At 63.0% G+C, this 56,551-nt stretch carries 53 protein-coding genes and 2 pseudogenes (2 of these 55 only partly in view); 16 read left to right on the top strand and 39 right to left on the bottom strand.

Features of this window, described 5'->3' with window-relative positions; translation table 11 throughout:
* The 7 genes from EN859_RS17525 to EN859_RS17495 all read right to left on the bottom strand — a co-directional run.
* Positions 1-1,651 carry the 5' portion of a type I secretion system permease/ATPase gene (locus EN859_RS17525; RefSeq protein ID WP_127854141.1) on the bottom strand. It extends 482 nt beyond the left edge of the window, so 1,651 of the gene's 2,133 nt are visible here — the first part of the coding sequence; the start codon lies at positions 1,649-1,651; its stop codon lies off the left edge, out of view.
* A gap of 40 nt (positions 1,652-1,691) precedes the next feature.
* The gene (locus tag EN859_RS17520) at positions 1,692-3,140 is read right to left on the bottom strand and encodes a TolC family protein (protein ID WP_127854140.1); all 1,449 of its coding nucleotides are present in this window, start codon (positions 3,138-3,140) and stop codon (positions 1,692-1,694) included.
* A 352-nt stretch (positions 3,141-3,492) separates the two neighbouring features.
* On the bottom strand, positions 3,493-5,151 hold the full coding sequence (locus EN859_RS17515; RefSeq protein ID WP_127854139.1) for an FAD-binding dehydrogenase: 1,659 nt from the start codon (positions 5,149-5,151) through the stop codon (positions 3,493-3,495).
* Between the two features lie 21 nt (positions 5,152-5,172).
* Positions 5,173-6,159 carry a Gfo/Idh/MocA family oxidoreductase gene (locus EN859_RS17510; protein ID WP_127854138.1) on the bottom strand — a complete coding sequence of 329 codons (987 nt, stop codon included), beginning with the start codon at positions 6,157-6,159 and terminating at the stop codon, positions 5,173-5,175.
* A 93-nt stretch (positions 6,160-6,252) separates the two neighbouring features.
* Positions 6,253-6,828 carry a YceI family protein gene (locus EN859_RS17505; RefSeq protein WP_127854137.1) on the bottom strand — a complete coding sequence of 192 codons (576 nt, stop codon included), beginning with the start codon at positions 6,826-6,828 and terminating at the stop codon, positions 6,253-6,255.
* A gap of 70 nt (positions 6,829-6,898) precedes the next feature.
* Positions 6,899-7,477, bottom strand: a complete 579-nt coding sequence (locus tag EN859_RS17500) for a cytochrome b (RefSeq protein ID WP_127854136.1) — start codon at positions 7,475-7,477, stop codon at positions 6,899-6,901.
* A gap of 46 nt (positions 7,478-7,523) precedes the next feature.
* A complete protein-coding gene (locus tag EN859_RS17495) occupies positions 7,524-8,414 on the bottom strand; it encodes a LysR family transcriptional regulator (protein WP_127854135.1) in 891 nt (296 codons plus the stop codon).
* Positions 8,415-8,510: 96 nt separating this feature from the next.
* Between EN859_RS17495 and EN859_RS17490 the strand changes: the two genes are divergently transcribed.
* Positions 8,511-9,506 (top strand): aldo/keto reductase, encoded by a 996-nt coding sequence (locus tag EN859_RS17490; RefSeq protein ID WP_127854134.1) that lies wholly within the window; start codon positions 8,511-8,513, stop codon positions 9,504-9,506.
* Positions 9,507-9,655: 149 nt separating this feature from the next.
* Here EN859_RS17490 and EN859_RS17485 read toward each other — a convergent pair whose 3' ends face one another.
* The 8 genes from EN859_RS17485 to infC all read right to left on the bottom strand — a co-directional run bounded on the left by EN859_RS17485 (position 9,656) and on the right by infC (position 16,430).
* Complete coding sequence (locus EN859_RS17485; protein ID WP_127854133.1) at positions 9,656-10,258, bottom strand: nucleotidyltransferase family protein; 603 nt, start codon at positions 10,256-10,258, stop codon at positions 9,656-9,658.
* A gap of 38 nt (positions 10,259-10,296) precedes the next feature.
* Positions 10,297-12,705: a phenylalanine--tRNA ligase subunit beta gene (pheT, locus tag EN859_RS17480; protein WP_127854132.1), complete on the bottom strand. Its 2,409-nt coding sequence runs from the start codon at positions 12,703-12,705 to the stop codon at positions 10,297-10,299.
* The gene (locus tag EN859_RS17475; protein WP_127854131.1) at positions 12,702-13,124 is read right to left on the bottom strand and encodes a GFA family protein; all 423 of its coding nucleotides are present in this window, start codon (positions 13,122-13,124) and stop codon (positions 12,702-12,704) included. Before EN859_RS17475 ends, pheT begins: the two co-directional genes overlap by 4 nt.
* Positions 13,121-14,206: a phenylalanine--tRNA ligase subunit alpha gene (gene pheS, locus EN859_RS17470; protein ID WP_127854130.1), complete on the bottom strand. Its 1,086-nt coding sequence runs from the start codon at positions 14,204-14,206 to the stop codon at positions 13,121-13,123. The genes EN859_RS17475 and pheS overlap by 4 nt, the downstream gene beginning before the upstream one ends.
* A gap of 95 nt (positions 14,207-14,301) precedes the next feature.
* The gene (rplT, locus tag EN859_RS17465; protein WP_127854129.1) at positions 14,302-14,703 is read right to left on the bottom strand and encodes a 50S ribosomal protein L20; all 402 of its coding nucleotides are present in this window, start codon (positions 14,701-14,703) and stop codon (positions 14,302-14,304) included.
* A 37-nt stretch (positions 14,704-14,740) separates the two neighbouring features.
* A complete protein-coding gene (gene rpmI / locus EN859_RS17460; protein WP_006201248.1) occupies positions 14,741-14,944 on the bottom strand; it encodes a 50S ribosomal protein L35 in 204 nt (67 codons plus the stop codon).
* 170 nt (positions 14,945-15,114) lie between these two features.
* Complete coding sequence (locus tag EN859_RS17455) at positions 15,115-15,756, bottom strand: isoprenylcysteine carboxylmethyltransferase family protein (protein ID WP_127854128.1); 642 nt, start codon at positions 15,754-15,756, stop codon at positions 15,115-15,117.
* A gap of 137 nt (positions 15,757-15,893) precedes the next feature.
* On the bottom strand, positions 15,894-16,430 hold the full coding sequence (gene infC / locus EN859_RS17450) for a translation initiation factor IF-3 (RefSeq protein WP_081482097.1): 537 nt from the start codon (positions 16,428-16,430) through the stop codon (positions 15,894-15,896).
* A gap of 213 nt (positions 16,431-16,643) precedes the next feature.
* Between infC and EN859_RS17445 the strand changes: the two genes are divergently transcribed.
* From EN859_RS17445 to EN859_RS17430, 4 genes are all read left to right on the top strand, one after another.
* Entirely contained in the window at positions 16,644-17,408 is a 765-nt protein-coding gene (locus EN859_RS17445; RefSeq protein ID WP_189502036.1) for an alpha/beta hydrolase, read from the top strand.
* Between the two features lie 4 nt (positions 17,409-17,412).
* On the top strand, positions 17,413-18,597 hold the full coding sequence (locus tag EN859_RS17440) for a benzoate/H(+) symporter BenE family transporter (RefSeq protein ID WP_127854127.1): 1,185 nt from the start codon (positions 17,413-17,415) through the stop codon (positions 18,595-18,597).
* 74 nt (positions 18,598-18,671) lie between these two features.
* Complete coding sequence (locus tag EN859_RS17435) at positions 18,672-19,148, top strand: DUF2852 domain-containing protein (protein WP_127854126.1); 477 nt, start codon at positions 18,672-18,674, stop codon at positions 19,146-19,148.
* Positions 19,149-19,247: 99 nt separating this feature from the next.
* Positions 19,248-20,006 carry a M48 family metallopeptidase gene (locus EN859_RS17430; protein WP_127854125.1) on the top strand — a complete coding sequence of 253 codons (759 nt, stop codon included), beginning with the start codon at positions 19,248-19,250 and terminating at the stop codon, positions 20,004-20,006.
* Between the two features lie 30 nt (positions 20,007-20,036).
* Here the strand turns inward: EN859_RS17430 and EN859_RS17425 are convergent, their stop codons facing one another.
* The gene (locus tag EN859_RS17425; protein ID WP_245525594.1) at positions 20,037-20,345 is read right to left on the bottom strand and encodes a hypothetical protein; all 309 of its coding nucleotides are present in this window, start codon (positions 20,343-20,345) and stop codon (positions 20,037-20,039) included.
* 20 nt (positions 20,346-20,365) lie between these two features.
* On the opposite strand from EN859_RS17425, the gene EN859_RS17420 reads away from it, so the two are divergent.
* The 6 genes from EN859_RS17420 (at position 20,366) to EN859_RS17395 (ending at position 26,018) form a co-directional block, all read left to right on the top strand.
* Complete coding sequence (locus EN859_RS17420; RefSeq protein WP_127854124.1) at positions 20,366-21,025, top strand: phosphoribosylanthranilate isomerase; 660 nt, start codon at positions 20,366-20,368, stop codon at positions 21,023-21,025.
* 88 nt (positions 21,026-21,113) lie between these two features.
* A complete protein-coding gene (gene trpB, locus EN859_RS17415) occupies positions 21,114-22,334 on the top strand; it encodes a tryptophan synthase subunit beta (protein WP_127854123.1) in 1,221 nt (406 codons plus the stop codon).
* A gap of 2 nt (positions 22,335-22,336) precedes the next feature.
* On the top strand, positions 22,337-23,176 hold the full coding sequence (gene trpA / locus EN859_RS17410) for a tryptophan synthase subunit alpha (RefSeq protein WP_127854122.1): 840 nt from the start codon (positions 22,337-22,339) through the stop codon (positions 23,174-23,176).
* A 36-nt stretch (positions 23,177-23,212) separates the two neighbouring features.
* Entirely contained in the window at positions 23,213-24,136 is a 924-nt protein-coding gene (gene accD, locus EN859_RS17405) for an acetyl-CoA carboxylase, carboxyltransferase subunit beta (RefSeq protein WP_127854121.1), read from the top strand.
* A gap of 61 nt (positions 24,137-24,197) precedes the next feature.
* Positions 24,198-25,523, top strand: a complete 1,326-nt coding sequence (locus EN859_RS17400; protein ID WP_127854120.1) for a folylpolyglutamate synthase/dihydrofolate synthase family protein — start codon at positions 24,198-24,200, stop codon at positions 25,521-25,523.
* 75 nt (positions 25,524-25,598) lie between these two features.
* Positions 25,599-26,018, top strand: coding sequence for a VOC family protein (locus EN859_RS17395; RefSeq protein WP_127854119.1), 420 nt, complete (start codon positions 25,599-25,601; stop codon positions 26,016-26,018).
* Between the two features lie 44 nt (positions 26,019-26,062).
* On the opposite strand, the gene EN859_RS17390 is transcribed toward EN859_RS17395, so the two are convergent.
* The 13 genes from EN859_RS17390 to EN859_RS17325 all read right to left on the bottom strand — a co-directional run bounded on the left by EN859_RS17390 (position 26,063) and on the right by EN859_RS17325 (position 44,013).
* Positions 26,063-26,344: a cupin domain-containing protein gene (locus EN859_RS17390; RefSeq protein WP_127854118.1), complete on the bottom strand. Its 282-nt coding sequence runs from the start codon at positions 26,342-26,344 to the stop codon at positions 26,063-26,065.
* A 226-nt stretch (positions 26,345-26,570) separates the two neighbouring features.
* Entirely contained in the window at positions 26,571-26,894 is a 324-nt protein-coding gene (trxA, locus tag EN859_RS17385; RefSeq protein ID WP_127854117.1) for a thioredoxin, read from the bottom strand.
* Between the two features lie 75 nt (positions 26,895-26,969).
* Complete coding sequence (gene addA, locus EN859_RS17380) at positions 26,970-30,485, bottom strand: double-strand break repair helicase AddA (RefSeq protein ID WP_127854116.1); 3,516 nt, start codon at positions 30,483-30,485, stop codon at positions 26,970-26,972.
* On the bottom strand, positions 30,482-33,616 hold the full coding sequence (gene addB / locus EN859_RS17375; protein WP_127854115.1) for a double-strand break repair protein AddB: 3,135 nt from the start codon (positions 33,614-33,616) through the stop codon (positions 30,482-30,484). The genes addA and addB overlap by 4 nt, the downstream gene beginning before the upstream one ends.
* Positions 33,613-34,341, bottom strand: a complete 729-nt coding sequence (locus tag EN859_RS17370) for a nucleotidyltransferase family protein (RefSeq protein WP_127854114.1) — start codon at positions 34,339-34,341, stop codon at positions 33,613-33,615. The genes addB and EN859_RS17370 overlap by 4 nt, the downstream gene beginning before the upstream one ends.
* Positions 34,338-35,849 carry a tRNA (adenosine(37)-N6)-threonylcarbamoyltransferase complex ATPase subunit type 1 TsaE gene (gene tsaE / locus EN859_RS17365; RefSeq protein WP_127854113.1) on the bottom strand — a complete coding sequence of 504 codons (1,512 nt, stop codon included), beginning with the start codon at positions 35,847-35,849 and terminating at the stop codon, positions 34,338-34,340. The genes EN859_RS17370 and tsaE overlap by 4 nt, the downstream gene beginning before the upstream one ends.
* Before the next feature lie 8 nt (positions 35,850-35,857).
* Complete coding sequence (locus EN859_RS17360) at positions 35,858-38,422, bottom strand: PAS domain-containing sensor histidine kinase (RefSeq protein WP_127854112.1); 2,565 nt, start codon at positions 38,420-38,422, stop codon at positions 35,858-35,860.
* A gap of 188 nt (positions 38,423-38,610) precedes the next feature.
* Entirely contained in the window at positions 38,611-40,011 is a 1,401-nt protein-coding gene (gene ahcY / locus EN859_RS17355; protein WP_127854111.1) for an adenosylhomocysteinase, read from the bottom strand.
* Positions 40,012-40,166: 155 nt separating this feature from the next.
* Positions 40,167-40,463, bottom strand: coding sequence for an HPr family phosphocarrier protein (locus EN859_RS17350; protein WP_127854110.1), 297 nt, complete (start codon positions 40,461-40,463; stop codon positions 40,167-40,169).
* Complete coding sequence (locus EN859_RS17345; RefSeq protein WP_127854109.1) at positions 40,460-40,861, bottom strand: PTS sugar transporter subunit IIA; 402 nt, start codon at positions 40,859-40,861, stop codon at positions 40,460-40,462. The genes EN859_RS17350 and EN859_RS17345 overlap by 4 nt, the downstream gene beginning before the upstream one ends.
* A gap of 175 nt (positions 40,862-41,036) precedes the next feature.
* On the bottom strand, positions 41,037-41,498 hold the full coding sequence (locus EN859_RS17335; RefSeq protein WP_127854108.1) for an HPr kinase/phosphorylase: 462 nt from the start codon (positions 41,496-41,498) through the stop codon (positions 41,037-41,039).
* 6 nt (positions 41,499-41,504) lie between these two features.
* Positions 41,505-43,289: a sensor histidine kinase gene (locus tag EN859_RS17330; protein WP_127854107.1), complete on the bottom strand. Its 1,785-nt coding sequence runs from the start codon at positions 43,287-43,289 to the stop codon at positions 41,505-41,507.
* A gap of 22 nt (positions 43,290-43,311) precedes the next feature.
* Entirely contained in the window at positions 43,312-44,013 is a 702-nt protein-coding gene (locus EN859_RS17325) for a response regulator transcription factor (RefSeq protein ID WP_006201274.1), read from the bottom strand.
* Between the two features lie 344 nt (positions 44,014-44,357).
* Between EN859_RS17325 and EN859_RS17320 the strand changes: the two genes are divergently transcribed.
* From EN859_RS17320 to EN859_RS17305, 4 genes and pseudogenes are all read left to right on the top strand, one after another.
* Positions 44,358-45,968: a phosphoenolpyruvate carboxykinase gene (locus EN859_RS17320; protein ID WP_127854106.1), complete on the top strand. Its 1,611-nt coding sequence runs from the start codon at positions 44,358-44,360 to the stop codon at positions 45,966-45,968.
* 82 nt (positions 45,969-46,050) lie between these two features.
* Entirely contained in the window at positions 46,051-46,488 is a 438-nt protein-coding gene (gene arfB, locus EN859_RS17315) for an alternative ribosome rescue aminoacyl-tRNA hydrolase ArfB (RefSeq protein WP_127854105.1), read from the top strand.
* A 34-nt stretch (positions 46,489-46,522) separates the two neighbouring features.
* Positions 46,523-46,922, top strand: a pseudogene (locus EN859_RS17310) (LysM peptidoglycan-binding domain-containing protein).
* Between the two features lie 123 nt (positions 46,923-47,045).
* Positions 47,046-47,663, top strand: coding sequence for an alpha-ketoglutarate-dependent dioxygenase AlkB (locus EN859_RS17305; protein ID WP_127854104.1), 618 nt, complete (start codon positions 47,046-47,048; stop codon positions 47,661-47,663).
* Here EN859_RS17305 and EN859_RS17300 read toward each other — a convergent pair.
* Both EN859_RS17300 and EN859_RS17295 read right to left on the bottom strand, forming a co-directional pair.
* Positions 47,626-48,813, bottom strand: coding sequence for a hypothetical protein (locus EN859_RS17300; protein ID WP_127854103.1), 1,188 nt, complete (start codon positions 48,811-48,813; stop codon positions 47,626-47,628). The genes EN859_RS17305 and EN859_RS17300 overlap by 38 nt on opposite strands.
* A 9-nt stretch (positions 48,814-48,822) precedes the next feature.
* Entirely contained in the window at positions 48,823-49,188 is a 366-nt protein-coding gene (locus EN859_RS17295) for a hypothetical protein (protein WP_127854102.1), read from the bottom strand.
* Between the two features lie 442 nt (positions 49,189-49,630).
* On the opposite strand from EN859_RS17295, the pseudogene EN859_RS17290 reads away from it, so the two are divergent.
* A pseudogene (locus EN859_RS17290) lies at positions 49,631-49,762 on the top strand (alpha-ketoglutarate-dependent dioxygenase AlkB); the annotation flags it as partial.
* A 51-nt stretch (positions 49,763-49,813) separates the two neighbouring features.
* Here the strand turns inward: EN859_RS17290 and EN859_RS17285 are convergent.
* The 8 genes from EN859_RS17285 to EN859_RS17250 all read right to left on the bottom strand — a co-directional run.
* Positions 49,814-51,400 carry a hypothetical protein gene (locus EN859_RS17285; protein ID WP_127854101.1) on the bottom strand — a complete coding sequence of 529 codons (1,587 nt, stop codon included), beginning with the start codon at positions 51,398-51,400 and terminating at the stop codon, positions 49,814-49,816.
* Positions 51,401-51,508: 108 nt separating this feature from the next.
* A complete protein-coding gene (locus EN859_RS17280; protein WP_127854100.1) occupies positions 51,509-51,901 on the bottom strand; it encodes a GtrA family protein in 393 nt (130 codons plus the stop codon).
* A 7-nt stretch (positions 51,902-51,908) separates the two neighbouring features.
* Positions 51,909-52,679 (bottom strand): class I SAM-dependent methyltransferase, encoded by a 771-nt coding sequence (locus EN859_RS17275; RefSeq protein WP_127854099.1) that lies wholly within the window; start codon positions 52,677-52,679, stop codon positions 51,909-51,911.
* Entirely contained in the window at positions 52,679-53,686 is a 1,008-nt protein-coding gene (locus EN859_RS17270) for a glycosyltransferase family 2 protein (RefSeq protein ID WP_245525593.1), read from the bottom strand. Before EN859_RS17270 ends, EN859_RS17275 begins: the two co-directional genes overlap by 1 nt.
* Positions 53,687-53,763: 77 nt before the next feature.
* The gene (gene coaA / locus EN859_RS17265) at positions 53,764-54,723 is read right to left on the bottom strand and encodes a type I pantothenate kinase (RefSeq protein ID WP_127854098.1); all 960 of its coding nucleotides are present in this window, start codon (positions 54,721-54,723) and stop codon (positions 53,764-53,766) included.
* A gap of 24 nt (positions 54,724-54,747) precedes the next feature.
* Positions 54,748-55,128, bottom strand: coding sequence for a phosphoribosyl-ATP diphosphatase (locus EN859_RS17260; protein ID WP_127854097.1), 381 nt, complete (start codon positions 55,126-55,128; stop codon positions 54,748-54,750).
* Between the two features lie 23 nt (positions 55,129-55,151).
* Positions 55,152-55,931 carry an imidazole glycerol phosphate synthase subunit HisF gene (gene hisF / locus EN859_RS17255; protein ID WP_189502051.1) on the bottom strand — a complete coding sequence of 260 codons (780 nt, stop codon included), beginning with the start codon at positions 55,929-55,931 and terminating at the stop codon, positions 55,152-55,154.
* On the bottom strand, positions 55,928-56,551 hold the 3' portion of the coding sequence (locus EN859_RS17250; RefSeq protein ID WP_127854095.1) for an arginase family protein. The gene runs 213 nt beyond the window's last position; the window shows 624 of its 837 coding nt (coding positions 214-837); the start codon falls outside the window, past its right edge; its stop codon occupies positions 55,928-55,930. The genes hisF and EN859_RS17250 overlap by 4 nt, the downstream gene beginning before the upstream one ends.

Here is a 56,551-nt window from a genome sequence, read left to right as displayed (position 1 = left end):
CTTCCGACGGGTGGTATTGGCGAATGTCGATACCGTCGAGCAGCAGCTCTCCCGAGGTCGGCAGGAATAGCCGGCCGATCAGCCGGCCCATCGTCGTCTTGCCCGATCCGATGCGGCCGATGATGCCGATCCGCTCCCCTGGCTTGACCGAGAAATTCAGACCGGTCAAAACCTCGTTTTCCGAACCCGGGTAGACGAAGCCGACATTCTTGAACACCATCGCACCGTTGCGGATCGGGCGATTGACGAAGCCCACCGTGTCCGGCCGGTCCTCCGGCTGAGCCATGATCGAATTGACGATCCTCAATGACAGCATCGCCTGGCGGAACCTAGACAGCGTGATGGCGATCTGGCCAAGCGGGGCCACCGCCCGGCTCGCCAGCATCACTGTCCCGATTATTGCTCCTGTCGAAACATGGCCTTCCGAAAAGGCATAGGCACCAGCCACGACCAGGGCGACGGTCACCAGCTGCTGGATGGATTGCGTGATGTTGCCGGCGGCGGCCGAAAGCTGCTTGATCTTTTCCGATGTGTTGGCGGCATTCTTCGAGTGCTCGCCCCATTTGCGCAGCAGATACGCCTCGGCGCGCAGCGACTTGATCGTCTCCAGCGTGGAAATCGATTCGACCAGCAAGGCCTGGCGCTGCGAAGCCTCGTTCATCGATGCGGCGACGCGCTTGCCGATGCGGCGCTGCGTGACCAAGCCAACGATGATGGACAACACCAGCGCCAACGCCGGTATGATCACCAGCCAGCCGCCTATCGCATAGATGACCAGAAGGAAGATGAAGACGAAGACCGTGTCGATGAAGACGCTGATGGTGTTGGAGGTGAAAAACTCTCTCACGAACTCGTATTGCGTTATCCGGTTAGAGTATTCTCCGGTCGAGCCGGGCCGCGCCGACAGCGACGAGTTGAGCACTTTTTCGAACAGCAGATACGATATCCGCAGGTCTGCCTTGCGCCCGGCATAGTCGATGAGCGATGCCCGGGCCGTCTTCAAAAGCAGATCGAACAGAATGACGGCGCCGATGCCGATTGCCAGAACCCAGAGTGTCGCTATGGCCTTGTTCGGCAATATCCTGTCGTAGACGTTCATGGTGAAGATCGGCGAGGCGATGGCCAGCAGGTTGATGAATACCGCCGACAGAACGACCTTCGAGTAGGTGCGCCAGAAGGCGCTCATCGTTCCCGTCAGCCAATGCCGTCTTTCAATCTTTTGCGCCGAGCCGACCTTCATTCCTTCGCTGGCGTTGGCATAAGTGATCGAGAAGGAAGCGCCGCCGCTGATGGTGCTGTCGGCCAGCTCGGCTCTGCTGACCGCGGTGCGGCCGTCTTCCTGCGGGGCGGTGAGGTATTCGCCGCCGTCGATTTCCGCCAGCAGGGCAACGGGCAACTGGCTGACGCGAAAGACAATGGCGGGAAGATCGACGCGTCCGCGCAGGAAGTCGCGGTGGTTGAACTCCTTGACCTCCAGGCCGATGCGCTCGGCAAGGTGCCTGATATCGTCTGCCTCAATGCGGCTGTCAGAAAGCGGAACCCCGGCAAACAGCACGGTTTCGGCGCTCGGCCTGCCCAGATAGGCGGCGACCGCCGAAAAACAGGCTTTGAACGCCTCTTTAGGCGATATGATATGTGGTTGCTGGTTCACGATCCACCCGCAACGACCTTCGGTCGACGGTCACACCGGCTTACTTCTTCCTGACCGGGGCGAGGATGTCGAACGGCAGATCGTTCTTCTGTTCCGACGGGGTCCGCGCATAGGTTTCCGTGTCGGCCGTTTCCGGCACGGCGAACTCCGTCCGTGCGTAGGCCGTAGCCTGTTTTGCCGGCTCGAGGTTCATCGTTTTCAGCAGCTGTCCGGTCGCCGCCAGAAGCCGATACTGGGCGAAAAGCGACGCGTAGGATGCGGTATCGGCCAGCGTCGCGGTGTTGAACCGGGTATTCTGCGCATCGAGCACGTCAAGCAGCGAGCGCTGTCCTACCTTGAATTGCTCGCGATAGGAGGAGACAAGCCTTTCGCTTGCGGAAGCCTGCTGCTTCAGGGTCTTGGCGAGGTCGGCCTGCCGAAAGCGGCGGTCCCATGAGGTACGCACCGCTTCCTCGATTTCGCGCAAGACCTGATGCAGGGCGAGACGCTGTTCGCTGGTGCGGCGGATCTGTTCCTGCTCGTTAGCCTTGTCGATGCCGCCGCGGTAGAGGTTCCAGCGCAACACCAGCCGCGCCTGCAGGTCGCTGGCGTCGCCGTCGTCGCCATCGATGTCATATCCGGCCCTGGCGCGACCTTCGGCGACGATATCGGGACCGAATTTCGCCCGTGCCGCGTCTACCAGGGAAGCCGCGGCATCGATGTCGCTGTTGGCCATGTGAACGCGTGGATTGCTTTCCCGCGCCAGCCCCAGCGCCTCGTCAAGCGACCTTGGCAGCGCGCCGCTCACATCGCCTGGCCTTGAAGCGTTGACCAGGGGTTTCCCGACGGTCTTGAAGAACCGTATCTTGGATGCTTCCAGTTCTTCGCTGGCTTCCTGCAGGCGCGCCTTGGCTGCAAAGAGCCGTTCCTCGGCCTGTTGCCGGTCGGCCTCGTTCAGCGCACCGCCCGCAATGCCTTGCTGGATGTCGCCGAGTATAGCCTGGTGGAAGCCCAGGTTCTTCTTCGCCTCGGAGACGATCGAAGCCTGCAGCATGTATTCGAGGTAATCCTGAACGACGGAGAGTCCGATGAATTCGGACCGCTCCAATACCCGGAACGAGGCTCCATCGACGCGCGATGCCTGACGATTCAATTCGGCCCGCCGCGCGCCACTGTCGTAAAGCTTCTGCGTCACCACGAGGTCGGCTTCCGCCGGATAGAGCTCGTCATCGTCTATGGAAAGCGCCCGTCGCGATGAATTGTCGAGGCGGCGCGCCCCCGCCGACGCTTCGAGGTCGATGCTGGGGAGATAGAGGCCCTTCGCCTGGCGCAGTTCGAATTCGATTGCCTCGCGGTTTTCGATCGCTTGGCCGATTTCCGGATTGGACTCGACGGCAACCGCCATGGCCTCCTGGAGCGTGAGCGCATCGGCGCTGCCGCAAGCCAGCATCGAAACCGTCATCAAAAGACCAAGCCGCCTGGCAATGGCCACTTTATTTGTCTTATTCATTTAGACCCCACCAAACTTCCCCCAGCGCTTTTTGAGAAGCGCTACAACCCCAAGCCTACCCTTGGGCTGTAGCCAATTATCTAACAAAAGTCGCCGAGCAAGCAGAGAATAACCGGTTTAATCCCCGCTAAAGGTCTGATTTGGGCAAAAAGGTTCAGCTATGTAGCAAAAATGGCACATAGCTGGTGACCCGCTGAGGTTGTGGTCAAGTGTGCAGTGCAGGAAGATTCGACAAAGTTCTGGAAAAGATCGTGCCGGACTCTGTCCGGCAAAGATCCGCATGTCCGTAGGCCTCGATGCCGACGTCCGGGCTCACCCAACGCCGGCGACCGCCTACATTCTGGTCGCTTTTTCAGGCCACCGAGATCGCTGCGGCCCGGCCGGCGCTGCGGCCGGAAAAAATGCAGCCGCCGAGAAACGTGCCTTCCAGCGCCGCGTAGCCATGCACGCCGCCGCCGCCGAAACCGGCGGCTTCGCCCACCGCATAGAGCCCCTCGACCGGCTGGCCATCAGCACTCAGCACGCGGCTGTCGAGATCGGTCTGCAGGCCGCCCAGCGTCTTGCGCGTCAATATGTTGAGCTTGACCGCGATCAGCGGGCCATTCGCAGGATCGAGCATCTTATGCGGCCTTGCCGTGCGGATCAGCCGGTCGCCCAGATAGGCCCGCGCACCGCGCAGCGCGACGATCTGCATGTCCTTCGAGAACGGGTTGTCGAGCTGCCGGTCGCGGGCACGGATTTCGCGCTCGACCTGCCCCAGCTCGAGCAATGGCTCGCCGCCGGCCAGCGCATTCATGCGGGCAACCAGTGCCGGCAGTTCGGCCTCGACGATGAAATCCTCGCCCTTCTCCATGAATGCCTTGACTGGACCGGGGATGCCGCTGGTGGCGCGGCCGATCACCTGCCGCCAGCTTTTCCCCGTCAGGTCGGGGTTCTGTTCGGAGCCCGACAGCGCGAACTCCTTCTGGATGATCTTCTTGGTCAGGATGAACCAGGAATAGTCGAAGCCGGTGCTCATGATGTGGCTGAGCGTGCCCAACGTGTCGAAGCCGGGATAGAGCGGCACCGGCAGCCGCTTGCCGCGCGCATCGAGCCACAGCGACGACGGCCCGGGCAGGATGCGGATCGCGTGGTCGGTCCAGATCGGCGCCCAGTTCCTGATGCCCTCGACATAGTGCCACATGCGATCGCGGTTGATGACACTGCCGCCGGCCGCCTCGGTGATCGCCAGCATGCGGCCGTCGACATGGTCGGGAACCCCGGTGATCATGCGCTTCGGCGGCGAGCCCAGCCGCCGCGGCCAGTTTTTCCGGACCAGCTCGGGATTGGCGCCGATGCCGCCGGAGGCGACGATGACCGCCTGCGCCTTGAGTTCGAAGTCGCCGGCGACCTCGCGCGAACTCTTGCGGCCGCGCTCGACATCGCTCGGCGCCAATATGTCGCCGCGCACGCCGTCGACGGTGGCGCCGGTCCGGGTCAGCTCGTTGACGCGGTGGCGGAACTTGAAGCGGATCAGCCCGCGCTTCTCGGCCTCGCGCACGCGCTGGACGAACGGTTCGAGCACACCGGGCCCGGTGCCCCAGGTGACGTGAAAGCGCGGCACCGAGTTGCCGTGGCCGACGGCGTTGCCGCCGCCGCGCTCCGCCCAGCCGACGACGGGGAAGAATTTCAGCCCGCGCTGCACGAGCCAGGAGCGCTTCTCGCCGGCAGCGAAGCCGACATAGGCCTCGGCCCATCGGCGCGGCCAGTGATCTTCCGGGCGGTCGAAGGCGGCGGTGCCCAGCCAGTCCTCGAGCGCCAAATCATGCGAATCGCGGATGCGCATGCGCCGCTGCTCGGATGAATCGACGAGGAAAATCCCGCCGAAGGACCAGAACGCCTGGCCGCCCAGCGACTGCTCCGGCTCCTGGTCGACGATGATGGTCTTCCTGCCGGCCTCGGCCAGCTCCGCCGCTGCGACAAGGCCGGCAAGGCCCGCGCCGACAATGATCACGTCCGCATCGTAAGCCATTTCTCCCCCCGGCAAGGATTGTCAGACTTTTTCCCAGCCATCCTTGCCGCCGGCGCGGAAGATGGCATCGATGACCTTCTGGTTGAGCACCGATTCTTCCAGCGTGAAGACGCGGTCCTTGCCGCCCTGTGCCGCCCGCGCGAAGGTTTCGACCTCCAGCCGATACTGCTGCGTGCCGGGGAAGCGGAACACTTGCGCCTCCGTGTGGTTCTGGTTGTGCAGCTCGATGCGATGGTGGTCGTAGAGCCCGGCATTGAACGGCGAGAACACCTCGATGAAGCCCTTCTCGCCGTGGAACACCATCACCTGGCGCGACGCCATCTGCGTCGACAGATAGAACGACAGTTCGAAGTCGCCGAAATCGGCGCGGATCGAGGAATAGATGTCGGTGCCGAATTTCTTGTCGCGCTCGATGGTCGCCTGGACGCGCAGTGGCTCCTTGCCGGTCGAAAACCGTGTCGACACTGTCGGGTAGACGCCGATGTCGGGCAGCGCGCCGCCGCCAAGGTCGAGTTGGTTGCGCATGTTCTTGGGGTCGACATTGTGGTAGGAGAACGCGCCCTGCACATGGCGCAGCCGGCCGATGACGCCGCCGGCGATCAGCTCGCGCACCTTGATCCATTGCGGGTGGTAGGCCACCATGAAGGCCTCGCACACCAGTACCTTTTTGGCGTCGCGCAGCTTGATCAGCGGCGGAATGTCCTTGGCATCGAGCGCCAGCGGCTTTTCGACCAGCACATGCTTGCCGGCCTCGATCGCCTTGGCCGTCCATTCGACATGCTGCGAGGTCGGTAGCGGGATGTAGACGCCATCGACGTCCTTGGACGCAAGCAATTCCTCATAGGAGCCGAAGGCATGGCGCGCGCCGAAACGCTCCGCCAGCGCGTGCGCCTTCGACATGTCGCGGCTGGCGATCGCCGACAGCACGCCGTTCTCCGCTTCGACCATCGCCGGCAAAAGCTGCTCGCGGGCGATCTTGGCCGTCGACAAAACACCCCATCGGAACATCAGGCTTCTCCATCTCGATTGCACCCTGGAGATGTGCCCTAATTCAACAAAAAAGCCAATTGGAGAGTCCCTCAGCCAATCGCGAAGGTGAAGCTAACCCCGCCTGCCGGTCAGCGCCATGTCGAAGTCGACGATGTTCGAATAGATCGGCGTGCCGACATCCATGCCGTAGCGCGACCGCAGCACCTTGCCGGTGACATGGAATTTTATCGTGCCGGCCTTGAGGCCGTCGAGTTCGGCAGTGAACTTTTCCGGGTAGGTTTTGCCGCGCGCCGTCAGCCGGCCGGTGACAAGGGCGGTGGTCTCGCCGATGCGTCTCACGCTGGTCGAGCGGAACTGGATTTCCGGGTTGTTGGCCGTGTCGAACACGGCGTCGGAGCGAAGGAAGGCGTCGATGCGGCTTTGGCCGGTGCCGACGCTTTCGGGAAAGATGGTGATATTGACACGGGAGCGCCCGACATCGCTGTTGTCGATGCGGATACTGCCCTTGAAGCGGGCAAAGGCGCCGTCGAACCCGCCGCCACCGAGCTTGCCGATCGAGAAGCGAATGCTCGAACCGGCCGGGCTGATCGTGTAGCTGCCGGCGGCGTCGCTAAGGGCGACCGCCGCGAAAACAGGCATGGCAAGGCAAACGGCTACCGCCGCAAATCCTAGGATGCGCGCATACATGAGACTGATCCTTTTCTTGGAGGCACTACATTTTCTGCGCCTCGCCCCATGAACGAATGAGCCGCCCGCCCTATTCCGCGTCGTGATTTGACGAAGGCGTGATCATGCGCGTCAGGACTACATCCTTCAGCCAGAAATGATGGCGCAGCGCTGCGGCGATATGCAGGGCGACAAGTCCGATGCTGGCATAGGCGAGATACCAGTGCGCTGCCGTCCAGAAGCCTTCTGCGGCGTCTGATTCCGCGAGTGGCAGGTTCGGCATGACGAACAGGTTGAAGGGCACGCTTGGAATCTCCAGCATCGAGACCGATACCAGCGCCCAGCCGGACAAAGGCAAGGCAAGTTGAAACGCATAAAGCGCCAGGTGAGCGAGCGGTGCCGCCCGACGTTCGAAGTGCCCTACCGAGCGCGGCAGTGCCGGCGCCGCATTGCCGAGCCGCCAGGCGATGCGCAGGATCACCAGCCCGAGCAGCAGGAAGCCAAAGGACTTGTGCAACTGGATCAGTTCGAAGGCGGTGCGCTGGCTGGACAGCCGCACCATGACGAAGCCGAGCACGAACTGACCGATGAAGAGTGCCGCGATCAGCCAGTGAAGGACGATCGTCGCCCAGCCATAACGGGAGGTGTTGTTTGTGATCAATGCAGACATGGTCAGCAAACGACCGCGGCCCCGGCTTTCTTCCAAGGTCGACAGTCTATCGCGTCGTCTTGAAGAAATCGACAAAGGCCCGCAGCGCCGGCCGCATCTGGCGGCGGCTTGGATAATAGACGAAGAAACCGTCGAAGGGTGGGCACCAGTCCTCCAGCACGCGAACGAGCTTGCCGGCAGCAAGCGCATCGCGAACATAATCCTCGAACAGGAAGGCAAGCCCGGCGCCGTCGACCGCCGCATTGGCGATCAGATGGTCCTCGTCGAGGATCAGCGGTCCTTGCACCGTTAGCTCGATCTCCTCGCTGTCCTTCTCGAATTCCCAGCGGTAGAGGATGCCGCTGGAAAAACGAAAACGGATGCAGCGGTGGCCAGCAAGATCATGCGGATGGCGCGGGATCGGCATGGCCCCGAAATAGGATGGCGCGCCGACGACGGCGCCGCGAAGGTCAGGTCCGATGCGCACCGCGATCATGTCGCGCTGCAGGCTTTCGCCGAGCCGCACGCCGGCGTCGAAGCCGCCTTCGACGACATCGGTGAAGCGGTCTTCGATGACGATTTCCAGCACGATGTCCGGATAGGCTGATGCAAAGGCGCCAAGCCGTGGCGTCAGCGCCAGATGCGCGGCGGTCCGCGGCACGGTCAGCCTGAGATTACCGGCCGGCCGGTCGCGCGCCTCGACCGCCGCTTCCAGCGCCAGATCGATCTCCGACAGCGCCGGCCGCAGGCGATCGAGCAGCTGCGCACCTTCTTCGGTCGGGGCGACGCTGCGCGTGCTGCGTGCCAGCAGGCTAACGCCGAGCCGCGCCTCCAGGCTGGAAACCGCGTGGCTGACCGCCGACGGCGCGATGCCGAGTTCCTTGGCCGCGCCGCGAAAGCTTCCGCATTGGGCGACGGTTGCCAGCACCGCAAGTTGGGAAAGGTGAGCTCGATTCATTGATCTATTTGTTGGAACAGCCCGTGCAAATGAGAGCCGATTATCGAACGCGGTGCAAGCCGTTATCTCTGCCGCATCACAACAAGGAGACGCGTGATGCTAACCCGCAAGCTTGGAAATGAACTTGATGTCTATCCGGTCGGCCTCGGCTGCATGGGGATGAGTTTCGGATATGGCGGCCAGGAAGAGGCCGACGCGATCGCCACGCTGCGCCGCGCCGTCGAGATCGGCGTCAATTTCTTCGACACGGCAGAAGTCTACGGCCCCTACGAGAACGAGATCCTGCTCGGCAAGGCGTTGAAGCCGGTCCGTGACAAGGTGACCATCGCGACAAAATTCGGCTTCAAGATCCTGGAGGAAGGCAGCGGCACGGAGCGCATGGCCGGCGTCGACAGTCGCCCCGAACACGTCAGGGCGGTCGCCGAAGCCTCGTTGAAGCGGCTGGGCACCGATGTCATCGACCTCTACTACCAGCATCGCGTCGACCCCAAAGTGCCGATCGAGGATACGGTCGGCGCCATGGCCGAGCTGGTGCGTGAGGGCAAGGTGCGTGCGCTCGGCCTGTCGGAGGCGAGTGCCTCGACCATCCGCCGGGCGCATGCCGTGCATCCGATATCAGCCGTGCAGAGCGAATATTCGCTGTGGAGCCGCGATCCGGAAGAAGAGGTGTTTGCCGTCTGCCGTGAGCTCGGCATCGGCTTCGTCCCTTATAGCCCGCTTGGCCGCGGCCTGCTGACCGGTACGATCAACAAGCCGGAGGTTCTCGGCGCCGACGACTGGCGCCGCGGCTTGCCGCGCTTCCTGGCTGAGGCCATGGCGGCGAACGCGGCTGTCATCGCTGTGCTGGAGACAATGGCTGCGGACAAGGGCGTGACGCCGGCACAGCTGGCGCTTGCCTGGGTGCTGCATCAGGGCGATTTCATCGTGCCGATCCCCGGCGCCCGCAAGATCCGCCACCTCGAACAGAACACGGCAGCGGCACAGATCGTGTTGACCGAAGCCGAGGTAGCGGCCATCGGCGACGCGCTGTCGCCCGACAAGGTCGTCGGCAAGCGCTACACCGAGGAATTGCTGGCGCTGGTCAACGGCTGAACGGCCACGTCAGAGACAATCGAGAGGGGCGCTTCGGCGTCCCTTTTCGAGTGCCGCGGCGCTGAAGATTGTGAGACGTTGGCGGGACAGCGCTCCCGCCGACATTTCTGCATCGTCGGGCGCGGGAGGAACGTCAAGGCATGGCAGACCTACCAAGGCATGACCGTGATCTCCGGCCAGTTCTCCCTTGCACGCGCGCCCTTGGTCTCGTGCGTCTGTCGGCTGTCCAGCACCCGGTTCGGCGTAATGCGAAACGAGAGGATGTCGTCGAGGCCGAAGGGCGCCACGAGATCAAGCTGCCCAGCGTTGTCGAAGCGAACGCCGACCGCATGGGTTTTCGAGGCGAAAAACCGGACTGAGTCGCTGGAACTGGAGTAGCGAGGACACGATCGGCCGAATTTGGCCGGATACCACAGGTGGACCCGGGCCTGATTACGAATCTCGATCGGCAGCGGCAGATCGGCGAAAGTTGGCGCGGCGTTGGCGATGACACGGTCCTCGGCCTCGTAGGATAGGTCAGACCCATCGAAATAGAACAGGTCGACATCCCTGATGCCGTAACCCGCCGGCCTTCCCGTCAGATGGTTCCAGACACTGTTGTAAAGCGCGCCGGAAACGACCAGCCAGTCAGGCAGGGCAAGCGCGCGCACCCGCTCCAGCGTCTCGCGGAGCAGCGGATCGGCCGAGACGATGCCAAGAAAAGCCGCGCGCTGCGCTTCGAAAGAGAGCCCTGAATAGCGCAAATGGTCCATCGCCCTTTGGACGGCGATTCGCCAGGCACGCGCAACCCTCAGCCGCGCAGCACGCCGCCCGTCTGCTTGTGCACGTTCTCGACGATGCGCTTGGCCAGCGCCTCGAAATCCTCGTCGGTCAGCGTCTTTTCGACCGGCTGGATCGATACTTCGATGGCGATCGATTTCTTGTCCGCGCCGAGCGCAGCGCCCTCGAAGACATCGAAGACCGAGACGCCGGTGATCAGTTTCTTGTCGGCGGCAAGCGCTGAGCGAACAAGAGTGCCGGCCTCGACCGCCTTGTCGACGACGAAGGCGAAATCGCGCTTGACCGCCTGGAAGGCGGACAGCTCCAGCCTCGGCTTTGTCCGCGTTGGCCTGGCCTTCGGTTCGGGCACGGCATCGATGAAGACTTCGAAACCGCAGAGCGGCCCCGAGACGTCCAGCTCCTCGAGCGTCTTCGGATGGAACTCGCCGAACGTTCCCAAAATGACCTTCGGCCCAAGCTTGATCGTGCCGGAGCGGCCGGGATGGTACCAGGCGGGGCCACCGGCTTCGATCTGCAGCCGCTCGACCGGCGCGCCGCAGGCTTCGAGGGCGGCGATCGCATCGGCTTTGGCGTCGAACACGCCGACCGGACCGGCATTGCCCGCCCAATGGCGGCCGAAGCCGTCGAGCCTTGCGGTGCCGCGCCGCACGCCGGCGGCGACGCGCCGCTGCTGGTCGGCCGCGTCGCCTTCATAGGTGCCCGACACCTCGAACAGCGCCACGTCGCCGATGCCCTTGTCGGCATTGCGCTGGGCGGCCGCGATCAGCCCCGGCAGCAGCGACGGCCGCATGTCGGACATGTCGGCGGCGATCGGGTTGGCAAGCTTCAACGCCTGTTGGCCGCCGCCGAACAGTTCGGCGTGGCTGGCCGGAATGAACGACCAGGTGATGGCCTCCATCATGCCGCGCACGGCGAGTGCCCGCTTGGCAGCACGGGTGCGGATCTGCAGCACGGTCAGGATTTTGGCGTTGACCGCATCATGCGAGACGAGCGGCTGCGGCGTGATGTTGTCGACGCCGTGGATGCGCATCACCTCCTCGACCAGGTCAGCCTTGCCATCGACATCCGGCCGCCAGGACGGCACGGTGACGTTGACGACGTCGCCCGAGCCTTCCGGCTTGAAACCGAGGCGGGCAAGGATGCCGAGGCTTTCGGCCTTAGGCACTTCGATGCCGGTCAGCCGCTTCACTTCCGAAAGCGGAAAGGAGACGATCTTCGGCGTATGGCCGGCATAGCCGAAGACTTCGGTTTCGCTCGGAGTGCCGCCGCAGAAATCGAGCACCAGCCTCGTTGCCAGCTCCACCCCTGGGACCATGAATTCAGGGTCGACGCCGCGCTCGAACCGGTAGCGCGCATCGCTGATGATGCCGAGCGTGCGGCCGGTGCGCGCCGTGGTCATCGGATCCCACAATGCGGATTCGATCAGCACGTCGGTGGTGTTCTCGTCGCAGCCGGAATGCTCGCCGCCCATGATGCCGGCGATCGATTCGACGCCATCCTCGTCCGCGATCACGCACATCTCCGGGGCCAGCGTGTATTCGCGGCCGTCGAGCGCCAGCGCCTTTTCGCCGTCGCGCGCCCGGCGCACGCTGAGGTTGCCGGTCACCTTGCCGGCATCGAATACATGCAAAGGTCGGCCGCGGTCGAAGGTGACATAGTTGGTGATGTCGACCAGCGCGCTGATCGGCCTCAATCCGATGGCGATCAGCCTTTGCTGCAGCCATTTCGGCGACGGGCCGTTCTTGATGCCGCGTACCAGGCGCAGTGCGAAGCCGGGGCAGAGCTCCGGCGCTTCGATCGTCACCTTGACCGGCGTCTCGCCCTTGCCGGGGATCGCCTCGACCGGTGCGCTCTTGAGCTTGCCGAGACCGCTCGCTGCCAGGTCGCGGGCGATGCCGTGGACGCTGGTGGCATCCGGCCGGTTCGGCGTCAGATTGATCTCGATCAGCGGATCGTCGAGATGCGCATAGGCGGCAAAGCTGGTGCCGACCGGCGCATCGGCGGGCAGGTCGATGATGCCGTGATGTTCGTCCGAAAGCTCCAGTTCGCGCTCCGAGCACATCATGCCGTGGCTTTCGACGCCGCGGATCTTGCCGACCGTCAGTGTCACGTCGATGCCGGGGATGTAGGTGCCGGGTGCCGCAAAGGCGCCGATCAGGCCGGCTCGGGCGTTTGGCGCTCCGCAGACGACCTGCACAGGGGCCTTGCCGTCGCCGGTATCGACCGTCAGCACGCGCAGCCGGTCGGCGTCGGGATGCGGCACCGCCGTCAGCACCCTGGCGATGACAAAGGGTTTCAGGCTCGCTTTGTCGTCGACATGCTCGACTTCGAGGCCGATCGACGTCAGCCGCTCGACGATTTCGGCCAGCGAGGCTTCGGTCTCTAGGTGATCCTTGAGCCAGGAGAGGGTGAATTTCATGACTGTGTTCCGTCTGGTCTGGGCACGCTGGTTTTCAAATGGCGCGGCAAGTCGTCGGGCATGTGCAGGAAGGGAAGTTGTTCGCGCACATGGGCATGGTGCGTCGGCTTGAAATAGGCCGGCATGTCCATGGCGCCGAGCATGAAATAGATGTGGTCAGCCAATCGCTCGTCGACATAGGCGATCGGCGAGCCGCAGACGCCGCAAAACGAGCGCGTCACCGGGCCGTTCTCGAACATCTTCAGCGCCTTGCCTGTGAAGGCGACCTGATCGGTCATGAAACCGACAAAGGCCGAGACCGGCGCGCCGCTGGCCCGCCGGCAATCGCCGCAATGGCAATAGCTGACATGGTGCGGTTCGGCCGAGGCCTCGAACCGCACGGCGCCGCAGCGGCAGCCGCCGGTATGGAGCGCTGTCACGCGCTCAGCCCTCCGAACAGCGTCGGCATGTCGAGCGGCCGAAAACCGTAATGCGACAGCCAGCGCACATCGGCGTCGAAGAAGGCGCGCAGGTCCGGCATGCCGTATTTCAGCATGGCGAGGCGGTCGATGCCCATGCCCCAGGCAAAGCCCTGATACTCGTCGGGGTCGAGCCCGCCGAACCTCAGCACATTGGGGTGGACCATGCCGCAGCCGAGGATCTCCATCCAGTCGGAGCCTTCGCCGAAGCGCACCTCGCCCGGCCGCGAGCGGTCGCACTGAATGTCGACCTCGAGGCTGGGCTCGGTGAACGGGAAGAAGGACGGCCGGAAGCGCATCTTGACCTGCGGCACCTCGAAGAAGGCCTTGCAGAACTCCTCCAGCACCCATTTCATGTTGGCGATGTTGGCTGACCTGTCGATCACCAGCCCCTCGACCTGATGGAACATCGGCGAGTGGGTGGCATCGGAATCCTGGCGGTAGGTCTTGCCGGGGATGACGATGCGGATCGGCGGCTTCTGCGTCTCCATGGTGCGGATCTGCACCGGCGAGGTGTGCGTACGCAAAAGCTTGCGCTCGCCCTTCTCGTCCGGCTGGAAGAAGAAGGTGTCGTGCATCTCGCGCGCCGGATGGCCTTCCGGGAAATTCAGCGCGGTGAAATTGTAATAGTCGGTCTCGATATCCGGACCCTCGGCGATTGCGAAGCCGAGGTCGCCGAAGATCGCCGCGATCTCGTCGATGATCTGGCTGATCGGGTGGATGCGGCCGCGCTCGGCCGGCGACTGGCGCACCGGCAGCGTCACGTCGACCTTTTCCGCCGCGAGCCTGGCTGCGATCGCCACGTCCCTCAGCTCGGCCTTGCGGGCCGAAAGCGCCTCGGTCACGCGGTTCTTGAGGCCATTGATCGCCGGTCCCTTTACCTGGCGTTCCTCGGCGCTCATCGAGCCGAGTGTCTTCAGCATCTCGGAGACCGTGCCCTTCTTGCCGAGGGCGGCGACGCGAACGGCTTCGATCGCGGCCTCGTCTGATGCCGACGCGATGTCGGCCATCAGGGAATTTTCGAGAGTTTCCATGTCACTCATGTTCCAGACCAGATTGGAAGCAAGGAAAAACCCGCGCCAGCCCTGCCAGCGCGGGTTTCCCAAATCAAGTGTCGAATAGCTTGGGAAGGCGCTGGTTAGGCTACAGCGCTTTCAAAAGCGTTCGGCGTGGTGTTCTTAAGATATTCGAGCGCGACCTTGGCCCTGGCCACCAGCGCGGCAAATGCCTGCGGCTCGTGGATGGCCATGTCCGACAGGATCTTGCGGTCGATCTCGATGCCGGCCTTGTTGAGGCCGTCGATGAAGCGGCCGTAAGTCAGGCCGTGCTCGTGGGTCGCGGCATTGATGCGCTGGATCCACAAAGCGCGGAACGAGCGCTTGCGGTTCTTGCGGTCGCGATAAGCGTACTGCAGCGACTTTTCCACCGCCTGCTTGGCGATGCGGATGGTGTTCTTGCGGCGGCCGTAGAAACCCTTGGCGGCTTTCAGGACCTTCTTGTGCTTGGCGTGCGAGGTGACGCCTCTCTTTACGCGTGCCATGTCATGATCTCCTTAAACGCTGTCCAGACCGAATGCTCTAAAGGCCGTTCGGCAGAAAATTCTTGATGACCTTCTTGCCGTCCGGTTCAGCCAGAACCATCGTGCCGCGGGCATTTCGAATGAACTTGTTGGAACGCTTGATCATGCCGTGACGCTTGCCGGCCGCAGCCGACAGGACTTTACCGGTACCTGTGATCTTGAACCGCTTTTTGGCGGCTGACTTGGTCTTCATCTTGGGCATTTTGCTACTCCGTTTATGGGCGCACCAGCGCGCTTTTTGTTCGCTTCAGGCTGACCAAAGCCCGAAAAGCAAATGAAACCGCCACGGCATGCCCTGCCGGGCGGTTTTTTAGGAACGGCGGTCCTATACGTCAAAGCGGGCGCGCGCGCAACACCCGCAATGATGCGTGCTCAGGGCAACCGGAACAGTACCGGCAATATGCCCGACTGCTGGGCGCCGTCGATCAGTTCGAAGGCCGGCAGCGCCACCAGGAACACCAGCCCGTCCAGCAGCGTGGTCAAAAGCAGGCGCGGCTTGAAGCTGCCGGTGTCGCCTTCGTGGTAAAGCGAAAGCCTCGGGAAGAAGCGTGGCACCCGCGCCATATAGGCCTTGAATGGTGCGCCGAGCGCTTCCTTCAGGAATTTCTCTTCGCGCAGGATGACGATATAGAAGGCAGCGGCGCACAGCACCGCAAAGCCGATCGTGGCGGTGATCGAGCCGATCTGCGCGCCGACGCCGGCGGCGGCCACCGAGGAGAAGACATAGAGCGGGTTGCGGGTGATCGAATAGGGTCCACCGCTGACCACCTCGGAGGATTTGCGTCCGCCGATGTAGAGCGTCGACCACAGGCGCCCGACAACACCGAGAAAGATCAGCAGGACGCCGACCATCTCGATCGTTTCATGCATGAGGGTTTCGGGCGGAAACAGCGATTGCCCGAACAGCAGCGCTGCGAACAGGACGACGACCAGCACGGCAAGCACCATCCTGCGCGTGTGCTGGTAGCTGCCCAGCGCATATTTGGCGTCCGCATATTTGACTTCATCGACCACGCTGGAATCCGATCGTCGAGTAGCTGTGCCGGCGATCGCGGCATTGGACAAAAGACAGGCGCCCCGCCGATCGCCGGGACGCCTTGCAACATGATTCAGGCAGATTTAATGCATGTCGCCCAAAAACGCGACGCGCGTTAGCGTGGCGCCAGCACCATCATCATCTGGCGGCCTTCGAGCTTCGGTTCCGCTTCGACCTTGGCGATCGGCGCCACTTCTTCGCGAACTTTGTTCAGGAGTTGCATGCCGAGTTCCATATGCGCCATCTCGCGGCCGCGGAAGCGCAGCGTCAGCTTGACCTTGTCACCTTCCTCGAAGAAGCGCCGGACGGCCTTCATCTTGGTCTCGTAATCGTGGCTGTCGATGTTCGGGCGCATCTTGATCTCCTTGATCTCGATGACCTTCTGGTTCTTGCGCGCCTCGGCCGCCTTCTTCTGGTTGGCGTATTTCAGCTTGCCGAGATCGAGGATTTTTACAACGGGCGGTACCGCATTGGGCGATATCTCGACCAGATCGAGCCCAGCCTCTTCGGCGAGCAGCAATGCGTCGTTGATGGAGACATCGCCGCGGTTCTGGCCTTCGGCGTCGATTAGCTGGACCCGGGGAACCCGGATATCACGGTTGGAGCGCGGGCCATCCTTGGTGGGCGCCGCTGCTTTGAAAGGTCTGCGAATGGTCGTGGTCTCCTTGAGCCGTTTCGTTCAGGGTTTTCAGTTCAGGTCTGTGGACGCGTCAATGTGGTGAGCGCGCGGCCGGAGTCAATAGCACAGCATTCTCAGGAAATCACCTGTTCCGTGGACTGCACCCTGCACCAAACGAAGAAAGTTGCAGAGCACTTTTCGTTGAACCGCCGGACGTGTCAAAACACCGGTCTGAAGGAGTTGGCCATGACCGCACCGGTTTTTCTCGACGTCGACGGAACCAGCATAGCCGTCAGGCACACGGCAGGTGCCGCGCCCGGCATCGTCTGGCTCGGCGGCTACAAATCCGACATGCTGGGCACCAAGGCCGAAACGCTGTCGGACTGGACAGGTCGCGAAGGCCGCGCCTTGCTGCGCCACGACTATTCCGGCCATGGCGAATCCGGCGGCGCCTTTGCCGACGGCACCATCTCGAAATGGCTCGGTGAGAGCCTCGCCGTCTTCCGCCGTTTCACGCAAGGCAGGCAGATCCTGGTCGGTTCGTCGATGGGCGCATGGATCGCGCTGCGCATGGTCCAGGAATTGCGCAAGGTAGGCGAGAACCGCGTCGCCGGCCTGGTGCTTCTGGCGCCGGCGCCGGATTTCACCGCCGAGCTGATCGAGCCGGTGCTGACCAAGGCGCAGAAGCGCGACCTTTCCAAAAAAGGGTTTTTCGAGGAGCCGTCGGACTACTCCGCCGAGCCTTACATCTACACACGCGCGCTGATCGAGGACGGCTGGAACAACCGGGTGATGACCGGGCCGATCGACACGCATTGCCCCGTCCACATATTGCAGGGCCTGGCCGACCAGGACGTGCCGTCAAGCCATGCGCTGAAGCTGGTCAGCCTGTTGCCAGCCGACGACGTCACGCTGTCGCTCATTCCCGACGGCGACCACCGGCTGTCGCGGCCCCAGGATCTCGACATGCTGGTGCGGGCAGTGGGCGCCATGGTGCAGCAGGCGGGGTAGAGATATGCGCATTTCCATTCCGGTATCAGCCTTCGTCGCGGCGATCGTCGGCTTCGGCGGCACGCTGGCCATCGTCATTGCCGCCGCCAAGGCGGTTGGCGCGACGCAAATCGAAACCGCAAGCTGGGTCACGGCGCTCTGCCTGGCGCAGGCGATAGAGTGCCTGTGGCTGTCCTGGCGCACGAAAATGCCCGTCATCACCGCCTGGTCGACGCCCGGTTTGGCGCTGATCGCGGCATCGAGCGGCTTCTCGATGGCGGAAGCGGTCGGCGCCTTCATCATCACCGCCGTCCTCTTGATCGCAACCGGCCTGTTCAAGCCGCTGACCCGGCTGATTGCAGGGATACCGGCCTCGGTCGCCTCCGGAATGCTGGCCGGCATCGTCGTCACCTTCGCCATCAATGCGGTCAAGGCCATCCCCGCCGATCCCTGGCTGATCCTGCCGCTGGTCGCGGCCTTCTTCGCCATCAGGCTGTTCAACCCGGCCCTGTCGGTGCTGACGGTGCTGGTCGGCGGCGGTGCTGCCGCGTTCCTCACCGGCCGGGTCGGCGGCCTGCCGGCGCCGGAACTGTCGACCTTGACGATGATTGCGCCGCACTTCACCGCGACCGCCATCATTGGCCTGGCGCTGCCGCTCTACCTCGTCACCATGGCCTCGCAAAACTTGTCCGGCCTCGCCGTGCTGCGGGCCGCCGGCTACCATCCCGAGCCCGGCCCGCTGATCGGCGTCACCGGCCTGTTCTCGCTGCTGTCGGGGCCGTTTGGCGCCTCAACCACCAATCTGGCGGCGATCTCGGCGGCAATCTGCACCGGACCGGACGTGCACCCGGACCCCGCCGAGCGCTGGAAGACCGGCCCGTTCTACGCGCTTGCCTATCTGGTCTTTGCCCTGTTCGGCGCTTCGCTGGTGGCGATCTTCGCCGTGCTGCCGCAGAGCCTGATCATGCTGGTCGCCGGCCTGGCGCTGATGGCGGCGCTCGCCAACGCGCTGTCGATCGCGCTCAAGGAGGAGGACGAGCGGATGGCCGCCACCGTCACCTTTGCCGTCACTGCATCCGGCCTGACGCTGTTCGGCGTTGGCGCCGCGTTCTGGGGTCTGGTCGGCGGCCTGGTTGTGCTTTTCCTGGAAAAGCTCAAAAAGAGACAGTCATTTCAAAACCTTGTCTGGTTTTGGCGGGGAGTGCCTTGAATCGCCGTTTTCCCCTTCCCATTTCGATTTGACGCAGCCGGGTTTGGCTGTGTCCAACTGAAGGAACGGGAGAAATGAACACATCTGCATTGATCCGTCCGGCCTGGACGCCGGCAACCATCGCGTTGATGGTGATCGGCTTCATGGTGTTCTGGCCGCTCGGCCTGGCCATGCTCGCCTACATCATATGGGGCGACCGGCTCGACGGCTTCAAGCGCGACGTGAACCGCGCCACCGACGGCATCTTCGCCGGCTGCCGCCGCGGTTCCGACAAGGCGGCGCGCTGGGGCCATGGCTCTACGCGCACCGGTAACGTCGCTTTCGACGACTGGCGCGAAAAGGAACTCGAACGCCTTGCCGAAGAGCGCCGCAAGCTCGATGAGATGCTGACCGAGTTCGACGAATATGCCCGCGAACTGCGCCGCGCCAAGGATCAGGAAGAGTTCGACCGCTTCATGGCCAACCGCAACAAGTCGACCTCTCCCACGACCGGGTCGACGACGACCACCAAGCGCAGCGGCAAATCCACGCCTGGCCTGCTCGACGAGTAAGGTCCTTGCCCCTGAACGGCAGTTGAAACGGCGTCGTATTCACGGCGCCGTTTCTTTTTTGTTCTATTCGTTTCCCTCGAATCGCGTATCGTCCCGTCCATGTCCTTCGGCTTCTTCCGCAACCTGACGAAACCCACGTCCGCTCCTGTCCAGGAGCGAGAGCATGTTGTTGCCGGCCGTTCGCTGCCGCTCAAGATCGTCGAGAACGACCGTGCCCGCCGCCTGACTCTGCGCATCGATTCCGGCGGCCGCGGCCTGCGCATCACCGTACCGCCGGGCCTGCGCCGCGGCGAGGTGGAAAAATTCCTCGACCGCCATCAGGACTGGCTGGAGCAGCGGCTGGCCAAGGTGCCGAACCGGCCGCAGGTGCGGCCCGGCATCAAGGTACCGGTGCGCGGCGTGCCGCATCGCATCGTTCACGAACCTTCAAAACGCGGTACCGTCACCCTGTCGCACGACGAGCGCGGCCCGCTGATGGTCGTGCATGGCGAGCGCGTGCATCTGCCCCGCCGCATCGCCGATTTCCTCAAGCGCGAAGCCAGGCGCGAGATCGAGCGGTTGGTGGCGAAGCACACCGCGGCGATCGGCAAGCGTGCCAAGGCGGTCCGCTTCAAGGATACGTCGAGCCGCTGGGGGTCGTGCACCTCCGACGGCAACCTGTCCTTTTCCTGGCGCATCATGATGGCGCCGTCACCGGTCATAAACTACCTCGTCGCGCATGAGGTGGCGCATCTCAAGGAGATGAACCACGGCCCGAAATTCTGGAAATTGTGCGAGCAGCTTTGCCCCGACACCGCGCGCTGCAAAGCCTGGCTGAAGCGCAATGGCAGCTCGCTGCAGGCGATCATGTTCGAATAGCTTGCCTGATCGCTGGTCGTCGCGAGCCGATCAATCGTCGTTTGCGGCGTTCAATTCCTCCGGCCTCAGTCCCTCGTCGGTATGCCGCGGCCACGGCAAGAAGTCCTTCTCGAAGGCATCGCTGCCGAAATAATCCAGCGCCCGGTGTGCCTCGGCGCCGTTGAAGGCTGCCTTATCCAGCAAATGAGCGATGACTTCGCGCGCCTGCGCGATCTTTTGCTTGAGTTGTGCGGCGCTTTCGTCTGCCATGCTTATACTCCCGCCTGTATTTGCTCTATGAAAGGTAGCGCTTTCCGCTGCTGCGGCAAACAGGATGCTTTTTCTCGACTCTTTTGCCATTTCGTGCCAATCCCCGCGCCATGACGCTCGACATCAAGATATGCGGTTTGAAGACCGACAAGGCACTGGCCGCGTCATTGGCCGGCGGCGCCAGCCATGTTGGCTTCATTTTCTTTGCCAAAAGCCCGCGCTATATCGAGCCGGCTGAAGCCGGTCGCTTGCGCGAAGCAGCATCCGGCAAGGCCAGGGCGGTCGCCGTGACGGTCGATGCCGGCAATGCGTTCCTGGACGAGATCGTCGAAAAAATGCATCCTGACGTGCTGCAGCTTCACGGCTCGGAAACGCCTGAACGGGTGACTGAGGTGAAGGCCCGCTACAGCCTGCCGGTGATGAAGGCATTGTCGGTCAGCGAGGCTGCCGATCTTGAGCGGGTAAAACCCTTCATCGGCATTGCCGACCGCTTCCTGTTCGACGCCAAGCCGCCGAAGGGCTCGGAGCTGCCGGGCGGCAATGGCGTCGCCTTCGACTGGCGCATTCTGGCCGGCCTTGACGCCGGCGTCGATTACATGCTTTCCGGTGGGGTCAACGCCGCCAATATCGGCGATGCCCTTCGTCTTGCCAACCCACCCGGAATAGACATCTCCTCGGGCGTGGAAAGCGCGCCGGGCGTCAAGGATCCGGCGCTGATCGAACAGTTTTTCCGGGCCGTCAGGGCAGCACGCGACAACCGCGCCGCCTGACGGATCGAACAAGAGCATATCCCAGAAAATTGGGAACCGGTTTTTCCGACCAGGATATGCTCGCAAATCAAGACCGAGGAGATCGGCGATGAACAAGCCGGCGACGCCCAATTCCTTCCGCACCGGACCCGATGAGCAGGGCATGTTCGGCATCTTCGGCGGTCGTTTCGTCGCCGAAACGCTGATGCCGTTGATACTCGAGCTGGAACGGCACTGGAACGAGGTCAAGGACGATCCGGATTTCAAGGCCGAGCTGACGGATCTCTCGACCCACTATGCCGGGCGGCCGTCGAAGCTCTATTTCGCCGAAGGCCTGACCAGGCACTTGGGCGGCGCAAAAGTCTATTTCAAGCGCGAGGATCTGAACCACACCGGCTCGCACAAGATCAACAACTGCCTTGGCCAGATCCTGCTCGCCAAGCGAATGGGCAAGACGCGCATCATCGCCGAAACCGGCGCCGGCCAGCATGGTGTCGCGTCGGCCACAGTGGCGGCGCGCTTCGGCTTTCCCTGCGTCGTCTATATGGGCGCTACCGACGTCGCCCGCCAAAGCCCCAACGTCTTTCGCATGAAGCTGCTCGGCGCCGAGGTGCGGCCGGTGACCGCCGGCCACGGCACGCTGAAGGACGCCATGAACGAAGCTCTTCGGGATTGGGTGACCAATGTCGAGGACACCTATTACCTGATCGGCACCGCCGCCGGCCCGCACCCCTATCCGGAGCTGGTGCGCGACTTCCAGTCGGTGATCGGCACCGAGGCGCGCGCCCAGATCCTCGAGCAGGAAGGCCGGCTGCCGGACACCATCATCGCTTGTGTCGGCGGCGGCTCGAACGCCATCGGCCTGTTCCATCCCTTCCTCGACGACAGGCAAGTCCGCATCATCGGCATCGAGGCCGGTGGCCGCGGCCTCGACGGCATCGAGCATTGCGCCTCGATGAGTGCCGGCGCTCCCGGCGTGCTGCACGGCAACCGCACCTATCTCCTGCAGAATGCGGACGGCCAGATCATGGACGGGCATTCGATCTCGGCCGGCCTCGATTATCCGGGCGTCGGGCCGGAGCATTCCTGGCTGCGCGACTCCGGCCGCGTCGAATACGTGCCGATCCTCGACGACGAGGCGCTGGAGGCGTTCCAACTGACGACGCGCGTCGAAGGCATCATTCCGGCGCTGGAATCCGCCCACGCCATCGCTCATGCGGTTAAGATCGTGCCTGACATGGACAAGGACCAGATCGTCATCGTCAACCTGTCCGGCCGCGGCGACAAGGACGTACACACGGTGGCCAGCATGCTGGGCATGGAGATCTGATCATGACGACCCGCATCGACCGCCGCATGGCCAAGCTGAAGACAGAAGGGCGTCCGGCGCTCGTCACCTATTTCATGGGCGGCGACCCGGACTACGAAACGTCCTTGTCGATCATGAAGGCGCTGCCTGGCGCCGGCAGCGACATCATCGAGCTCGGCATGCCGTTTTCCGATCCGATGGCCGACGGCCCGGCGATACAGGCTGCCGGCCTGCGGGCGCTGAAGGGCGGCCAGACACTGGTCAAGACGCTGAAGATGGCGTCAGAATTCCGCGCCGGCGACAGCGAGACGCCGATCGTTTTGATGGGCTACTACAACCCGATCTACATCTACGGTGTCGATCGCTTCCTCAGGGATGCGCTGGCCAGCGGCATCGACGGCCTGATCGTCGTCGACCTGCCGCCGGAGATGGATGAGGAGCTTTGCATCCCGGCGCTCAAGGCCGGCATCAATTTCATCCGTCTTGCCACGCCGACCACCGATGACAAGCGCCTGCCCAAGGTGCTGCAGAACACCTCCGGCTTCGTCTATTATGTGTCGATGACCGGCATCACCGGCTCGGCCCTGGCCGATACCGGCAAGGTGGCGGCGGCGGTCAAGCGCATCAAGGGCCACACCGGCCTGCCGGTCTGCGTCGGCTTCGGCGTCAAGACCGCCGAGCAGGCGCGCATCATCGGCGCCTCGGCCGACGGTGTCGTCGTCGGCACCGCGATCGTCAACGCGGTCGCCAATGTGCTCGGGCCGAAAGGCGAAAAGACCGCCGATCCGGCCGAGGCGGTTGCCACGCTGGTCAGCGGCCTTTCGCAAGGCGTGCGCGCGGCTCGCCTTGCTGCCGCCGAATAACCGTCCTACCTCTTCGTCAGGACAGGAGCCGAAGCGATGAACTGGATCACCAACTACGTTCGCCCGAAGATCAATTCGATGCTCGGCCGTCGCGAAATGCCTGAGAATCTCTGGATCAAGGATCCTGAGACCGGCGAGATGGTCTTCCACAAGGACCTCGAGCAGAACCAGTTCGTCATCCCGTCCTCCGGCCACCACATGAAGATCTCGGCCAAGGAGCGTCTGAGATTCTTCTTCGATGACGGCAAGTACGAGACGCTCGAAAATCCCAAGGTCATGCAGGACCCGCTGAAGTTCCGCGACGAGAAGCGCTACACCGACCGGCTGAAGGACGCCAAGGCCAAGACCGGCCTGGAAGATGCCATCGTCAACGCGCTGGGCACCGTCGAAGGCCTGCCGGTGGTGGTGACGGTGCAAGACTTCGCCTTCATGGGCGGCTCGCTTGGCATGGCGGCTGGCGATGCGATCGTCCACGGCTTCGAGGTCGCCCTGCAGCGCAAGCGTCCGCTGATCCTGTTCGCGGCTTCCGGCGGCGCCCGCATGCAGGAAGGCATCCTGTCGCTAATGCAGCTGCCGCGCACAACGGTGGCTGTCGATCGGCTGAGGGAGGCCGGTCTTCCCTACATCGTCGTCCTGACCAACCCGACCACCGGCGGCGTCACCGCCTCCTACGCCATGCTGGGCGACGTGCACATTGCCGAGCCCGGCGCGCTGATCGGCTTTGCCGGGCCGCGCGTCATCGAGCAGACCATCCGCGAAAAGCTGCCCGACGGCTTCCAGCGTGCCGAATACCTGATGGAGCACGGCATGGTCGACATGGTGGTGTCGCGGCTGGAGATGCGCCAGACCATCGCGCGGCTTCTGAAAATGCTGCTCAAGGTGCCGGAAGAGCAAAAGCCGCTGGAACCGGAAGTCCTGCCGCTGTTGGGCACCCCGACGGAAGCACGGCCGCAGGCCTGACGCGACATCAAGCGACGCGACCGCGATTGCGCGCGGTTTGCCGCCCGCCTAGGGTTCCCTCATGACCACGCTTGCCGCCGACCGCGAAATCGAAAGCCTGATGGCGCTTCACCCGAAGGGCTTCGACCTTTCGCTCGACCGCATTTCGCGATTGCTCGAACGGCTGGGCAACCCGCAGGATCGGCTGCCGCCGGTCATCCACATCGCCGGCACCAACGGCAAGGGGTCGTGCGCGGCCTTTTCGCGGGCGCTGCTCGAAGCCTCCGGCCACCGCGTCCACGTCCACACTTCGCCACACTTAGTAAACTGGCACGAGCGCTACCGGCTGGCGGCCGACGGTGGCGGCAGGCTGGTCGATGACAAGGTTTTCGCCGATGCCATAGTCCGCGTCGCCAAGGCCAATGGCGGCCAAAAGATCACCGTCTTCGAAATCCTCACCGCCGTCACCTTCCTGCTGTTTTCCGAACATCCGGCAGATGCCGTCATCATCGAGGTCGGCCTCGGCGGCCGCTTCGACGCCACCAATGTCATCAAAGAGCCGGCGGTGTCGGTGATCATGCCGGTCTCGCTCGACCACGAAGCCTATCTCGGCGACCGGGTCGAGCTGATTGCCGCCGAAAAGGCCGGCATCATCAAGCAGGGTTGCCCGGTGGTCGTCGGTGCGCAGGAAAGCGAAACCGTGCTGCAGGTGCTCGTCGAGGCCGCCGAGCGGCTCGACTGCCCCGTCTTCGTCTATGGCCAGGATTTCCTTGCCTTCGAGGAAAACGGCCGCCTGGTCTACCAGGACGAAGACGGGTTGATGGATTTGCCGCCGCCGCGCCTGCCGGGTCGCCACCAGTTCGCCAATGCGGCGGCGGCGATCGCAGCGGTCAAGGCGGCGGGCTTCGAGATCGGCCACCGCGCCGCCGAGAAGGCGATGGTCAATGTCGCCTGGCCGGGCCGGATGCAGAAGCTGTCGCAAGGCAGGCTGACGGAGCTGGCGCCGAAGGGCGCCGACATCTGGCTCGACGGCGGCCACAATCCGGGCGCTGGCGTGGTCATTGCCGAAGCCCTGGCCGAGCAGGAGGAAAAGAACCCGCGACCGCTATTCTTGATCACCGGCATGATCAACACCAAGGACCAGACCGGCTATTTCCGCGCCTTCAACGGCCTGGTCCGGCATGTCTATACGGTTCCGGTCAGCCAGAGCGAAGCCGGCGTGCCGAACGACGAACTGGCGATCCGTGCCGTCGAGGCCGGCCTGTCGGCTGAGCCGGTCAGTTCCGTCGCCAATGCGCTGATGCTGTTGCGCGATACCTGGGACGGACCGCCGCCGCGCATCCTGATCGGTGGCTCGCTTTACCTGGCCGGCGCGGTATTGGCCGAGAACGGCACGCCACCGACCTGAGGCCATAATTTTCGTGCCTTCGCCCAGCCCACGATGACGCCAGACTTGTCCAGATCACCGGGAGGAGCCACAGTCATGATTAAGGTAAAGCAGGTCGCTCACGTTTGCATCTTCGCGAATGACCTGGAAGTGACGCGAAGCTTCTATCGGGACGTCCTCGGCATGGACACCCAGTTCAATTTCCTGCGCGATGGGAAGATCTTCGGTTTCTACCTCAATTGCGGCGGCCGCAGCCACGTCGAGGTGTTCCAGAAAGACGAGGCTCGCTATAGCGACCTTAACCAGATCAACCATTTCTGCCTGGAAGTGGAAGACATCGACGCAGCGATCGCCCACATCAGGTCGAAGGGGATTGATGTCACGTCAAAGAAACACGCCTGCGACGATACCTATCAGGCCTGGATTCGCGACCCCAACGACGTGAAGATCGAGTTGTTCGAGTATGCCGAGAAAAGCGCGCAATTCGTCGGCGGCGATCGCGTCGCCGATTGGTGATCGCGCCCTCCCCACCTCGATCGCAGAGCCAGCGCCTTGGTCGATTATTTCAGCTCGATCTCGATGAAGGCATATTCGCCGTCATTGGCGTTGATGACGTCGTGCTCGACGCCTTCCTTGCGGAAATAGGGCGCACCCTTCTTCATCTCGGCAAAGGCTTCACCGTCCTTGGTCAGCAACTTCAGCTTTCCGTCCATCAGCGGCACGATGACGTAGTCGTGGCCATGGCGGTGCCAGCCGGTATTGTCGCCCGGTGCGAAGCGGTATTCAGTGACGACGACACGGTCATTGTCGATGAAGACGGTTGCCTTGGCGGATCCGGTCATGTCGTTTCTCCTTTTGAATTCAGAACAATACGAGACGCCAAGCCGCGAGTGCCAGAACGATCCAGCGCATGACCCAGAAAATCGGAATCGATTTTCTGAAAGGATCATGCGCCAATCGAATTGCTACAGCGTCCTTTGCGCGTCCAAAGGACGCGCGGCGCTGTAGGCGACGCCAACAAAAAGCCCGGCGCGATGACCGGGCTCTTGATTGGGAATTTCAGCCTGCTCAGGCGAGGCTGCCGTTGATCCAGTGCGACAGCGCCGTCTTCGGCGCAGCGCCGACCTTCATGTCTGCGACTTCGCCGCCCTTGAAGATCATCAAGGTCGGGATCGAGCGCACGCCGAACTGCGCGGCCAGTTCCGGATTCTCGTCGATGTTGAGCTTGGCGATCTTTATCCTGCTGCCGAGTTCGACGGCAATGTCCTCCAGCGCCGGCGCGATCATCTTGCACGGGCCACACCATTCCGCCCAGAAATCAACCACGACGGGTTCCTTGGCGTTCAGTACATCGGCCTGGAAATTGCTCTTGTCGACTTTGACGGTGGCCATGCGGGAAATCCTTTCGAGAGTTTTTTGTCCACCAAATGTGGTGGTAATCGCGTCCTTCTTCAAGCAGGTGTTGTGTCACGCTCCCGTGAGTCGGGCAAGGGCGTCGTCCATGGCCTTGGCCGGCAGTTCGATCAGCCGCGGCGCCTCCGTGAACAGCAGCGCCGCCGAGACCCCACGCCCGGGATAAAGCGGCTTCAGCAGCGCGCGATAAAGTGCGAGCTGCAGGACATAGGACGGCGGAACCTCCGCCAGCGTCGTCGGCGCCGGCCGGTTGGTCTTGTAGTCGACGATCGACACCTTGCCGGGCGTTACCGCCAGCCGGTCGATCTTGCCTGAGATGGAGCGCATCTTGCCCTTCACCTCGAGGCTGCCCATGATCGCGACCTCGGCGCGCGACGACGGCGCAAACAGCGGCGCGAAGCGGCCGTCGGCCAGGATTGCCGACACCGAGGCCAACGCCTCGTCGCGTTCGGCCTCAGGCCACTCGGCGCCGGCGCGCGCCAGATAGCGTTGCGCAGCGTCCCGGCGCTCGCATTCCTCAATGCCGGGCAGCATCTGCAGCAATTTGTGCAGCACCAGCCCGCGCACCACGGCAAAGCCGGGCTCCGTCTCGACATCCAGTACCGGTGAACGTGTGTCGATCACCGCTTGCCTGGCCTCGTCGATCAGCGCCGAGGCGCCGGACGGCGACAGCGGCCGCGGCAGGTCTTCATAAGGCGGCAACGTCTGGAACAGGGTTATCGGCAGCGGCGCGAACTGTTGCATCTGCAGCGTCTCCTCCACGGCCGCAGGCGCCATCGGCGGCAATCCCGTCACGTGGAAGCGATGTACCGCCTCGCCGGTGACAGGGTGGCGGCGCTCCACGCTTTCGGGGGTGCCGACCAGGGCGCGGCTGACAATCGAATGCCAGGTGCCGGTACTGGGCGCCCGCTTGCCGTGGTAGCCGCAGACGATCAGCCGATCCTCGGCCCGCGTCATGCCGACATAGAGCAGCCGGCGGTATTCGTCGTCGGCCAGTTCGCGCGCCCTGGCTGCTGCCGCCTTCGAAAAGCCGTTGGCGACGTCGCTGGCCGCGCGCCAGAGATAACCCTTGCCGTCCCAGCAGTCGCCCGAACTTTCGAACGGCATCAGTCTTGGCAGATGCTGGTCGCTGAACGGCGCCGAACCGCCGTCGACCAGGAACACGACGGGCGCCTCCAGGCCCTTGGCGGCGTGCACCGTCATGACGCGGACCTCGTCGCGGGTCTGGTCCATCTCGCGCTTGATCTCGGGGCCGGTATTTTCCAGCGTCGACAGGAAGGCTTCCAGCCCCGGCAGGCCGGTCCGTTCCTCGGCCAGGCAGAAGTTCAGGAACTCGTCGATGATGTCGCCGGCTTCCGGTCCAAGCCGCGCGATCATCTTCTTGCGCAAGCCGTCGCGCGCCAGCGCACCGGCATAGAACTCGAACACCGGCTTGAACGCCGCCTCGCTGGTCCAGTTGTCGAGCCGGGCGACGATATCGGCCAGTACACCATTGTCGGCGGCGTGCTGTCTGAGCGACGCGATCAGCGAAAGGCCGGACGGCCTTTCCGCGGCGATCGCGAAAAGCGTCTCTTCCGAAACGTCGAAGATCGGGCTGCGCAGCACGGCGGCAAGCGACAGATCGTCCTCGGGCTGGATGAGGAAGTGGCCGAGCGCAATCAGGTCCTTCACGGCGATATGGCCGGGCAGGCTGAGCCGGTCGGCGCCGGCGATCGGAATCTGCCTGTTCTTCAGGCTGCGCGACAGGGCATGGACGAACCGGTCGCGCTTGCGCACCAGCACCAGAATGTCGCCGGCCGTCACCGGCCGGCCCTTTCCCTCGATAATCTCGCCGGCCTTGATCCAGTTCTGGATTGTGGCGGCCACGTGCTCGGCAACACGCACCGCCGGGGCGCTGGCGTGGTTGACCGGCAACGTCCAGTCGTCCGGCTCGTCGACGACATCGGCGCCGAGCGACGGCCAGACCTCGACATAGCCAGGTGCATCGGTACGGATCGCCTTGTGGCTCAGCGGATCGGGATCATGGCTGATGCCGCGTCGCACGCCAGGGTCGGCGAAGACGCGGTCGACAGCGATCAGAACGTCATCGGTCGAGCGGAACGACCAGGTCAGCTTGAGGTCGGCGAACGAGGCCTCGGCGTCGCGCACGCGTCCGGCAAACAGCAGCCTGCTTTCGGCGAAGGAATCCGGGGCGGCGCCCTGGAAGGAATAGATCGACTGCTTTTCGTCGCCGACGGCAAAGACAGTGCGGATCGTGTCGCGCTGGCCGTGCCCGGCAAAGAACTCCTCCGCCAGCCGCTTCACCACTTCCCATTGGTCGGGACTGGTGTCCTGCGCCTCGTCGAGCAGGATATGGTCGATGCCCTGGTCGAGCTTGTATTGCACCCAGGGACCGGCGTCGGGCCGCGCCAGCAGGCTTACCGTGCGGGTGATCAGGTCGTTGAAGTCGAGGAAGCCGCGACGGCGCTTCAACTGCTCGTAGCGGGCGATCAGCCAGCCGGCGATGGTCAGCGCCGCGCCTGTGCCTTCCAGCATCCTGAACAGCGCCAGACGGTCGGAGGTTTCGAGGATGGCGTCGGCCGCCGCCAGATAGCGCTCCGGCAGATCGGACAGCCGATCGAGCAGCGCCTTCTTGAAGGCCTTTGGCGGATCATAGGAGGCGCCATCCGCTCTCAGGAAGGCCTTGGCAAGCAGTTGCAGCCGGCGGATCGGATCGTCCTCGGCAAAGGCCAGGTGGCCGTAGGGCAAGATGTTGTTAAGCACTGTGCGGGCATCGGTGGCCTCTGCGGCACGGGCAAAAGTAACGAAATAATCCGGCAGGAAACCCGGCAGCGGCCAGACGGACGCCGCCAGGCCTTCGGCTGTCTGTCCGGCGCTGAACCGGAACTCTTCGAACAGCGCCTGAAAGCCCTGCCCATGACGACCGACTGCGTCGATGAAGGCGCGCAAACCGTCGCGCTTGCGCACGATTTCGTTGAGCAGGGCGTCGAGCCCGGCCTCGCCGCCACGCTCCAGCACAGTAGCGAAGGCCTCGGCCAGTTCCGCATCACCGGCGGTAGCGCCACAAATCATGTCGCGGCGGGCGGCGGCGAAAAGCGACGCCTCCATTTGCGGATCGAGCATTTCGAAATGCGCCGGAATGTTGGCTTCCAGCGGGAACTGGTGCAGCACCGATTCACAGAAGGCGTGGATGGTCTGGATCTTCAGCCCGCCTGGCGTTTCCAGTGCCTCGGCGAACAGCCGCCGCGCGCGGCGCATGGTTTCGCGGTCGGGCCGGCGGTCATCCAGCGCTTCTATCCGTGTCGCCAATTCCGCGTCGCCGAGTGATGTCCATTCCGACAATGTTGAAAACACCCGGTTCGACATGTTGGCGGCGGCGGCACGCGTATAGGTCAGACACAGGATCTTCGACGGATCGGTGCCGCGCAGCAGCAGCCGGATGACGCGCTGCGCCAGCACATGGGTCTTGCCCGATCCGGCGTTGGCCGATACCCAGGCCGAATTCCGTGGGTCGGAGGCGCGCGCCTGGCTGGTCGCGGTGTCGGTCGGGACGGGATAGGCCTTCTTCATGCCTCCCCTCCCTCGTCGTCGGCATCGCCACCGGCGGACCATTCGAGCACGCGGGCAAGATGGTCGTAATCGCCGTCGGTCTCGCCCTCGCGAAACGGCAGCGCCCGTGAAAGGTACCCGGTCATTGGATCGGCATAGTGAAGCAGCAGCTTTTCCAGCCGCGCCCAGGCCTCCTCGGCGAGATCGGCGGCGGTCCTTGGCTTGCGGTTGTATTCGAGGATCGACTCCTCGAACACGTCGCCATTCGGCTTCAGCCTGATGAAGGCCAATTGCGATGGCTCGCGCGCGCCGAGCCCCTTGAAGGCGCCGCGCCTGAGCAGCGCGCCTTCAAGCGCCAGTTGCGGCGACAGCAGCGTGTGCGCCTGCGCTTTGGATGGCGACGAACCGGTCTTGTAGTCGAGGATGTCGGCCATGCCGCCGGCCAGGAGATCGACGCGGTCGGCATAGCCGGACAGCGTCACTCCGGACCGGCCGACAACTGTCTTTTCGGCGCGCTCCTCGGCATGCCGCCGGGTCACTGCGGCGGCGCGGCCGTGCTCCCACTCGATGATATTGGCGGCGAGCTTTTCGAAGCGCGGCCACCACACCACCTCGACATCGGGCGGAAGAGCCGCGTCGGCAAAGCAGGTGCGGCCGGCGGCGATGAGGCCCTCCAGCGCCTCCGGCGCACGTGGATCGGCCACGCTGCGCGAGAAGAGATGCAGGATGGCGTGAAACAGCGTGCCGCGCTCGGCGGCGCCGGGATCGCGGATCACCGGATCGAGCGGCATCAGGCCGAGTATCCTCCTGGCATAGACAGCGTAAGGGTCGCGACGCAGCGTCTCGATCTCGGTGACCGAGAAATGCTGCGGCCGCACGATCAGCGGCGGCTTCGGCTGCGGCCTCGGCGCGAAATCCTGCTTCTCGCCGGCATCGAGCGCGCGTGCCCAGGCCAGCAACTCGTCGCCGCGCCGGCGAAGCACAGCCGTGTGCTCCTTGCCGATGAAGGTGAGGATGCGCTGCAGCCAGCGCGACGGCACCGCCGGCGCATCGCCGGAACGGGCGGAGCGGGTCAGCACCACCTTTTTTGCACCCATCGCCATCTGGAAATCATGGGCGGCAAGGCCGATGCGCCGCTCGGGCGGTTCGAGATCGATGCCGGTCTTCATCAGCCGCGACATGAAGCGATCGCCTTCCGGCTTGCGCGGCCATACGCCTTCGTTGAGCCCGCCGATGACGAGCGTGTCGACGCTCTGCAATCGTGCTTCCAGTGCGCCCCAGATGGCGATGTTGCGGTCGGTGCCTTGCGCCGGCTTGACGGTTTCGGGCGCCATCAGTGCGTCCATCACGTCAGGCCATTCGTCCGCCGAAAAGGAGAACGACGCCGAGGCGGCGACCAGCCCGCGCAGCAGCTCAGTGAGCTTCTCGCCGGCGTCGCCGGCATAGATCTCGCTCAGGCCTCCATCCGCCGCACGGCCGAGATTTTCCAGCGCGTCGACGCTGACCCGGGTCAGTGCCGCCAGATCAGCATTCGTCTCGTCGCGAAAGGCAGTGAGCGGCGCCAGCGCCGCGGCAAGGCGGGTGAGAAGGTCGCGTGCTTCCTCGATACCCCGCACGATCAGGCGCGGGAACCAGAAGGGCGGGCGGCTGTCGCCGCCGAGCCCACCGAGACGGGCCTCGAAAAGCGCCGGCAGCGATGTGACGTCCGGCCGTCCAGTACCGCCGCGCAATGCCACCAGTTCAACGATCTCCGCCGCATGGCGAGCGCTCGTCCGTTTCAGGCCGAGGCCAAGCAGCGGGTGCTTGAGCAGTGACAACAGGGCAACCGGGTCGCCGGGCCGGAACACCACCTGAAGCGCCAGTCTCAGCAGGCTGGCCGCAGGCGTGTTGGCGAGCGGCGTGCCACCGGAATCGTCGGCGACGACGCCGAATCGCAACAACTCGGCCGAAACGCGCCGCGCCAGAGCGCGGTCGCCGGTGACCAGCGCTGCCCGCTGGCCGGGCTGTTCGACGGCGCGTTTGAGCGCCACGGCGATTGCCACCGCCTCGTCGCGTTCGTTGGCAGCTTCGACAAGCGTCACGTCGGCGAAGGCTTCGGTGATGTCTCCGGCTTCGAAGCGGTCGCGCGTTTCGGCCCACAGCTCGGTTGTCTCGGCCGGCCGCAGCGCCTCGCCGACAAGTGCTGCGCGCAGCGCAAGCGGCCTTGCCGCGGCAACGATCTCCTCGACATCGCCTCGCAGCACGCCGATCTTGCCGATCAGCTTTGCCAGGCCGTATTGCGGATGACCTAGCATGGCCGGGCGCGCGCCGGATGCGGCAATCGCTGCGAAGGACGGGTCGTCCAGCTTGCGGTCGAGACCGGGCAGCACGACGGCCCCCTTGGGCAGGCTTGCGATCACGGCCAGCAACTCGGCCGTGGCCGGGATCGATCCCGTGGAGCCGGCGGCGATCACCGGACCGGCGGGCGGATTGCGCTCCAGCCGCGCCGCCTCGATCCTGGTTAGCGCGCTGCGGTGTGCGGCTGGGTTGGAACGGTTGCGCTCCTCGAGCAGTTTCGGCCAATTTTCGGTGACGATGCCGAGGAAATCGAGCGTCACCTGCCACCAGCCGGCAAGGTTTCCGCTCACCAGGTCGGCGAGCTTGGTCCAATCCGTGCCTTCAGTCTCGATCTCGTCCATCAGTCGGGCAAGGTCGCGCGCCAGCCAGATGGCGTCGGCGGCGGAGACCGGCACGACGATCTCCTCATTGAAGCGGGCGACGACTGCCACCGGCAGGCGGCTCTTCCAAAGCCGGATCAGCGGCGCCAGCAGCAGCAGGCGTTCGGTTGCGTCGATCGGTGGCGCCAGATCGATGGCGGCCGAGGCTTCGGCTTCGAAGGCGGCCCCGTCCTCATCGAATTCGCCGAGCGGGCGGATGACCGGCAGGATCGCCGAGCGACTACCTCCCAGGCTGGCCAGGCTGTCGACGAAGGCGCCACGCAGCGCCCGTGCGGCGCGGCGCGTCGGCACATAGATGGTGACATCGGCCAGCGCCAGCGGGTCGCCATCGAAACGGAAGCCGGGGACGAGCCGCCCCGCAAGCAGCGCCTCCGCCAGCGTCGGCAGAAACGGCGCTCCGGGCGGGATCGAGAAAACGCGGCGCGAGCCGCTCATGGTGTTTCAGTTAGCACACCAGCGGCCGCCGCTTCCGCAAGCGGAATGGCATCGGGCGTGCCGACCGTGATCCAGCGGCCATGCATCTTCATGCCGAACAGGCGGCCGGCGGCGATGGCCGTATCAAAATAGGCATTGAGCGAATGCGGTCCCGTCGGTGCGTCCTTGAAGACGCGCGGATGGATGATGGCAGCACCGGCATAGATCAGGCCTTCAGGGTCGCCTTTCGAACGTCGCAAGGCGCCGTCAAGGCCGACCAAGAAATCCGTACCGCCGCTGTGTCCGGTCGCTGACTGCAAATCCGCGAGCATCAGCAGAATATCCATTGTCGACGCGTCCCATGCAAGGGCGAGGCGGTCGAGGCTGGACGCACCATTGTCGATCCAGAAAGTGTCGGCGTTGATGACGTAGAAAGGCTCTTTCCCCAGCTCCGGCAATGCCTTGACGATGCCGCCTGCGGATTCGAGCAGGATCTCGCTTTCGTCGGAAATGACCACCTGCGGCGCGCGGCGTGCGACGACATGGGCGACGATCTGTTCGGGAAAATAGTGGACGTTGACGACGGCCTTTTTGACGTTGGCGCGGGCCAGGCTGTCCAGGCTCCAGTCGAGCAATGTCTTGCCGGCGATCTTGACCAGCGGCTTCGGCATCGTGTCGGTGATCGGCCGCATGCGCTTTCCCAGCCCGGCGGCGAGCACCATTGCGGTGTTGGGGTTTGCTGTCACGGCGAACGTTCTTCCATCAGGTCATGGGCGACATAGAAGTCGTGTAGCCCCTTCAAGGCCGGGTGCGCCAGCGCCCGGCGAAGATAGTCGCGAATGCGCGGCAGGTGCTTCAGGTAGTAAGGCTTGCCGTCGCGCTTTTCGAGCCGGACGAAAATGCCGAGGATCTTCGAATTGCGCTGCGCCGCCATGATCGCGTAGGTCTCGACGAATGCGTCTTCGTCGAAAGCGCCGGCGGCGTGGCGCGCGGCGATATAGGCGTTGAGCGTCTGAGACTCGATCTCGGATGATATGGTGACGCGGGCATCCATGGCGAGCGAGGCAACATCATAGGCGGACGGGCCGATCAGCGCATCCTGGAAATCGACGACGCCGAGGCGGTCGTGGCCGGAACGCTCGCCACGCCAGATGATGTTGGGCGAATGAAAGTCGCGCAGCATCAGCGTGTATTCGCGACCGTCCAGCCGGTCGAGAACCGCGTTCCATTCCCTGTTGTAGCCGGCCCGCAAGGCTTTACTTGCCGGGCTGCCGGTGAGCATCGGCACATACCAGTCGACCAGCAGATCGGCTTCGATCATCATGGCGTCGCGGTCGAAGGGCGGCACGTCGTGAAAGACGCCGGGCGCGGCCTCTATGCGCTGGGGCCACGCCTTGCCATGCATCATGGCAAGCAATTCGGCCGCCGCCGCGTAGCGCTCGGCCACCGGCTGATCCTGATCGCCAAGAAATCCCTCCGACCCCAGATGTTCCAGAAGCAAGAACCCTTGGTCGAGATCCTCTGCATGAATCTCCGGGACGCTGACACCAGCCGCTCGCAAGGCCCGGTCGATAGCCACGAAAGCCGAAACCGATTGCGCGCTGTGGGCGATCTCGGCATAGGGCCTGCCGTCGCGGACCGGCGGGCCGAGCACCAGCCGCGGCGAATTCATCAGCACGCGCGGCGGAAAACCGGCGAGCGAGACGATTTCGTAGGAGCGGGCCGAGGCGTCGCCGACAAAATGCCGCCGCTGCGCTTTGCCCCAGCCGGCGCGGTGGAGGAAATCGCGCATCGCCAGCGACCGTGCCGCGCGCTCGAATCCAGCACCTTGTCCCGACAATCTTGCGAGACGGCTGTCACCGTCATGGACGAGTTCGATCAGAACCGACGTTTCTGGCAAATATGCCTCGGCTCGTTCCGGCCATTCGACCAAGGCCGCCCCTTGCACAAGGGCGTCGTCGAAACCCAGCTCGTCGATTTCGCCTGGCGAGGACAACCGGTAGAGATCGAAATGATGGACCGGCACGCGCGTATTGTAGCTCTGGACCAGCGTGAAGGTCGGGCTCGGCACGTCGAGGGTTTCATCGTCGGCCAAGGCCCTGATCAGCGCCCGCGCCAGGGTCGACTTGCCGGCGCCGAGATCGCCCTTGAGGGCAAGCACATCGCCGGGCCGCAGCGCCATCGCCAGGTCTTCGCCGAGGCTTGCGGTCGCAGCCTCGTCGGCGAGAAAACGCTGAAACACCACGCCTGCCATGGAGCGCGCTACTCGGCCGCCGCGCGAACACCCGACGGTGCATCGGGAAATGTGCAGATGACGGTGGTGCCGCGATCCTTACCGGTCTCGATGCGGACGCTGCCGCCATGCAGCTCGACGAAGCTCTTGACGATCGACAGGCCGAGGCCGGCGCCGCGCCGGCGCCCGCCATTGGTCCTCGGCTCGAAGCGGCGGAACACCGAATCGAGCAGGTCCGGCGGCATGCCGGGGCCGTCGTCATGGACGGAAAACTCCACGCCTTCCGCAAGCCGGCGGCAGGCAAGCGTGACGGTACTCGCCTCCGGCGCATAATTCGCGGCGTTGCTGAGCAGATTGTAAAGGATCTGGCGGACGCGGATCTCGTCGCCGTGGAAGCTTTTTGGCGCCGCCGCGGCATCGATCCTGAGCTTGATCGAATGCTCGTCCAGCCGGTCGGCAACCAGTTCGGCGGCGGCGGTAATGGTCCTGTCGATGCTCACTTCGGAGATGTCGAGCTGCATGATGCCGGCATCCACCGTCGCCAGGTCGAGTATGTCGTTGACGATGGTGAGCAGTACCGAGGAGGACGAGCCGACATGCTCGACATATTCGCGCTGCTTCGGGCTCAACGGCCCGGTTGCCGGCAGCGACAGCAGCTCGGTGAAGCCGATGATGTTGGTCAGCGGCGAGCGCAGCTCGTAGGAGACGTGCTGCACGAACTCGTTCTTGAGCTGGTCGGATTTCTGCAGCGCTTCGTTCTTGTCCTTCAGCGCCCGCTCGACGTTGACGCTGTCTGTGACATCGACGAAGGTCATCATCACTTGCCCGTTCGGCAGGTGGATGACGGCATAGCGCAGCACGGTGCCGTTATTGAGCTCTGTCTGGCCATGGCGGTCACGCCGCTCGTCGTCGAAGCCGGTGATTGCGGCGACGAACCCGCCCCACGGACTGTCCGCGGCACGCTGGTCGCACAGATCGCGGATCGCCGAAACATGGACATTGGGCTTGACGACACCCGTGTCCAGTCCCCACAGGGCGACAAAGGCGGGATTGGACAAACGAAGCCGTCCATCCGGGCCGAACACCGCCACGCCTTCGGCAAGATTGTCGAGCGTCTCGCCCTGCACCCGCACTGCCGTCTGGTAGCGGCTTTCCAGGTCCATTTTCTCGGTCAGGTTCTCGAACACCCAGGTCACGCCGCCCTTGGGCTGCGGGCTGGCCACCACCCGGATGGTCTTGCCGTCCGGCAGATGCCACCAATGCTCCTGCGATTCGACGGCGCGATAGGCACTGAGCAGGCTCTCCTTCCAGCGGCGCCATTCGGGCTGCTCGGCGATCTTGCCTTCGCTGCGCAGCCGGTCGAGCAACAGGGCGTTGTCCGGGCCGCTGTGCAGGAAGCCGCTGTCGAGGCTCCACAGTTTCTGGAACGCCTGGTTGAAGAACCGCAGCTTCTCGTCGGTATCGAAAATCGCCACTGCCGTGTTGAGCTGGTCGAGCGTGTCGGCATGGCTTCTCACCGTCCGCTCATATTCGCCGCGGATGTTTTCGATGGCGCTGGTGTCGCAGGCGAGGCCGGCGGAGCCGTCCGCGCCGGCGAAGTCGGTGACAGTGAACACGCGGCGGTCGCCCTCGATCACCGTGGACAGTGTCTGTTCGAAGACCGGATGCGATTTGTGCTGCTCGACGATCGCATCGCGCGCCTGGCCGCCCAAGAATTCCTTCGCCTCGCGAACGGCAACTTCGGCATTTTCCGCTTCGACCGCCTCGGCATAGGCGCGGTTGACCCATTTCAGCCGCCCGTCGGCCCCGCGCAGCCATGTCGGCATCTGCAGCGCGTCTAGAAGGCCGAGCATGGTGTCGTAGTCGGCGGCAAGCCGCTGGTTTTCGATTTTCAGCCTGGCCTGGCTTCGCATAGTTTCCGAAAGCGAGACGAAACGCACGATGACATGCGCGGCACTCTTGCGCCCGTGCACCTCAAGTGGCGCCCCGGCCTGCGTTTCGATGACGAGATCGAAGGGCCTCGCCTTTTCGCGCAGGCCTGCCACGGCATGCTCGAGCGCAGCCGCCGAGCGCGGCATCAGCCAGCGGCCGAAGGCAAGAAAGGCGGCTCGGTCTTCCGGGGCGCCGCTCTCCAGCGGCAATGTTCCGATGAGCTCGGGCTTCTTGTTCTCCGCGGCCCATACGACCACGCGCTGGTCGCGCAAATTGAGCAGTGCCTCCGAGCGCTGAAGTGCTGCGTTGACGTCTGCGATGCGAGCCCTGAGCTCGACATTCTGGGCCGAGGTGCGCGCTCTTTCGCGGATCAGGACAATCGCCGAGACCAGCGCCGCGCCCATGACGCCGACGAACATGGCAAGCTGCATGACCTCGACGGTGCTGACTGACAGTCCGGCTTTTTGCGCAATACTTGTCTCGGCATGCGCCGCGAAGCCAAGCATGGGAGCGGCAAGCGCCGACCCGGCAAGCAGTGTCCTGACGCGGGCCGCAACGCGCCATGAAAAGCTGCCGCCCTTGACGGCGGAGCCGATGGTCATCGAATCGGTACGGCCGCCGGAAACGGCCTGTCCCGCGCGAGACGGGTTTTCCCCCGGCATGTCTTGGTCCTTTTCGCCGCCTGAATGCAAGACCGCCCTGATGCGTGCGTCGGGCCTCGTCCCCCGAGCCACGAATCAGCACCATAGCGCTTGCGGGAATCGGCGTGAAGAATCAATCAGCGCAAAAATAAAGCCGGGCGAAAAGTCAATCGCCCGGCTTCAATATCTAGTGGTAATTTTCGCGTTGGTTAATAGCGGTAGTGTTCCGGCTTGAACGGCCCTTGCGGGGTAACACCGATATAGGCGGCCTGTTCGCCGGACAGTTCGGTCAGGCGGGCGCCGAGCTTGCCGAGATGCAGGCGCGCGACCTTTTCGTCGAGGTGTTTCGGCAGGACATAGACCTGGTTCTGGTACTGGCCGTGCTTGGAGAACAGCTCGATTTGTGCCAGCACCTGGTTGGTGAACGAAGCCGACATGACGAAGCTCGGATGGCCTGTGGCGTTGCCGAGATTGAGCAGGCGGCCCTCCGACAAGAGGATCATCCGCTTGCCGTCCGGGAAGGTGATCATGTCGACTTGCGGCTTGACATTGGTCCATTTCAGATTGCGCAGCGCCGCCACCTGGATCTCGTTGTCGAAGTGGCCGATGTTGCCGACGATCACCATGTCCTTCATAGCCCGCATGTGGTCGATGGTGACGACATCCTTGTTGCCGGTGGTGGTGATGACGATGTCGGCGGTCGGGGCGGCATCTTCGAGCGTGACGACCTCGAAGCCGTCCATCGCCGCCTGCAGGGCGCAGATCGGATCGACTTCGGTAACCTTGACGCGGGCGCCGGCGCCCTTCAGCGAGGCCGACGAACCCTTGCCGACGTCGCCATAGCCGCACACGACCGCGACCTTGCCGGCCATCATCGTGTCGGTGCCGCGGCGAATGCCGTCGACCAGCGATTCCTTGCAGCCATATTTGTTGTCGAATTTCGACTTGGTCACCGAATCGTTGACGTTGATGGCCGGGAACGGCAACAGCCCCTTCTTCTGCAACTGGTAGAGCCGGTTGACGCCGGTCGTCGTCTCTTCGGTGACGCCGCGGATTGCCGCCTTCTGCTTGGCGAAGAAGCCGGGCGACGCCTTCATCCGCTTCTTGATCTGGGCAAACAGGATCTCTTCCTCTTCGCTGCCCGGATTGGACAACACGTCCTCGCCGGCTTCGGCGCGGGCGCCGGTCAGGATGTACATGGTGGCATCGCCGCCGTCGTCGAGGATCATGTTGGAGGTGCCGCCATCGGCCCACTGGAAGATCCTGTCGGTGTAGTCCCAATAGTCCTCAAGCGTCTCGCCCTTGATGGCAAACACAGGAACGCCGGCTTCGGCAATCGCGGCAGCCGCGTGGTCTTGGGTCGAAAAGATGTTGCAGGAGGCCCAGCGGATATCGGCGCCAAGCACCTTCAGCGTTTCGATCAATACTGCCGTCTGGATGGTCATGTGCAGCGAACCGGTGATGCGCGCGCCCTTGAGCGGCTTCTTGTCGCCGAATTCCTCGCGGCAAGCCATCAGCCCCGGCATTTCGGTTTCGGCGATCTCGATCTCCTTGCGGCCCCAGCCGGCAAGCGAAATGTCGGCGACCACATAATCCTTGCTACCCGTCATGGCAGTGCTCCGATGCGAATTGGTTTTTGCGGAACGCGCCCACGCCGGAAGGCGCATCGAAGGGCGCGGGTTGCCAGCTTGACTAGCAGATCGCCGGTCGAACGACAATGGGATATAAAGAAATCTTTATTCGTGTATGTCTTTGAGGGGCGAGGTCAGCATTCCTCGCCGAAGCGAGAAGCGACCAGTTGCTCCAGCGCATCGATGACATTTGCGGCTTCCGGCCCGCTGGCGGTGACGCGGATCGAATAGCCCGGGCTCGCCGCCAACATCATCAGGCCCATGATCGAGGTGCCGCCGACCGTGACGCCGTCCTTCTCGACATGGACAGTGGCGTTGAAGCCGCTGGCGACCTGGACGAACTTCGCCGAGGCGCGCGCATGCAGGCCGCGCTGGTTGACGATCGGAAACTCCCGAACGATCCGATCCTTCTCCGGCGACAGCGCGTTCATTTGCTGCTCAGGAGCTGGCTGGCGACATTGATGTATTTACGGCCGGCGGCTTGCGCTTCGTCGAGTGCAGCCGCCATGTTGTCGCCCTTGCGAATGCTGGACAGCTTGATCAGCATCGGCAGGTTCATGCCGGCAATGACCTCGATACGGCCGGATTCCATCACCGAGATGGCGAGGTTCGAGGGCGTGCCGCCGAACATGTCGGTCAAGACGATGACGCCCGACCCGGTCTCGACATGCGCCACCGCATCGACGATGTCGCGGCGGCGCTGCTCCATATCGTCGTCGGCGCCGATCGCCACGGTCTCGAAATTGTCTTGTGGCCCGACGACATGTTCCACGGCATGTCGGAATTCGGCGGCCAGTTGACCGTGCGTCACAAGCACGAGTCCGATCATTCGTTGGTGGCTCCCGTCATCGCCGCTTTACAGGCGCATTTCATGCTCGCCGGCCAGTCCGGGCGGCGGGAGCGCTATCTTGTCGACGCGAGGCGCGTTGACAAGCCCAAAATTGCGCAAGCTTGGGCCATTTTGACGCATTGCAGCAAAAAATCGAACCAGAGCCTGCGATGCCTTATACGAAAGGCGCAATCGACAGCCGCGACATCACCGCTGGCAAGGCCGCCGGAATGTTACGCTCGGCAAGATCGATCCGCGGCACCGGGCAGCTCGCGACCGGCTCGATGAAATCCTCCTGAAAGCGTGCCATTTGCTCATGCGGCACCAGCCTTATATGGAGATCGATAACGCAGCCAGGCTCGAACGATAGCGGTCGCGGACCAAATCCCGGCACTTCGGCGAGGCCAGCGATCGGGGAAGGCACGTGGCAGACCAGCCGCCCGGCACGATTGGCGGCAAGCAGCCTGTCGTCCCCGATCAGCCGCGAGAACAACCCGCGCACGCGGCAATGATCGATGAGTGCGAACGCCAGCGTCGTCTTGCCAGAACCGGACGGTCCGCTAATGAGAATGCCGCGATCGCCGATCAGAATCGCGGTTCCGTGAATGTTCTCAGCCTTCGTGGTCGGATCAGGCATTCGCGATCATGCTTCTGCCGGCAGCGTCACGACGAAGCGCGCACCCTTGATTTCACCGGGCTTGGTGCCCGGGATGTTCTCGGCGGTCAGCGTGCCGCCATGTGCTTCGGCGATCTGCCGGCTGATCGACAGGCCAAGTCCCGAATTCTGGCCGAACGCCTCGCCGGCCGGGCGGTCGGTGTAGAAGCGTTCAAAAATGCGATCGATGTTGTCGGCCCGGATGCCCGGCCCATTGTCGTCGATGGTGATGATGTTGAACTTGCCGGCGCGTGCCAGCGATATGGCGATGTGACCATGCTCTTCGGGGACGAAGGAGCGGGCATTCTCGATCAGGTTGGTGATGACCTGACCGATCCTTAGATCATGGCCGGCGACGAAGTAGCCTTTGATACCTGGCGGCAACTTGGCGACTTTCAGTTCGATCTCGACCGCCTTCTTGTTGCGCGTGGTCTCGCGCGAGACGGCGACGAGATCGGTGATGAACTTCTTCAGGTCGACCGTTCCGGCATCTTCACGCGCCAGTTCGGCGTCGAGGCGGGATGCGTCCGAAATATCGGTTATGAGACGGTCCAGCCGCCTGACATCGTGCTGGATGATTTCCATCAGCCGGCCGCGCGATGTGTCGTTCTTGGCCAGTGGCAGCGTTTCCACCGCGCTGCGCAGCGAGGTGAGCGGGTTCTTCAATTCATGCGAGACGTCAGCCGCAAAACTTTCGATCGCCTCGATACGGGCGTAGAGCGCATTGGTCATGTCGCGTACGGCGATCGACAGATTGCCGATCTCGTCCTGCCGATCGGAGAAATCCGGGATTTCCTCGCGGTTCTTGACGCCGCGCCGCACCCGCACCGCAGCGGCCGACAGCCTGCGCAGCGGGTTGGCGATGGTCGAGGCCAGCAGCATCGACAGGATTGCGGTGACAAGGGCGGCGATGCCGAAGACGCGCAAGATCGCCTTGCGTTCGGCAGCGACGATCTTGTCGATGTCGCCGCCTTCGGTCGACAGCATCAGCACCCCGAGAACGGCGCGGAAGCGCTGGATCGGCACGGCCACCGAAACAATCTGCTCACCCTGTTCGCTGATCCGCACGATGGTCGACGGGCTGCCGGTAAGCGCCTTGACCACTTCCGGGAATGCAGCACCGTTGCCGCCCGGCTGTTCATGGTAGACTGGCAGCTGGGTGTTGCGGAAGAAATCGAAGACGAATTTCTGGATGCGCTCCAGAAGGTCGGGTTCTTCCTCCTTGACCGGCGGCAGGTCGTAGCGAAGGATCTGGCCGCGCGAATAGAGATGGCGCGAATCAAGCAACAGGTTGGCGTCACGGTCGTAGATGCGGGCCCGCGTGCGCGTCGGCGAGATCAATCGCCTGAGCACCGGCGCCACGCGTTCCGGGTTGATCGGGAAATCCAGGTTGTCGAGCTGGTCGGTGCCGGGGCCGAGGCTCTCGCCGGCCTGCAGTTCAAGCAGTTTTTCCGGATCGATGCTGATCGAATCGGTCTCGACCGTCGCCGACGCCGCAATCGCGCCGGCGATGATCTCGCCTTGGGTCATCAGGCTTTCGACACGGGCATCGATAAGCCCGTCGCGGAAGGTGTTCAGGTAGAGAATGCCGGTGACCAGGACGGCCAGGCCGGCAAGGTTGAGGAAAAGGATACGCCGCGTCAGGCTGGAAAAGATGTGATGGCCGAGGAAGCGGCGCATGGGCACTGTGATTTTCGACAGGAATGCGGGCAGAATCCGCGGCGGCCGCCTGACAGCGCCCGCCCGTCTGCTTCGCTCTACGTCCACTGCCATCGAATAGCAGCTCCCGCTGAATTCATGCTTCGCGGAACCGGTATCCGACTCCGTAAAGGGTTTCGATCATCTCGAAGTCGTCATCGACGGCCTTGAACTTCTTGCGCAGCCGCTTGATGTGACTGTCGATGGTGCGGTCGTCGACATAGACCTGCTCATCATAGGCCGAATCCATCAGCGCATCACGGCTTTTTACCACACCGGGCCGCTGCGCCAGCGAGTGCAGGATCAGGAACTCGGTGACAGTAAGCGTCACCGGCTCGCCTTTCCAGGTGCAAGTGTGTCGCTCCTGGTCCATGACAAGTTGGCCGCGCTCCAGCGAACGCGCCTGCTGGCTGGGCGCCTTGGCGGCCGCCTCGCGGGCGCTGGTGCGGCGCAGCACTGCGCGAACCCGCTCGACAAGGAGACGCTGCGAAAAGGGTTTGCGGATGAAGTCGTCGGCGCCCATCTTGAGGCCGAAAAGCTCATCGATCTCGTCGTCCTTCGATGTCAGGAAGATCACCGGCAGGTCGGATTTCTGCCGCATCCGGCGCAGCAGCTCCATGCCGTCCATGCGCGGCATCTTGATGTCGAGGATGGCGAGATTTGGCGGGCGTGCCGCCAGGCCTTCCAGCGCCGATGCGCCATCCGTGTAGGTTTCGACACGATACCCCTCGGATTCGAGGGCGATCGAGACCGAAGTCAGGATGTTGCGATCGTCATCGACAAGCGCGATTGTTGCCATTTCAAGCGGCTCCCTCATGAGCTGTCCCTTCTTTCGTCGAGAAGGGGCTTTTGCAGGACAAATTAGGTACAAAATGTGGCATAGGCTCCGTCCGCTGTCACCAGCGGCATGCCGGCGGCCACAATCGCACCTCGACACGGATTGGACGATCAAGGATTGCCAATCCCTTGGGCAACCTTTGGCTTTTTTGCACATATAAACGATTTAAACAACTTTCAAAATATTTAAATCGATTAATGATTTGATATCATTCGGTTTTTCTGGTTCTGACCCTTTTCAGCCCCATGCAGCGGGGTTCCAGGAACTCGCCGGTCAAGACGCGGCAAATCAGAGAGGAACACTCCATGTCGGAAGCCGGCAAACGCAATCCCGCATGCGCGATCGATCGGATCGGCCTGAAGACCACGGGCATGGTGCGCTATAATTTCGGTGCGGCTCAACTCTACGAGCAAGCGATCGGCCGTGGCGAGGCCCGGCTCACCGCGCATGGCGCGCTGGTCGCCGAGACCGGCCAGCACACTGGCCGCTCGCCCAAGGACAAATTCGTCGTGCGCGACGAAACCACCGCACCGCATGTCTGGTGGGACAACAACAAGGCGATCTCGCCGGCCCAATTCGACATCTTGCTTGCCGATTTTCGCGCTCATGCGGCCAACATGGACCTCTATGTACAGGATCTGGTCGGCGGCGCCGACGAGGAATTGAAGCTGCGCACCAGGGTCGTCACCGAACTGGCCTGGCACTCCTTGTTCATCCGCAATCTGCTCATTCGTCCGCAAGCAGCCGAACTCGAGCACTTCGTGCCTGACATGACAATCATCGACCTGCCGTCGTTCCGCGCCGATCCCGCCCGTCACGGCACCCGCACCGAAACGGTGATCGCCGTCGATCTCTCGCGCATGATCGTGCTGATCGGCGGCACTTCTTATGCCGGCGAAATGAAGAAGTCGGTGTTCACCGCGCTCAACTATCTGTTGCCGGCGAAGGGCGTGATGCCGATGCATTGCTCGGCCAATGAAGGCGCCGACGGAGACGCGGCCATCTTCTTTGGCCTGTCGGGGACTGGCAAGACGACGCTGTCGGCCGACCCGTCGCGCACATTGGTCGGCGACGACGAGCACGGCTGGGGTCCGCAGGGTGTCTTCAATTTCGAAGGTGGCTGCTATGCCAAGACGATAAAGCTTTCGGCGGAAGCCGAGCCGGAAATCTTCGCCACCACCCAGCGCTTCGGCACCGTGCTGGAGAACGTGGTGCTCGGCGCGGACGCCGTACCGGATTTCGACGACGGCAGGCTTACCGAAAACACGCGCTGCGCCTATCCGCTTCACTTCATTCCCAATGCCAGCAAAACGGGACGCGCCGGCCACCCCAGGAACATCATCATGCTGACCGCCGACGCATTCGGCGTGATACCGCCGATCGCACGGCTAACCCCGGCGCAGGCGATGTATCATTTCCTCTCCGGCTATACGGCGAAGGTGGCAGGAACCGAAAAGGGCGTCACCGAACCCGAAGCGACGTTTTCGACCTGTTTCGGCGCGCCGTTCATGCCGCGCCATCCCTCGGAATACGGCAGCCTGCTGCGCGAGCTGATTGCCCTGCACGACGTCGATTGCTGGCTGGTCAATACCGGCTGGACCGGCGGTGCCTATGGCACCGGCCGCCGCATGCCGATCAAGGCGACGCGAGCGCTGCTTGCCGCGGCGCTCGACGGCTCGCTGAAGGCGGCCGACTTCCGCACTGACGCCAATTTTGGTTTCGACGTGCCGGTGGCGGTTGCCGGCGTCGACCACGCTATCCTCGATCCGAGATCGACCTGGGCCGACACGGCCGCCTATGACCGGCAGGCAGCAAGGCTGGTCGGAATGTTCGCGGTCAATTTCGAAAAATTCGAACCCCATGTCGACGCTGCCGTCCTCGGCGCCGCACCCCGCATGCAGGAAGCAGCGGAGTAGTCGGCGCCAAGACGTCCTGCACCTTAAGGCCCGGTTTTGTTCGGGCCTTTTCTTTTTTCATCCGCCGCGTCATGACTGCGCCATGAGTGCAGACGACAAGATCATCATTGCCGACGATGCCGTGATCCATCCGGGCGACCTGCACGAGGATTTCATCCGTTCGTCCGGTCCGGGCGGCCAGAACGTCAACAAGGTGGCGACGGCAGTGCAGCTTCGCTTCGATGCCGCCAATGCGCCGGGCCTGACTGAGCGCGTTCGCGATCGGACGCTCAAGCTCGCCGGCCAGCGCGCCACCAAGGACGGCGTCGTCGTCATCGAGGCCGGGCGCTTCCGCACGCAGGAGCAGAACCGGGCGGATGCACGGGCACGGCTGACGGCGCTGGTCGCCAAGGCGGCCGAGCCGCCACCGCCGCCGCGCAAGAAAACGAGGCCGTCGAAAGGAGCGGTCGAGCGCCGTCTCAAGACGAAGGCCGGGCGCTCCACGGTGAAAAAGCTGCGCGGCCGGGTAGAGAACGATTAAGCACCGCAGCAATGCGCCGTCGAAGCGACTTCCAATTCAGGGTTGCAAGTGGCAAGTTTCAGCACCGCCACGGCAAGGAGACCACAGATGGGCGCCGCCGACCGCCGACACCCTTAAGCAGGAGCTCGATTCGCACAAGCTCGGCACCGATAATGTAGAAGTCGGCGTCAAGGGCGACACGGCCGTGCTGAAGGGCGTGGTCAAGGACCAGTCGATCTTCAAAAAGGCGGTCATCGCCGGCGGCAACACGCTCGGCGTCTCCGACCTTCTACACCGTCCAGAAGGGTGACAACCTCTGGAAGATCGCCGAAAAGAGCTACGGCAAGGGCAAGGGTGCCAAGAACACAATCATCTTCGAGGCCAACAAGCCGATGCTGACCCACCCGGACAAGATCTACCCGGGACAGGTTCTGCGCATACCGGAGCTCGACTAGGCCCGAGCGGGAGCACTCACAACTGAACAGGAACGGCGGCTTTCGGGTCGCCGTTTTTGCTTGTTGGTGGCATTCTTTGCCAAACGAACCGAATGAAGCGACCAACATGAAGGGGCCAATCTGATGCTCGTTCTGCCCACAGGCGTCCGCCATATGCCTGGTTATCTGTCGCGCGCCATGCAGGAAGCGCTGGTCGAGGATGTGAGGAGCGTCGTGCAGGAGGCACCGCTGTTCGTGCCGGCGATGCCGGGCACCGGCAAGGAGATGAGCGTGCGCATGACCAATTGCGGCCCACTCGGCTGGGTCACCGACAAGGAGCGCGGCTACCGCTATCAGCCGACGCACCCGTTGACCGGGAAGCCTTGGCCGCCGATCCCGGAGGCGTTGATGCAATTGTGGCAAGAGGTGTCCGCCTATCCGCACCCGCCGGAGGCCTGCCTCGTCAATTTCTATTCACAAGACGCCAGGATGGGCCTGCACCAGGACCGCGACGAGGCCGATTTCTCCGCCCCCGTCGTCTCCGTGTCGCTGGGCGACGATTGCCTGTTCCGGGTCGGCCAGACTACGCGCGAAGGCGGCACCAAATCGTTCAGGCTGAAAAGCGGCGATGTCGTCGTACTCGGCGGCGAGGGCCGCCTCTGCTTCCACGGCGTCGACCGCATCTACCCGTCGACCTCGGCGCTGCTGAAGAATGGCGGCCGCATCAATCTGACGCTGCGGCGGGTGACGTTGCCGACATGACGAGCTCGTCTGCGTGCGATTTGGGACGGACGTAGTCATCGCGGAGATAGATGCGCAGGCCGTCGTTCTCGGCAAGCACGCGGTAGTGAGCCAGGATGGAGTCGAAACCAAAGTGCTCGACCAACTGGCGTGTCCGAGGGTTGTCATGTTTCTGAAAGAGGATGACGTCAGGCCACAGACGCTCAAATTCTTCACGCTTGCCTTCAGCGTATCGCACCATGATCGTCTTGTAGTGCGTCGCTGCCGCGGCATCACCCGAAAGCTCCGCCCGCTTGGACAAAGTCAATGAAAACGCTCCAAGCCAATCGCTGACATGTGTGGAAACGAACCGCCCGTCGATCATGCGATTCAGTGGGTGTCCGGAGGACATGGATGAACTAATCAACGCGACCGTTGGCCGGTCGGTCGCGGCACGAATGGCCATGACCAACGCGGGGTCGATTCTGTGGACGATCGAGTACGGCAAGAAAGCGGGTACGACCCCCACCAATACCAAAGCCCGCGGAGAAAACCCAATCCGGGAGAGCAACCCTGCCGATTGCCGCTCGGCTCTCGGCAAGGCCAGCAAGCAAAGAATGGCTGCTACGGCGTAAAAAATCATGGGATAGCCGTGATAGCCCCAACCTTTGGCTTGGTAGAACAGGGGGAACAGGCCGGCAATCGCTGCGGCCAGTGCTACAGCAGCCAGTTCTGGAAAACGGTTGCTTGGCCACAACCACCAGACCAGGACCGGGAGAAAACAGCAAATAATTCCGTACTGCACGACAATCGGCAGAAAGATGCGGATTTGGGCGTAAACGTCCATCAATTGTGGATAGACATCACGCAGGAACTCCGGATGGATCAGGGTAACTGCTTCCAGGTAGGCGATGCAAACGCCGCCAATCACCCAATGCTCCAGGGCGAAGACCGGTCTTAAGTTGCGTCCACGCACCGCTACGAGCAGCGCCGGCGCCAGAACCATGACAGCATAATAAGGCTTGATCAGCACGAGCACGCTTCCAGACAAGCCGGCAAGCGCGGCAATCCAAAATCCCGGTTGTGCCCTTGCCTCTTTCTGCGCTCGCCACGCATGCAGCGCCAGCAGCGGCATGAACAGCGCAACGCCGATGTGCTCGCGCTCGCTGAAGATGTTGCCAGGAAAGATCACCAGCATCGCCTAGAAGGCGGGACCAAGTGCAAGCAGGGATGCCGTCTCGGGGAAGCCCGCGCGCCTGACGATCACCCCCGAGAATGAAAGTCCGACCAATGCGGCAAGATAAGTCCAGGCCCGAACCAGAATTTCCGGGGCAATTCCCAGCATCCTGCCCATAGCCACCGGCGGCATATAGAGCCATACGCTGAACGGAGGATTGGTCTCGTAGATCTGCGAATAAAGCCGCTCGCCCGAGAGCATCCGCTCGCAGACTGTGATCAGCCAACTCGTATCCGGGATCGTTCCCCAAAGTAACTGAAAGATGATCGATAAGACTGTTATCGCAATCATGGCAACAAAATTGCAGTTGCCAAGCAGCGACGCTGCCAAGGTCCGGCCGTGCTGCCGGGTCCACACGCCAACATCATTAACGAGGGTCACAGTGTTCCTTTTCGGAGAAGAAGCTCTCCCCGAGTAGCGCCACAGAAAGTTTTAACCTTGTCAGGCTTACCACAGCTCACGTGGACGAGGTCGTGACTGGCGTCGATTGCTGCAAAAAACCGCAACCGCCGATGTCCAGGATGATTGTCACAGTCCACGCGATCGTCCTTGCCGCCGAGAATTCGTGCCGAACTGTATGTCGCGAACGTAAATGTTCATTAAATGGCAATTTGCTCGGAACCCTCTCGCAAAGAGTTCGAGCCTTGGATAGAACGACTATGTCTCGGCTGCCAAGAGATGCTTCGGGATCAATGCGTTGGCAACCCAGAAACTATTTCGAAATGGCGCGAACAGGTGCGCTTTGTCGGCAGATAAAAGATGATCGGGAGTTCGGCTGAAAAGCGGCGATGTCGTTGTGCTCGGCGAGGGCCGCCTCTACTTCCGCGCCGTCGACCGTATCGACCCGGCGCTGCCGAAGAATGGCGGCCGCATCAATCTGTTGCTGCGGAGGGTGAACCGATGAGGCTCAGCGCATGACCCCGAACTGATTTTCGGAAAGGATCAAGCGCGAAAATCAAAGTGCTGCAGCGTCCCTTGCGCGTCCAAAAGGACGCGGGGCGCTAGTCGGTCGAGTGATTTTTTCCGAACCGTTGCGAAGGTAGACACGAATGATCTGATCTTCGGCCAGGGGTCGATAGCCCTTCATGAAATTGGCGAAATCACTTCGCTTCATCACGTGAGGGACCCAGAAGGTATCCGATTTCTGGATCAAAATCAGGTCAGGCTTCGCAGTCTCAAGTTCCCGGAGCTTGCTGTCGAGAAAGCCGCGCTCGAGTGCCTCAAGCCGCGCCGCATCAATCGTGTTGCCCTGCACGCGCTCCTTTTGCGCAAACGCGGCTGCGAAACTGCCAAGCCAGTCGCTGCAGTGGACGGATATCCACCGTCCCTCGATCATCCGAGTAAGCGGATGGCCGCTTTCGATACCCGAGCCAATCAAGCCGATCGTGGGATGATCGACGGCGGCGCGTATGCTTGCAACGAAATCCGGCTCGGGCTTCTGAGTATATCTGAAAGGCAACCAACTTACCGCAAGCACTGCGGCCAGCAGGATCTTCTGGACAATGGTCAATTGCGTCCCAGCGGACGATCGCTCAGTGACGCGGCAAAGCATGGCCGCCAAGACCAGCACAATCGCCGGATAGGCATGATAGGACCAACCCTTCGCCTGGTATATCAAGGGAACAAGGCCGGCGACCGATGCGATGGCCAGGACCACCACCAATGGCGACAGCGCACGACCGGTTCGCAAAAGCAGAAGAGTGATGAACGGTATCAGGTATATTCCGACTATGAAGAACACCGGCGCGTATTGCTTGTGTCGCATGTAGGTGCCCGCGAGTTTCGGATAGATGTCGCGCATGAACTCGGGGTAAAGCCAAAGGGTCGCAATGAGGTAGGTCAGGCAGGCAATGCCGGCGAGCCAGTATTCGATTGCAAACAGGGGCCTGATGCTGCGCTCGCGCCACGCGACATAGAGTGCGGGCGCCAAAATCATGACCGCATAATAAGGTTTCACCAGAACCACGACGCTGCCGGACAGACCGGCCAACGCGGCCAGCCGCCAGTCTGGCTCCGATGATCGGTCGCCCGAAGCACGCCAAGCCATGAGGACCAGGAGCGGCAACAGCAAGGCGACCCCCAAATTCTCGCGTTCGCTGAAGCTGTTTCCCGGAAACAGCACGAGTAAGGCCAAAAACACCGGCAACAGGGTGTAAAGCTCCGAATTCTCGGCAAATCGAGCGCGATGCGCAACGAAGCCGGCAAACCTTAGGGCGAAAACGCACACGGCGTAGCTGTAGCCATGGACCAGGTATTCGGGAGCGATGCCGAGGACATTGGCGAGATACACTGCCGGCAAATACAGCCACACGGTGAAGGGCGGATTGGTCTCGATCAGGTCGACATACAGGCGGTCTCCGCCCAGTATCCGTTCGCAGACCGTGATGATCCAACTCGTGTCGGGAATAACACCCCATCGCGTCTGCCAGAATGGTGCCACTGCCAGAATTACAAAGCACCAAAGCAGAACCATTGCGGCTTGGCGGTGTCGCATCGCAAGAAGCTGGCGACGCGGCGCGACAAGATCGTGCGAGACAGCCATTAGACGGCGTCGTCCCTCAACCGGCAGAGGAGCCCGCACTGGGCGCTCAGCCTGGCGAAACGCAGTGAGAGGGTCACACCCGACAGCGGTCCGTCGATGGATTGCGAGCTAGACACCGCGAAACACCCAACGCCCAAGGACGACGTAATTGACTACCGGCACTGCGATGCAGGTGAGCAGGATAGGGATCGAGGCAGGGATGCCGAGCACTTGCGTGAGCAGTCCGGGCAAAACGATCGCAACCACCAGCCCGGAGGCGGTGAGCAGGACAAAGCGGGGCAGTTCCATTGCGTGGTTGCCGTCCGACATGAAGGTGAAATACTTGTGCCCAGTATAGGAAAACAGCGCGGCGACTGCGTACGCGGCAACCGAAGCCAGTGTCGCTGGCAAGAGTGCTCCCTGGCCACGCGACAGGAAGAACGCGAAGGTCGCGTAGATCAGCGTCGAACCTATGCCGATAAGCGCAAAGCGCGATATGCGGTGTGTCGAAAGCCTCCGCATGCCCTGGTCAAGCCGCCAGCCTGCTTGAAACCGCAGCCTTGTTCTCGACGGCGTCGTTGCGGAACACCGCCAGCAGCGAAACACCAAACGGCAGGGTCGCGTTGGGCACGATACGGCCCTCGGCCGAAAATATCGCCTTCATCGCCGCGTTGACCGGCTTCGGCGGCGTCGCCTGACCCGATGGCCGCGCCGGCTTGCGCACCCTGTCCACCAGCCGGGCCAGCGCCGCAACAGGAAAAAGCGCGGCATTCGTGTAGCTCAGCAGGTCGATCGCGAAACCGGCCTTTTCAATTCGCTGGCGCAGCAGATTGCGGGAATAGCGCCGCATGTGATGCAGCCCCACATCATGGGTGCTCCACAGCCATTGGTGTGCAGGCACCGTAAGGATGACCTGGCCACCTGGTTTCAGCATTTGGCGGATCGCGGTCAGCGAAGCTTCGTCCTCGGCGACATGTTCCAGCACGTCGAACAGGCAAATGAGGTCGCAGCTCCGCGGCGCGACAGGAATGTTGTCCGGCAGATGTCCCGCAAGAAGGTCGCGGCCGATCTTTTCCCCGGCGATCTCGCGCGCGAGATCACTCATTTCCACCGCCGTCACCGCGCCGAACTGCTCCAGCATCCGGATGTTGCCGCCCGTGCCGGCGCCGATCTCGACGATGTGCGCCCCTTCGGGCAGGTCGAGGCTGCGAATGACCGCCTCCGCGATGGCGCGCCGCCCGCAGAACCACCAATGTTCGTCCTCGGTCGCGGCCATGTTTCGATAGGCGTCGAGTTCCATCAGTCAGTGCCCCCGAATGTGCGCCGCACGATGTAGATCGGGCGCTGCTTGATCTCGGCGTAGACCCTGCCGAGATACTGTCCGATGATGCCGATGCCGAGCAGCTGGATGCCACCGAGGAAAAGGACGCTGACCAGCAGCGAGGCATAGCCAGGAACGTCGATGCCGAAGAACATCGTCTTGGCGACGATCAGCAGGCCGTAGAGGAACGATAGGGCGGAGATCGTCGCGCCGACATAGGTCCAGATTTCAAGCGGAGCGGTGGAGAAGCTGGTGATGCCTTCGAGCGCGAAGTTCCACAGCCTCCAGCCGGAGAATTTCGACTGGCCGGCGATGCGCTGATCGCGGACGTATTCGACGGTCGCAGTGCGGAACCCTACCCAGGCGAACAGGCCCTTCATGAAACGGCGGCGTTCGGGCAAGGAATGCAGCGCTTCGATGACCTGACGATCGATCAGCCTGAAGTCACCGACATCGTGCGGGATCTTCTGTTGTGCGATCCAGTTGTGGACGCGGTAGAACATCGATGCGGAGCGCTGCTTGAAAAAACTGTCGCTCGACCGATTGACTCGCTTGGCGAGGACGACCTCGAAACCTTCGCGCCATTTTTCGACGAGAAGCGGAATGACATGCGGCGGATCCTGCAGATCGACGTCCATGGGGATAGCCGCATCGGCATCGCAGCTGTCCAGACCTGCGGTCAGCGCGGCTTCCTTGCCGAAATTGCGTGAAAGGTCGATCACCCGAATACGCGGATCGGCCCGCTGCGCTTCGATCAGCCGTTCGAGTGTCGTGTCGCTGCTGCCGTCATTGACGAAGATGAACTCGAAGGCGACGCCGATTTCCTTCAGTGGCTCGATGCTTTCGCACACAGCCTTCAGAAACGGGGCGATCGCCCCTTCCTCATTGTGCACCGGCACGATCAGCGCAATCGCTGCTGTGCCGCTCCCCAAATGTGCGACGCGGCCAGCTGCCGGTCGATCAATATGAAGGAATGGCGCGTTCATTGTTTGCCTGAGCCCATAGATCAGGCTCGACAATAGAAAAGCTGGGTTAAGATGACTTTAAGGAATGCCTTGGAATTTCACAGTTTCCTGAGCGCCACTTCTTCGACCAGATGATTGGTGCCCTTGCGCAGGATGAGATCGGCGCGGGCTCGCGTCGGCAGGATGTTTTCGCGCAAATTCTTCAGATTGATGTTGGCCCAAAGTCCTTCGGCGATGGCGCGCGCCGCATCTTCGGAAAGTTGCGAATAGCGGTGGAAGAAGGAGTCTGGGTTGCGGAAGGCGGTTTCGCGCAGCCGCATGAAGCGGGCGATGTACCAATTATGGATCAGTTCCTCCTCGGCATCGATATAGATGGCGAAATCGAAGAAGTCCGACAGGAAAGGCACGATCTTGCCGTCCTTCGGCAGCTTGCCCGGCTGCAGCACGTTGATGCCTTCGAAGATCAGGATGTCCGGCCTGTCGATGGTCTGGAACTCACCGGGGATGACATCGTAGGTCAGGTGCGAATAGACAGGCGCGCGGACATTGCGCTGCGCCGATTTGATACCCGACAGGAAACGCAGCAGCGCGCCGACGTCGTAGCTGTCGGGAAAGCCCTTGCGCTCCATCAGGTTGTTGCGGCGCAGGATTTCGTTAGGCAGCAGGAAACCATCGGTGGTGACGAGATCGACCTTGGGGCTCGATGGCCAGCGCGCCAGTAATTCCTTGAGCACGCGCGCCGTGGTCGATTTGCCGACTGCGACGGAACCGGCAATGCCGATGATGAAGGGCGTCTTGACCACATCCTGCGCGTTGAAGAAAGCCTGGCGCTGCCTGAACAGCAGCTGGCTCGCTTCGACATGTGCGGACAACAGTCGCGACAGCGAAAGATAGATGCGCTTGACCTCTTGCAGGTCGACCGGGTCGTTGAGCGAACGCAGGCGACGGATCTCGTCCTCGCTGAGCGTCAGCGGCGTATCCGCGCGAAACTGCGACCATTGCTCTGCCGAGAAAAACCGATAAGGCGAATATTTCTCGGTAGGAGCGAGCTGGTCCATCGAGTTTCCTGCCCTCCGCAGTGATCAGCCCCGGTCTTGCCGAGTTGCCTTGTCTTGCCGGGCTAACTTGTCTTCCCGGTCTAATTTATCTTGCCGAGTCGCCTTTTCGGCGATGCCCGAACGCCCGGTGCGGCCTTCGAGCTCCTTGAGCACGTCGCTCAGCGAAACCTCCGCAATGCCGAGGACGACGAGCCAATGATATATGAGATCGGCGCTTTCCGAAACGAGGGCCTGCTTGTCGCTACGGACGGCAGCGATCACCGTTTCGACCGCCTCTTCGCCAAGCTTTTGTGCCGCCTTGTCCATGCCGCGCGCGAACAGCTTTGCCGTCCACGAGTCCGGGTCGCCGGACCGCGCGCGTTCCCGAATGATCTTCTCCAGATCGGAAAACGAAAACTCAGCCATGGCGCCGTTTAAGTCCGATCACCTTATGAGTCCAGCCGCATCGGCAACCCGGCCCGCGCCATATGCGCCTTGGCTTCGGCGATCGTGTAGGTGCCGAAATGGAAGATCGATGCCGCCAGCACCGCGCCGGCATGGCCGTCGCGAATGCCCTCGACCAAGTGGTCGAGCGTGCCGACGCCGCCGGAGGCGATTACCGGCGCGCGCACCGCGTCGGCAACCGCGCGGGTCAGCGCAATGTCGTAGCCGGCCTTGGTGCCGTCGCGGTCCATCGACGTCAAAAGGATCTCGCCGGCGCCGAGATCGACCATCCTGCGTGCGAACTCGACCGCATCGATGCCGGTCTTTTCGCGGCCGCCATGGGTGAATATCTCCCAGCGGTCGGCCTCGCCCGCAGCAGACACCTTCTTGGCGTCGATGGCGACGACGATGCACTGGTTGCCGAACTTGTCGGCCGCTTCCGCGACAAAATCCGGGTTCTTCACCGCCGCCGTGTTGATCGACACCTTGTCGGCGCCGGCCAGCAGCAGCTTCCTGATGTCGGCGACCTGGCGCACGCCGCCGCCAACGGTCAGTGGCATGAAACATTGTTCGGCGGTGCGGGCAACGACATCGAAGATGGTTTCGCGATTGTCCGACGAAGCCGTGATGTCGAGAAAGCAAAGCTCGTCTGCGCCGGCCGCGTCGTAGGCCTTTGCCGCCTCAACCGGATCGCCGGCATCGACCAGGTCGACGAAATTGACGCCCTTGACGACACGGCCGTTCTTGACGTCGAGGCAGGGGATGACGCGGGCCTTCAGCATCAGATCCTCTCAAACGCCGCAAGAAAATCGACAAGCAATTCCCCGACCACAGGCGGAACCTCGGCTTGGGGATCGAATGCCGGGTCGTAGGCGGAAAGGGTCACGCCGACGATCGGGATCGACCTGGCCAGCCCGCAAGCCAGCTGCCGCAGTTCATCCGGGTTTGGGCCGCCTGGCTGCGCATAGCGGTTTACCTGCAGCACCTCCGGATCGTGGACGTCCAGGTCCAGGTGCAAGTGTGTCCGAGCAGCACCTGCCGCCTTCAGCTTTCCGACCTTGTCGAGCGCATCGGCGCATTGAGCCCGAACGATCGGCAATGTTTCCAGCAGGTGCTTTTCGACGGGGTCGAGATCGCGCGCATCGACCAGCATGCACCGGGTCGGGTCTATCGCCTGGAAGCCGGCAATAGCTGACGTCATCGGGCGCCAGCAGAGCCCCAGCGTCGTCGCCAGCGCCATGCCGTCGAGAAAGCCATAGGCGGATGTTTCGGGCGTGTTGAGATCGCCATGCTGATCGATCCAGATAATCGAATCCGCTGTATCGCCGGCCACAGCGCCGGCGGCGGTCAGGCAATTTCCGGCAAGAACAATGGGGAATCGTCCATTGTCGCAGGCAAGGCGGAC

The organism is Mesorhizobium sp. M00.F.Ca.ET.216.01.1.1 (genome assembly GCF_004010325.2).
Taxonomy (GTDB): domain Bacteria; phylum Pseudomonadota; class Alphaproteobacteria; order Rhizobiales; family Rhizobiaceae; genus Mesorhizobium.
Note: the sequence above shows the minus strand (reverse complement) of the source record. Positions and strands in the feature narration are given on the sequence as shown.

What these genes read in the sequence shown, in the direction of transcription:
- EN859_RS17520 (WP_127854140.1), bottom strand. Translation starts at nt 3,140, where the DNA reads ATGAATAAGACAAATAAAGTGGCCATTGCCAGGCGGCTTGGTCTTTTG.
- EN859_RS17515 (WP_127854139.1), bottom strand. Translation starts at nt 5,151, where the DNA reads ATGGCTTACGATGCGGACGTGATCATTGTCGGCGCGGGCCTTGCCGGC.
- EN859_RS17510 (WP_127854138.1), bottom strand. Translation starts at nt 6,159, where the DNA reads ATGTTCCGATGGGGTGTTTTGTCGACGGCCAAGATCGCCCGCGAGCAG.
- EN859_RS17505 (WP_127854137.1), bottom strand. Translation starts at nt 6,828, where the DNA reads ATGTATGCGCGCATCCTAGGATTTGCGGCGGTAGCCGTTTGCCTTGCC.
- EN859_RS17500 (WP_127854136.1), bottom strand. Translation starts at nt 7,477, where the DNA reads ATGTCTGCATTGATCACAAACAACACCTCCCGTTATGGCTGGGCGACG.
- EN859_RS17495 (WP_127854135.1), bottom strand. Translation starts at nt 8,414, where the DNA reads ATGAATCGAGCTCACCTTTCCCAACTTGCGGTGCTGGCAACCGTCGCC.
- EN859_RS17490 (WP_127854134.1), top strand. Translation starts at nt 8,511, where the DNA reads ATGCTAACCCGCAAGCTTGGAAATGAACTTGATGTCTATCCGGTCGGC.
- EN859_RS17485 (WP_127854133.1), bottom strand. Translation starts at nt 10,258, where the DNA reads ATGGACCATTTGCGCTATTCAGGGCTCTCTTTCGAAGCGCAGCGCGCG.
- pheT (WP_127854132.1), bottom strand. Translation starts at nt 12,705, where the DNA reads ATGAAATTCACCCTCTCCTGGCTCAAGGATCACCTAGAGACCGAAGCC.
- pheS (WP_127854130.1), bottom strand. Translation starts at nt 14,206, where the DNA reads ATGAGTGACATGGAAACTCTCGAAAATTCCCTGATGGCCGACATCGCG.
- rplT (WP_127854129.1), bottom strand. Translation starts at nt 14,703, where the DNA reads ATGGCACGCGTAAAGAGAGGCGTCACCTCGCACGCCAAGCACAAGAAG.
- rpmI (WP_006201248.1), bottom strand. Translation starts at nt 14,944, where the DNA reads ATGCCCAAGATGAAGACCAAGTCAGCCGCCAAAAAGCGGTTCAAGATC.
- EN859_RS17445 (WP_189502036.1), top strand. Translation starts at nt 16,644, where the DNA reads ATGACCGCACCGGTTTTTCTCGACGTCGACGGAACCAGCATAGCCGTC.
- EN859_RS17440 (WP_127854127.1), top strand. Translation starts at nt 17,413, where the DNA reads ATGCGCATTTCCATTCCGGTATCAGCCTTCGTCGCGGCGATCGTCGGC.
- EN859_RS17435 (WP_127854126.1), top strand. Translation starts at nt 18,672, where the DNA reads ATGAACACATCTGCATTGATCCGTCCGGCCTGGACGCCGGCAACCATC.
- EN859_RS17430 (WP_127854125.1), top strand. Translation starts at nt 19,248, where the DNA reads ATGTCCTTCGGCTTCTTCCGCAACCTGACGAAACCCACGTCCGCTCCT.
- EN859_RS17425 (WP_245525594.1), bottom strand. Translation starts at nt 20,345, where the DNA reads ATGGCAAAAGAGTCGAGAAAAAGCATCCTGTTTGCCGCAGCAGCGGAA.
- EN859_RS17420 (WP_127854124.1), top strand. Translation starts at nt 20,366, where the DNA reads ATGACGCTCGACATCAAGATATGCGGTTTGAAGACCGACAAGGCACTG.
- trpB (WP_127854123.1), top strand. Translation starts at nt 21,114, where the DNA reads ATGAACAAGCCGGCGACGCCCAATTCCTTCCGCACCGGACCCGATGAG.
- trpA (WP_127854122.1), top strand. Translation starts at nt 22,337, where the DNA reads ATGACGACCCGCATCGACCGCCGCATGGCCAAGCTGAAGACAGAAGGG.
- accD (WP_127854121.1), top strand. Translation starts at nt 23,213, where the DNA reads ATGAACTGGATCACCAACTACGTTCGCCCGAAGATCAATTCGATGCTC.
- EN859_RS17400 (WP_127854120.1), top strand. Translation starts at nt 24,198, where the DNA reads ATGACCACGCTTGCCGCCGACCGCGAAATCGAAAGCCTGATGGCGCTT.
- EN859_RS17395 (WP_127854119.1), top strand. Translation starts at nt 25,599, where the DNA reads ATGATTAAGGTAAAGCAGGTCGCTCACGTTTGCATCTTCGCGAATGAC.
- EN859_RS17390 (WP_127854118.1), bottom strand. Translation starts at nt 26,344, where the DNA reads ATGACCGGATCCGCCAAGGCAACCGTCTTCATCGACAATGACCGTGTC.
- trxA (WP_127854117.1), bottom strand. Translation starts at nt 26,894, where the DNA reads ATGGCCACCGTCAAAGTCGACAAGAGCAATTTCCAGGCCGATGTACTG.
- addA (WP_127854116.1), bottom strand. Translation starts at nt 30,485, where the DNA reads ATGAAGAAGGCCTATCCCGTCCCGACCGACACCGCGACCAGCCAGGCG.
- addB (WP_127854115.1), bottom strand. Translation starts at nt 33,616, where the DNA reads ATGAGCGGCTCGCGCCGCGTTTTCTCGATCCCGCCCGGAGCGCCGTTT.
- tsaE (WP_127854113.1), bottom strand. Translation starts at nt 35,849, where the DNA reads ATGGCAGGCGTGGTGTTTCAGCGTTTTCTCGCCGACGAGGCTGCGACC.
- EN859_RS17360 (WP_127854112.1), bottom strand. Translation starts at nt 38,422, where the DNA reads ATGCCGGGGGAAAACCCGTCTCGCGCGGGACAGGCCGTTTCCGGCGGC.
- ahcY (WP_127854111.1), bottom strand. Translation starts at nt 40,011, where the DNA reads ATGACGGGTAGCAAGGATTATGTGGTCGCCGACATTTCGCTTGCCGGC.
- EN859_RS17350 (WP_127854110.1), bottom strand. Translation starts at nt 40,463, where the DNA reads ATGAACGCGCTGTCGCCGGAGAAGGATCGGATCGTTCGGGAGTTTCCG.
- EN859_RS17345 (WP_127854109.1), bottom strand. Translation starts at nt 40,861, where the DNA reads ATGATCGGACTCGTGCTTGTGACGCACGGTCAACTGGCCGCCGAATTC.
- EN859_RS17335 (WP_127854108.1), bottom strand. Translation starts at nt 41,498, where the DNA reads ATGCCTGATCCGACCACGAAGGCTGAGAACATTCACGGAACCGCGATT.
- EN859_RS17330 (WP_127854107.1), bottom strand. Translation starts at nt 43,289, where the DNA reads ATGGCAGTGGACGTAGAGCGAAGCAGACGGGCGGGCGCTGTCAGGCGG.
- EN859_RS17325 (WP_006201274.1), bottom strand. Translation starts at nt 44,013, where the DNA reads ATGGCAACAATCGCGCTTGTCGATGACGATCGCAACATCCTGACTTCG.
- EN859_RS17320 (WP_127854106.1), top strand. Translation starts at nt 44,358, where the DNA reads ATGTCGGAAGCCGGCAAACGCAATCCCGCATGCGCGATCGATCGGATC.
- arfB (WP_127854105.1), top strand. Translation starts at nt 46,051, where the DNA reads ATGAGTGCAGACGACAAGATCATCATTGCCGACGATGCCGTGATCCAT.
- EN859_RS17305 (WP_127854104.1), top strand. Translation starts at nt 47,046, where the DNA reads ATGCTCGTTCTGCCCACAGGCGTCCGCCATATGCCTGGTTATCTGTCG.
- EN859_RS17285 (WP_127854101.1), bottom strand. Translation starts at nt 51,400, where the DNA reads ATGGCTGTCTCGCACGATCTTGTCGCGCCGCGTCGCCAGCTTCTTGCG.
- EN859_RS17280 (WP_127854100.1), bottom strand. Translation starts at nt 51,901, where the DNA reads ATGCGGAGGCTTTCGACACACCGCATATCGCGCTTTGCGCTTATCGGC.
- EN859_RS17275 (WP_127854099.1), bottom strand. Translation starts at nt 52,679, where the DNA reads ATGGAACTCGACGCCTATCGAAACATGGCCGCGACCGAGGACGAACAT.
- EN859_RS17270 (WP_245525593.1), bottom strand. Translation starts at nt 53,686, where the DNA reads ATGAACGCGCCATTCCTTCATATTGATCGACCGGCAGCTGGCCGCGTC.
- coaA (WP_127854098.1), bottom strand. Translation starts at nt 54,723, where the DNA reads ATGGACCAGCTCGCTCCTACCGAGAAATATTCGCCTTATCGGTTTTTC.
- EN859_RS17260 (WP_127854097.1), bottom strand. Translation starts at nt 55,128, where the DNA reads ATGGCTGAGTTTTCGTTTTCCGATCTGGAGAAGATCATTCGGGAACGC.